The organism is Actinosynnema sp. NPDC050436, assembly GCF_040655415.1.
GTDB lineage: Bacteria > Actinomycetota > Actinomycetes > Mycobacteriales > Pseudonocardiaceae > Actinosynnema.
The window spans coordinates 172,216-227,675 of record NZ_JBFAJV010000012.1 but is presented as its reverse complement, the minus strand read 5'-3'; the positions used below and the strand labels follow the sequence as shown (position 1 = coordinate 227,675).

Sequence of the window (55,460 nt, the reverse complement as noted above, 5' to 3'; positions counted from 1 at the left end):
CAGGACCACGGCCAGCACGACGGCGATCAAGGTCGGGATGGTGGCAGGCGACCGGCGGTGGTGGGCCTGTACGGTGGTGGTGCGGAACCAGCTGTGCGGAACCCGACGACGATGACGACTGACCCAGGGCATGACCGCTCCCGTTGTCTCCCAGAAAGTCGCCGCACCGGCACCCCGGCACGACACCGTGCTCGCAAGGCACGATCACGCTTGTCATACCCCGCTGCGTCGCGCCCGACACCTGTGGCGCGATGGGGCTGGTCGGTCGCCCCGGCGGAAGATCGATGTCGTACCCCTCTGGCACGCTGTCCCGCATGAGTACCTTCGTCCTGGTCCACGGCGGTGGCGGCAGCCACCGGGACTTCGAGCTCCTCGAACCGGAACTGCGCCTGGCGGGGCACGACGTGGTCGCGCCCGACCTGCCGATCGACGACCCGGCGGCCGGATTCGCCGAGTTCACCCGGACCGTGGTCGACGCCGTCGGCGACCGCCGGGACCTGGTCGTCGTCGGCCACTCCTACGGCGGCTTCACCGCACCGTTGGTGTGCGCGCAGCTCCCGGCGCGGCTGCTCGTGTTTCTCGCCGGGATGATCCCGGCACCGGGGGAGAAGCCGGGCGACTGGTGGACGAACACCGGCTTCGAGGGGCCGGAGGGCCTCAGCGACGCCGAGACGTTCTACAACGGCGTCGCCGCCGACGTGGCGGCCCGCGCGCTCGCCCACGGCCGTCCGCAGGTCAGCGCCGAGTCCTCCGAACCGTGGCCGCTCGACGCGCTGCCGGACGTGCCGACCCGCGTGCTGCTGTGCCGCGACGACCGGTTCTTCCCGCCGGACTTCCAACGCCGCGTGGCACGCGAGCGGCTCGGCCTGGAACCGGACGAGATCGACGGTGCGCACTGCGTCCCGACCAGCCACCCGGCCGAACTGGCGGAGCGGCTGGTGAGCTACGTCCAAGTGAGCGCCAAGTGACGCGAGAGCGCCTTCATGGCCGGTGCGTGCAGTGGGAACTGTTCTCGACCCGCAACACAACTCAGCGCGCCACCCGCGTGTTGCCGTGCGACCCGCATTGTCGCAGACGGTCATGGACCCGAGTCGCTTGAACCTGTTATCGGGTGACCGTGCGAAGACGGTAGTAAAAGGTGCGGTATGGGGGCTGTGTGGTTGTACTTGGACTGCAGGGTTGAGCCGCGACGTCGACAGCGTCGGGTAGTCCTCTCTGCGGTACAGGGAAGGACGAACAGCCATGAGCCGTCACGGATCCCTCGTCAGGCGATTGTGCTCCCTCGTCATGGCCGCAATGGCGGCATCCGCTCTTCTGGTGCCTGTCGGCGTCGTCTCGGCCGCCACGAAGAACGAGCCCGGCACGTCCGAGCCTCGCACCTGGCGCACCGTGAGGGGGATCATCGAGAACAACACCAGCATCGACTTCGCCCTCTACCGGAAGTACGTCGCATACGGCTACTGGAACACCAATTCGGAACCCCCGAGCGTGCTCAAGGCCGGACAAACGGCCAACTTCGTGGCCGGCCACGACAGCAGCTACTACGGTGTCAGCTTCCAGGTCGGGTACACCAACGGCAACCACACCTTCGAGGTGTGGGCTGTCTGCGACGCCAACGACCCGAACGACAACAGCATCGAACGCAACGAGTCCAGCACCTGGAAGATCGTCCACATGGGCGACAACGGGAAGAGGACGAACTCCTACGTGGTGAACTGGTCCATCACCCGAAGGGTGCCTTGACCGTCGTGTCCGGTTGTCCGGGTGCTCGACGCCCACGGTGGCCCGCTCCGGTGCTGCGGGTCAGCGGGCGGATGACGTGCGGTCAGCGTGGGAATGCACCGGTGCCACCACGAGCGTCGGTCGGTAGTAGTCGTCGGGATGCGGCTCGTCGAGGGAGTGGTCGCCGACCTGGACCCAGGCGTGCGCTCCGAACGGTTGCGCACCGGGGGACGTCGCCACCACGTCGCCACCACGCCGGCGGCGCTACGGCCGTGACGGCTGCCTGCCTGCGTTGAGTTCGAAGTACCGCCCGGCCTCCTGGTCGAGCAGCACCATGCCGGTGTCGGTCGCGGTCGTGACGACCTTCGGGTGTAGTCGCGGAATCATGCCGGTGCTCCTGAGGTCGTGGTCGGGGTCGTCGGACGCCGGCAGGCGCAGGACAGCGAGTACTCCAGCGCCGCCCACTGCCGGGGCTGCGGCGACCGCACGCAGCGCGTCCGGGTCGACCAGACCGTGCCGGACCAGCAGCGAGGAGTCCACCATGTCCAGTACCGCGTTGCGGTTCCTGCGCAGCCCGTCGTAGCAGTCCAGTGCCGGGGTGTCCTTCGTCGTGCGGGTCAAAACGCCTCCGGCGCGGCGTCCCGCATCGCCCCTGCCGGCAACGGTTTGAACCGCCAGGGCGTGCCCCGCTCGGCAGGCCGCACCGACAGGCAGGCGTGCACCACCCGGTCGTCCAGGTTGGGCAGTTCCGTGTGCAGGGTGCCGGCTTCCTGACCCGTCAGCCGGTAGAAGTGCCCCGCCGACCGGATGCGGTGCAGCGCGGCGTGGTGGCCGCGAGTTGCCGCGAGGGGCTGCGCGTCGGTGGCGGTCTCGCGCAGCGCTTCGGCCACCACGTGCACGGCGTGCCGGCCGGCCCACGGCGGCAGTCGCACCGGCGGGCCCCAGCCGAACAACGGGCTTGCGTCCTCGGGCGCGGTGAGCAACGCAGCCTCGATGGTCAACCACCGCGTGTAGTCGCTGCGGTCGAGCAGCCCGCGCACGATGCTCGTCTTGCGCCAGCGGCGTCGGGCGCGGTGACCGCGCAGGTGTGCCGGCGCTGTGCGCGGGTCGTGGCGGACCAGGTCGTGCAGGTAGGCGTCCGGGCTGCGAAGACCTCGTCGCCGCCGTGCCCGGTCAGGTGGACCTCCACGCCACGGTCGGTGTACTGCTGCGTGCCGAGCCGGTGCACCGCACGACCGCGCGGCAGCGGGGAAGGCGCGTCGGTGGGCGGGTGCGCCTGGTCGATGCCGGAGAAGTAGCCGGGGCGGTTGTCAGGGCTCAGGTGGACCCGGTCCAGGCCGGGCATCGCCGCGGCGGCCAGGTCGGCCCACCGGGCGTCGGTTCCGGCGGTGTCGCTGTGGTGCGTGGTGAGGGTGACCAACTCGGTACCGTGCAGGTGGGCGAGCAGGCACAGCGAGGTCGAGTCCACCCCGCCGGACAGGTCGCACCCCCAGCCGCGTGCCCGGTGCGACGTGACGCGCGCGCACCGCGACCGCACGCGCCAACTCCTCGCGCAACGCCCGCGCGCCCTCGGCCACCGACCTGGCCGGCTCCGGCGGCGTCCACCACCGGCGCACCCGGCTGCGTCCATCGGCATCCCACAGCAGGGCGGAGTCCGCAGGCACTCCTCTGATGCCGTGCCACGGCGTGTGCCGGTCGGCCAACGGGTGCGGCAGGGCCCGGAGCGTCCCCAGCGCTAGCCGGTCCTCGTCGAGCACGGCACCGGTCAACGCCGCCAACACGTCGGCCCGGTCGGTGGCCGGCGTGCTGCGGCCGTGCCGGGTGCGGAACACCCGCCGCAACCCGGACACCGTGCCCTGCACCCGCGTCCGGCCGCCGATCGACAGGGCCAGGTGGCAGCTGCCCGGCACTTGCGCGGCGAGGACGTCGAGGTCCTCCACGTCGCGGAAGCGGGACAGGTGTCCCGCCAGGGCGGAGGTGGTGCTCGAGCACAACTCGAGCACCACCAGACGCCGCGCTCCGGCCTCCACGACCGTGCACAGCCGTGACGGCAGCGACCCCACCACCCGGGGACGGCCGGAGGCGGGCGACGCGATCGGCTCTGCGCCGGGCGGTATGCGCTCCAGCAGCTCCCGAGGGTGCTCGGAGTCCGACAGGACGACGAGCCACGACCTGGGCAACGCGCTGCCACCACTCATGATCGTTGATCAGTCCTCGGTCAGATCCACAGACCGACCGGGAAGTCGGGCCAGTCGCCTTGCGCGCCCCGTGTCTGCTCGGCGAAGCCCCCTTCGGGTGTTGCCGTTGCACCCGGTAGTCGCTACCGCGATCCCACCGAGCAGTGGGTTCTCCGGGTGTAGCGGGCTTCGGCGCGCACGACGGCCGTCATCCCCGTGCAGCGCACCAACGTCAGGCTCATGTGGTGTCCTTCGCTCAGGCTCCCCGACCGTTGAGGGCGACGCCCACCCCGACCCCGATCATGGTGAGCCCGCCGGCTCGGGCAACGGCCTGGATCCTCCTGGGCGACTTGGCGAACCACGTGCGGACACCGCCCGCCGCGATGCCCCACGCGACGCCCGCCCCGAACGTGATGACCGAGAAGACGGTGCCCAGCACCACCATCTGCAACGGGACGCCACCGCGCGACAGGTCGACGAACTGGGGGATCACCGCCGTCAGGAACAGCACCGTCTTCGGGTTCGCCACACCGACCAGGAACCCGTCCAGCACCGCTCGGCGGGTGCCCCGGACCCCGGTCGCCCGGTCGTGTCCGAGGTCGGAGGTCCGCCGCACGAGCGCCTTCACCCCGAGGTAGACCAGGTAGGCCACGCCGGCGTACTTCACCACGGTGTAGACCAGGACCGACCGCTCCAGGACCGTGCCGAGGCCGACCGCCACCCCGAGCGCCAGGACGAGCGTGCCGGCCTGGTCCCCGACGGCGGTGGCCAGCGCGACCCGCCGGCCGTGCGCGAGCGCGCGGCCCACCAGGAACAGCACGCTGGGACCCGGGACCACGGCAATGAGTGCCGACGTGAGGACGAATGCGATCAACTGCGAAAATGACACCACGGGTCGATGCTACGTCGCACGGCACACCTCGACCACTCGAAACAGTTCGGTAGCCGAACTTTCCGAACATGAACGACGAGACACCTGCGATACCGCTTCGGCGACTCCTTCACGCATATAGCCTATTGATGGACCATGGGGTCGCTGGTTGACTTGGCAGCGCATTCGGGAGAACCGGGCGAACAACACCCCCGTCGGTCGGACACCGCCACGGCCAGTGCTCTGATCAGGAACAATCGCTCTCACGAGGCCATTCGGACAGCCCGGCGCGACGCCCGCGAGTCTCTTCCAGTCGATTTCCACTCGAATGGAAAACCCGCTCCGGTACATCGGCAGAAGTGGTGCGGGTGGCCGGACCGTCGACGGGTCACGAACTTCTTCCCGTCATCCAGTCAAGGGGCAGGTTTGCACACCCACTCCACAACCCGCACCGAGCACGCCGGTCGTCTACACCTCAACGAGAATCCGCTGGGAGCCAGCCCGGACGCCGTCGCGGCGGCGGAATTGGAACTGCGCAACATCAACCGGTACCCGGACCCCGCGCACACCGACCTCGTCGGAGCCATCGCACGGCACCACCTGGTCGGCGAAGACCGGGTGGCGGTGGGCAACGGGACCGACGAGATCATCCTGATGCTCGCGCTGGCCCGCCGAGCCGACCCCCGACCGGCGGCGGTCACCGGCCTGACCTTCCGCAGCTACCCGAAGAGCCTGCGCGCCGTCGGCGTGCCCTACCTCGAACTCCCGCCGCGCGGCTACCGCGTCGACACCGACCTGCTGGTCGACGGGATCGCGCGCGGGCTGGGGCTCGTGTTCGTCTGCAACCCGCACAACCCCACGGGGTCCGTCCTGTCCGCGCGTGAGGTCCAGGCGCTGTGCGCGGCGGCCCGACGCCACGACGCGCTCGTCGTGTTCGACGAGGCGTATGCGGAGTACGTCCCGGCCGAGGAGTTCGCATCGGCGATGCGGCAGGCCGCCACCGGGCGTGCCGTGTGCGTGATGCGGACGTTCTCCAAGGCGTACGGACTGGGTGCGTTGCGGGTCGGCTACCTCGTCGGAGACCCGGACGTGGTCGCCCGCGTCAACGCCTTACAGGGCGCCTTCCCGTTCCACGTCAACAGATTCGCCCAGGCGGCGGCCGTGAGTGCGTTGGCCGACCGGGATTTCCTCGACATCACCCGCCGTCGCAACCAGGCCGCGAGAGCGCTGTTGTGCCACGGCCTGGACGACCTCGACGTCGACCACGTCCCGTCGAGCACCAACTTCGTGCTGGTGCGGCTGCCCGGTATCGCCTCACGGGTCGCCGAGGCGCTGCGGCGCTCGACCGGAACGCTCGTACGCGACACCGCCGACATGGGACTGATCGACCACCTGCGGGTGTCGGTCGGCACGCCCGAGCAGATGTCGGCGTTCCTGCACGACCTCGGCCGAGAACTCGACCGAGCCCAAGGCCACCAGGCGGGAGCCGGACGACCGTGAGCACCCAGGACACCACGTCGCACGCCAACACCGTCACCGGGCCGCTGACCGCGAGGGAGGCTTTCAACGGCACCGTCGCCTCGTCCGCCGTCGCCGCGGCCTTCGAACTCGGTCTGCTGCAGGAACTCGCCGGCCCGACCGCCGTCGTGCCCGAGACGTTCGCCGCAGAGCGGAAGCTGCTCGTGCGGCCGGTGCAGGCCATCGCTTCGGTCCTCGCCCACCTCGGCGTGGCGACCCGGCAGGACGACCACCTGACCCGGGGACCGGCCTTCGCCGACGTGTGGCGCAACAAGGGCTACTTCCTGTGGTTGGTGGGCGGCTACGGCCGGATGCTGTCCGACGCCGCCGGGCTGTCCCGGGCCGAACCCGAGGTGCCCGCCGGCAGCCTGCGCGACGGTGCCGTGATAGCCCGCGCGGGCCGCGACTACGGCGCCCGGTTCGTCGACCCGGCATTCGAGGCGCTGCTGGCCGGGCGCGCGTTCGGCGACGTCGCCGACCTCGGCTGCGGCAGCGCCGACCGGCTGATCAAGCTGGCCACGACCCGGCCGGGCGGGCGGTTCCTGGGGGTGGAGCTGAACCCGGACGCAGTGCGGGTCGCCCGGGCGGCGGTCGCGGCGGCGGGGGTGGCGGACCGGGTGGAGATCGTGGCCGGTGACATCGCCGAACTGGACCCCGGGCGGTTCCCCGGCTACGACCTGGTGTTCTCGTTCTTCCTCGGCCACGACCTGTGGCCGGAGCGGTCCTGCGTGCGGGCGCTGGACGGGATCCGGCGGGCGTTCCCGGACGCGGGCACCTTCCTGCTCGGCGACACCTACCGCTCGGACCACCTGACCGGGCCGGACACGCCGATCTTCACCCTCGGTTTCGAGTACACGCACGCGTTGATGGGCCAGCACATCCCGTCGATGGCGGAGTGGCGCGCGGTGATCGACCGGACCGCGTGGCGGCTGACCGGGATCCACCCGCTGGAGATCGCCCACAGCGCGATCTTCGAACTCGCCGCCCGCTGACCGCCGCCGGGGGAGCGGTGCTCAGGCGGGGCGGCCCCCGACGCCGCCGTCGTGGCGCGGCGTCTCGTGCATCATGATCTCCAGATCGGTGGGCGGGATGCCGCACGCGGCGGGGACCCGGTCGTAGAGCAGCCGGAGGAATTCCCGGCGACGCGCGACCGGCCGACCCTCGAAGGCGATCAGCTCGATGTAGGTGAACCGCTCGCCGTAGGAGTCGGAATAGCGGAAGTCCGTGTCGGCCAGTCCGATGAACCGGATGAAAATCTGGTCCGGTGCGATTTCCCAGGCGGTTGCCAGGCATTCCACCAGTTGTTCGTGGAGCACGTCCCGGACGGCGGCCACGTGCTTTTCCCGGCCGTAGACGGCGATGTGCGGCACGGCTCAGCCCCGGAACGCGAGCGTGGCCACCAGGAGCGGCGGGTCCTGCTCGTCAACGTCCACCAGGTCCCACCCGGTGCCGTGCGCCAGCTCCGCCAGCTCCTCGGCCGAGCACATCAAGTACCGCATGTACTCGCCCGCGACGTCCCGGTGCCGCACCCGTTGCCGCAGCAACCCGGGCAGCTCGCCGCGCTCCCGGTTGCGCTCCTGGTAGGCCAGGTGCAGCGGGTCGTCGGTGTGGTGCGGGTCGGTGCCCTGCGCCACGATCCGCGCTCCCGGCCGGGCCAGCGCGGCCAGTTCGGCCAGGAACCCGGGCGCGTGGTCGCGCGGCCCGAGCAAGCCGAGGTTGTTGCCGAACAGCACCAGCGTGTCGTACCGCTCGCCGGAGCCGGCGTGCTGCGCGGTGGTGGCCCGGACCTGGGTCCGGACCCCCAGCTCGCGCGCCACCTCGACAGCGCCGGGGGAGGGGTCCAGCGCGGTCACGTCCGCGCCCCGCTCCTGCAGCGCCAGGGTCACCCGGCCCGCGCCGGCGCCCACGTCCAGGACCCGGCCCTCCATCCGCTCCAGCGCCTTCTGCTCGCACGGCCACCACTCGTCCGGTCCGGCCAGGTACCACGCCGCCGGCCCGCCGCGGACGAACCCGTCGTCCCGCTCGACGATCTCCAGCACCGGTATCGGCGTCCGCGCGCCGATCGACGGTGCCGGCGCGGTGCCCCGGTGCTCGGCGAGCGCGGCGCGCAGCACCTCGCCGAACGCATCGCCGGTGCGCGGGCTGGCGGTCATTCCCGGACCCTCCTCGGGGTTTTCGGGCGGTGGACGCGGAAAGCCTCCCGGAATGCGTTTCCGGGGTGCCGACCGCACTCCACCTTGCAGGCACCCGGCAAGGTGGAGCACCGCCATCCGAGTGAGACCGGAATTCACCGCACCGATTCCTCGGAATCCGAGCGGTGGACCGCCGGGCTGGAATCCGCCGCTTTCGCCCAGCCGCACCGGCGGGCTCGCGCACAACGGGACCGGCACGCCACGCGCCGACCGGCATGGCCCGGACTCCGGCCACAACCCCGAAAGCTCACTGACCACTCGGGCTGTCCCCGGGGCGTGGTCGCAAGATCCACGGCCCGCCTACCGGGACGACCTGACGCCGGCGGGAGCCGCTCCGTCATGGGCCGCAGTGCGACTAGGCGACGGGAAGCAGTTTGTAGGCTTCGTTTCCGAGGCGGTCGAAGGTGTTGGACAGGTTGCTGACCGAGTTGGTGATCGTCACGACCGTGACCAGGGGGCCTCGGGCCAGCAGCAGGTGGCAGGTCGTGTCGAAGGCGGTCTTCCGTTTCGCCCGGTGGCAGAAGCCGAACTTCGCGTCCGCTTGGACGTACTTCAGGTTCATCTCCCCGGACACCTCGTGCTCCTGCCCGTCGACCTGGAACTTCCCGCAGTCCAACGCCCTGCGCGCGTCCTGCACGGTGGCCGCCGCGACTTCCGCGTCCGGGTAGCCCAGCGTGCGCTGGACGAGCTTGGTCACGTCGATGACCGGGGTGGACCACGTCCGGGTCAGCCTGGTCCTCGACCGCTCGTCGTCGGTCGACAGCTCGGTCGGGCACGGCAGGAGCGGTGACTGGTCGTCTGCGGGCGGTGACCCGTCGGGCGCGAACCCGGCCGCCTTCACGGCGTCGTCGCCCAGGAACGACTTCACGATCCGGTCCCTCAGGTCGGGTGTGTCGGCGTCCGCGCCCGAGCACCCGACCAGCAGTAACAATGCCCCCATCACCGCCACGATTCTCATGCGCCGCAACGTATCAGCACACCTGCCACGCCACGCCCGGAACGGGAAGCGCCCTTCGACGGCCCAGGCAGTGGCCGGTCAGTTCTTCAACTTCCCGGCGATCCGGACGACCCGCGCCGCCAGGTGGTCGAGCGCGGCCAGCTGCGCTTCGCCCAGCGGTTCGTCGTTGTTGCCGCCGGTGACGTGCGAGACGCCGTAAGGGTTGCCGTCCACGAACTTCAACTGGTCGGTGTAGCCGGGCGCGGCCACGATGCCGCCGAAGTGGTGGATCGTGTTGTACAGCGCGAGCAGGGTGGACTCCTGCCCGCCGTGCGCGGTCATCGAAGCGGTGAACCCGGCGTAGACCTTGTCGGCCAGCAGACCCTGGGCCCACTGGGGGCCGAGCGTGTCGATGAACTGCTTGAGCTGGCTGGAGACGTTGCCGTAGCGGGTGGGCGTGCCGAACAGCACGGCGTCGGCCCACACGATGTCCTCGGCGGTGGCCTTGGGCTCGTCCTTCGTGCGGTCGAAGTGCTGGCTCCAGGCGGCGTTGGAGGCGATCGCCTCCGCCGGGGCGAGTTCGGCCACCTGCCGCAGGCGCACCTCGGCCCCGGCGTTGCGCCCGGCCTCGGCCAGCCGCTGGGCCATCGCGTGGACGGTGCCGGTGGACGAGTAGTAGACGACCGCCAGTGTGGTGTCGGACATGCCGCGCTCCTCCGAAGCTGTCGTGGGGCGGTTGCATCCCGTGCTGCCCCCGGGCCGGCTCGCACTGTACGGAGGCGGTGCACCGGCTGCTCGGCGAACAACCCCATCGGAGGACCTGGACCGGATGTCCCCGATCCGGGTTTCACCGGGCCGGACGGCGGGTAACGAGCGGCAATGGGAAGCAGCGGGCGGTGGGTGGCGGGAATTGCCTGCCTGGCACTCCTGGCACCGGTGGTGGCGGGGTTGTTCCCGACCTCGGTGGACGGGTACCGCGATGCGGTGGTGACAGCGGCCCGGGACGCTGCGTCGGCGACGTCGACCGCCGCCGCCCTGGTCGCCTCGCCCACGCTGCCCACCTACACCGACGTGGTGCTGGCCGACGCGCGCGAGGCCGTCGGCACGGCGTTGGCGGAGGTGGCGGAGCTCGACGTCCCCGACGGGACGGCACGAGGTCTGCGGGACGAGGTGCTGCCGCTGCTCACCCAGGCGGTTGCCGCGGTGGGCGATGCGACCGCGGCCGCAGGCGGGGACGACCTCGCCACCCTGCGGGACCAGGCGCCACCTCTGGCCCAGGTGGGCGGCCGGTTGCGCGGGTTCGTCGAGGGCCACCGGTGAAGCGGCTGCTCGGCGTCACCCTCGGCATCCTCACCGCGATCGGCGGGTTCGTCGACATCGGCGACCTGGTCGCGAACTCGGAGACCGGCGCCCGGTTCGGGATGCGGCTCGCGTGGGTGGTGGTGCTGGGCGTGGTCGGCATCTGCGTCTACGCCGAGATGGCCGGGCGGGTGGCCGCGGTGAGCGGACGGCCGGTGTTCGACCTGGTCCGCGAACGCCTCGGGCCGAGGGTGGGCCTGGCGAACCTGCTGGGCTCCTACCTGGTCACGATGCTCACCCTGGCGGCCGAGGTCGGCGGCGTCGCGCTCGCGGTCGAACTGGTCACCGGCGTGCACTACCTGCTGTGGGTGCCGGTCGCCGCGTTCGTCATCTGGGTCGTGCTGTGGCGGGTGAGGTTCGAGACCATGGAACGGGTCTTCGGGCTCGCCGGTCTCGCCCTGGTGGTGTTCGTGGTCGCGCTGGTCGGCCTCGGCCCGTCCTGGGGCGACTTCGCAACCCAGGCGACGACGCTGGGCCCGCCCGGCGAGGAGGACTGGGGCACCTACGGGTTCTTCGCCGTGGCGCTGTTCGCCGCCGCGATGACCCCCTACGAGGTGTTCTTCTTCTCCTCCGGCGGCGTCGAGGAGAGGTGGACCCGCAAGGACCTCATCACCGAGCGGGTCAACGTGTTCGTCGGCTTCCCGCTGGGCGGCCTGCTCTCCCTGGCGATCATGGCCTGCGCCGCGACGGTCTACCTGCCCGAGGGCGTCCGGGTGGACACCCTGGGCCAGGTGGCGCTGCCGGTGGCGCTGTCGCTGGGCAAGCTCGGCTTGGCGGTGGTCATCCTCGGCTTCTTCGCCGCCACGTTCGGCGCGGCCCTGGAAACCGGGCTGTCGGCCGGCTACACGATCGCCCAGTACTTCGGCTGGCAGTGGGGCAAGCGCGTCCGGCCACGCCAGGCGGCCCGCTTCCACACCGTGGTGCTGGTGGGGTTCCTGGTGGCGGTCGCGCTGCTGCTCACGACGGTCGACCCGATCGCGGTCACCGAGTACTCGCTGGTGTTCAGCGCCCTCGCGCTGCCCCTGACCTACCTGCCGATCCTCGTCGTCGCCAACGACCGCGACTACCTCGGCGACCGGGTCAACGGCCGGGCGGCGAACGTCCTGGGCGTGTTCTACCTGGTCGTGATCCTGCTCGCCGCGCTCGCCGCCATCCCGCTGATGCTCCTGACAGGAATGGGCTCATGAGGACCCACCCCGATCCGCTGCGCGTGGACTTCCACCTGCTGGACCGCCAGATCGTCGACCTGCACGGCGCGCTGGTCGGCAAGGTCGACGACGTCGAACTCGACCTCACGCCCGACGGCGTCCCCCACGTGACCGCACTGCTGGTGGGGCAGCGGGCGCTGGGCCACCGCCTCGGCGGCGCACTGGGCCGGTGGCTGACCTCGGTCGCCGAACGCCTGCACGGCCCCGAACGACGACCTCCGCTGCGCATCGCGTTCTCCCACGTCGCCAGGATCGGCAGCGCCGTGCACCTGTCGGTCCCCGCCGAACTGCTGGACACACCGCCGCTGGAGAACTGGCTGCGCACCCACCTGATCGGCCGCATCCCGGGAGCCCGCCATGAGGGCCGGTGACCTGATCGGACGCACCGCCCGCGACCTCGACGGCACCCCTCTCGGGCGGGTGGCCGACCTGATCACCCGCCAGGACCGCTCGGGCCGGGCCGTCGTCACCGCAGTCCTGGTCACCCCGCGCCACCGGGGCAGGCTGCTGGGCTTCGAACGTCCCGGCGCCCGACCGCCCGCCGTGCTCGAACGGCTCTCCCGCCTGCTGCACCGGGGAACCCGGGAGATCCCCTGGGACCAGGTCCGCATCGACGACGGCCCCACGGCAGCGAACCCGCCCACGACATCATCCGGGTGACCGCTTCGGGCGGACCGCACCGGCCCTCCGGCACGCGCGTCCGAGGTGGACCCGGTCGACCGCACCTGCACCGCGACCGTCACCCGGGCCGCACGTCGGCAACCGACGCGACCCGGAGGGCGGCAGATCCGGCAGTGCGCTCGTCGCCGATATGGTTCTCGGATGCGGTCGGTGAATCTCCGCCACTCGGTGCGCGCGATCGTCCTGGACGACGACGATCGCGTGCTGCTGTGCCGCCTCGCCATCCCGGGTTCGGACGGCGTGGTGGTGGTGTGGGTTGCTCCCGGGGGTGGCGTCGAACCCGGTGAGACACGGCTCGCGGCTCTGCGCCGTGAACTGCACGAGGAGATCGGGCCCGTCGCCTTCGACGGCGAACCGGCGCGGGTGTGGTGCCAGGAGGTTGTCGGTCCGGGGTATGCGCCGGGCTACGACGGCGTGGTCAACGACTACTTCCTCGTCCGCACCCGGTCGTTCGCACCACGCGGGGCGATGACCGACCAGGAGTTGGCGGCCGAGCACATCAGCGCCTGGCGCTGGTGGTCGTTGCCGGAGATCGTCGGCTACCACGGCCCCGACCTGTTCTCGCCACGCGATCTCGCCACCCCGCTTGCAGCGCTGATCACGCACGGCGTGCCCACGGTCCCGGTGGCGCTCGGACCATGACGCCGGAACTTCCTGACCGTGGAGGATGCCGGGGTGCGCGTCCACCAGTCGACTGCCGATGACCACGCGATGCTCGATGCCGCAGTGCGGAGGTGGTGGTCGGTTGGGTGTGGGGATGCCGGCAACGCCACGTCGGCGGCTACTCGCAGGTGCAGCTGCACGAGATCGGTGTTGCCGAAGCGCAGCGGGGACGGGGGATCGGACGCGCGCTGCTGACGGCGTTCCGCGAGCACGCGATCAGTGAAGGCCACCGCAGGATGTGGCTGTTCACCGACGAGGACAACCACGCGGCGAAGGCGTTGTACGAGTCTGCCGGAGGAAGCCCGTCACCCCATGACGACGCCGGGTACTGGTGGCAACTGGACATCGACCTCACCAGGTGACGGGCAGCCGGTCCAGGCCGCGCGCCATCCGGCCGCGTCGCCACGGCAGCTCGTCCGCGCCCTCGGCGAGCCGCAGGGCCGGGAAGCGGCGCAGCAGGGCACCCAGGGCGACGCGCATCTCCGCTTTGGCCAGTTGTGCGGCGACGCAGTAGTGCAGGCCGAACCCGAAGGCCAGGTGGGGGTTCGGCCGGCGGGTGAGGTCCAGGTCGTCCGGGCGCGGGAAGACGCGGTCGTCGCGGTTGGCGGCGTCGAGCTGCACCATCACCGCCTCGCCCGCGCGGACGAGGACGCCGCCCAGCTCGACGTCCTCCAGCGCGATGCGGGTGAACCCGGCGGAGGTCACGAGGGGGTTGAAGCGCAGCAGCTCGTCCACCGCCCGGTCGACCAGGCCGGGGTCGGCGCGCAGGAGGGCGAGCTGGTCGGGGTGGGTGAGCAGGGTGTAGACGGCGTTGCCCAGCTCGCTGGTCGTGGTCTCCAACCCGGCGTAGAGCAGCGTGACGCCGAGCCCGACCAGCTCGTCCTCGCTGAGCCTGCCGTCGGTGTCCCGGGCCTGGACCAGAGCCGAGAGCAGGTCGTCGCCGGCTTCGCGGCGGCGGGCGGCGACCAGGCCGGTCAGGTAGTCCCGCAGCGCGGCGAACGCGGCGTGGATCTCCTCGCTGGTGAACGCGGTGGTGGCCAGCGCCACGTCGATCCAGGAGGCGAACTGCTCGCGGTCGGCGACCGGCACGCCGAGCATCTGGCAGATGACCGCGACCGGCAACGGGATCGCCAGGCCGCCGATCAGGTCGGCGGGCGGGCCGTGCTCCTCCACGCGGTCGAGCAGGGTGTCCGTGACGTGCCGGGCGTGCTCGGTCAGGCGACCGACCTGCCGGGGGCTGAACGCGGCGGCGACCAGGCGGCGCAGCCGGGTGTGCTCGGGCGGGTCCACCGTGTGCAGGGTGGGGTCGGTGTGCCTGCGGGGAGACGCGCGGGGCACGTCCCGGTCCAGGATCGCGGCACGGCTGAAGCGCGGGTCGGACAGCACGGTGCGCACGTCCTCGTGCCGCACGGCCAGCCACGCGTCGCCGCCGTAGGGCAGCGAGATGCGGCTGAGCGGTTCGTGGTCCCGCAGGTGCGCGTACTCGGGTTCCAGCGCCAGCCCGGCGGGCTCGCGGAACGGGTACGTGCGGGCTGCCTGCGCGGGTCGCATTCGGTGTCCCCCATCCCGAAGGGCCGGTCTCACCACCAGGAGTCGTCCTGCGGGGGCGCGGAGTTCCCCGGACACCCGGGGGAACCGGCGCAAGCCCGCCGACGACCTGTGAGGGGCAAGCGGCGCGTACGAGGACGACGGCTGGAGCGGCATGGGCTGGTACGAGGACGAGGACCTGTGGGTGGGGTTCGCCGAGGTGATGTTCCCCGCGCGCCGGACGGCGGAGGCGGAACGGCTGCTGGCCGAGTCGCCGCTGCTGAAGGTCGCCGCCGGGGACCGGGTGCTGGACCTGGCGTGCGGGCCGGGGACGCACGTCGTGCCGCTGGCCCGTCGCGGGGCCGTGGTCACCGGAGTGGACCTGAGCGAGGCGATGCTGGCCCGGGCACGCCGGGCCTGTGAGCGCGAGGGCGTGCGAGCGCGCCTGGTGCGGGCCGACATGCGTGACTACGTCGACCCGGGCGCGTACGACCTGGTGATCAACATGTACACGTCGTTCGGCTACTTCACCGACCCGGGCGACAACCTCGCGGTGCTGCGCAACGTGCACGACAGCCTCGTCCCGGGCGGGCGCCTGCTGATCGACGTGATGGGCAAGGAGGTGTTCGCCGGCTGGGTCGGCCGCCCGCAGGCGGTGGACGTCGACGGCGGCACGGTGTACATGCGCGACACCGTCCTGGACGACTGGACGCGGTTGCGCAGCGACTGGACCTGGGTGCGGGGCGAGGAAGTGCGGCGCACGTCGCTCTACTCCACCCTCTACAGCGCCGCAGAGCTGCGGGCGCTGGTCGAGCAGGCCGGGTTCACCGAGGTCGAGTGCTTCGGCGACTTCGACCTGTCCGCCTACGACAACCACGCCCGGCGGCTGATCGTGCAGGCCAAGCGCGCCTGACGGCCGCGTGCCGGTCCGATGCGGACCGGCACGCGGCGGGTCAGGACGCGCGGGCGAAGCAGGTGCCCTCGGCCCCGGGGAACAGCTCGGGCGCGAGGCCGATGGCGAAGTCGCGGATGAGCACGTCCACGTCCAGGTAGGTCTTCGCGCGGCACTCCTCGAAGTTGGCGTCGACCCCGGCGATGAAGTTGTTGTCCTTGAAGGGTTTGAACCGGCTCGTGCGCGGGTCGGCAGCCAGGGCGGCCCGGGTCAAGTTCAAGGGGTCGTAGACGATGAAGAAGTCGGCGTCGGCCGCAGTGCCCACGGCTTTCTCGAAGTCGTAGGGTTGGCCGTTCGGGGCGGGGTTGTCGGCGGCGAACACGTTGTCCACGCCCAACCGGGCCAGCAGCCGGCCGACGAGCGTCTCCGTCCCGTGGCCGTGGACGAACTCGCAGCCGCGTTCGGCCGCCACGCAGAGGTAGCCCGCCTTCCGGCCGCCGACCTTGCCGGACACGGTGGAGACCACCTCGTCGTACCGGGACTTGATGGCGTCGAACTCGGTGTTCGCGGCGGCTTCGGCGTTGTAGAAGGCCGCCACCATCTTGAGCCACTCGGCCGACGCCAGTGCGTCGCGCTCCAGGCGGTTGGACACGCTCACGGCGGGCAACCCGGCGGCGCGGGCGTTGCCGATGTCGTCGAAGCCCTTGCCGAACCCCGACATGAACACGACCTGGTTCTGCAAGCCGAGGACGGCTTCCTTGTCCAGGTCGGTGTACTCGCCGATCGACATCGGCTTGCCGGCGGCGTCGATGACGCCGGCGTACCACTCGTCCTTGGTGCCGTTGTTCAGCAGTTGGCCGCTCAGACCCTTGATCGTGCCGTTCCGGCCCAGCCGGTCGACCATGGCCAGCGCGTTGAACGACGTCACCGACACCGTGGTGACCGGCACCTGGACGAACAGCGCGCCGGCCAGGTCGCCGTCGGCCGGGGGCGGGGGAGTGCCGCACCGGTAGAGCACGTACTTGAGATCGGGGCCGTCGGCGTTCTCGGTGTCGTCGAGCGTGATGGTCTTGTAGGAGCCGTGGTAGTCGATGCTCCACAGGTCCGACTCGGTGACCGTGCTCTTGTCCGGGAAGTAGTCGCGGCCGTCGGCGTAGTCGGTGACGCAGTCCGAGGTCCCGGCCCGGTCGCCGGACGTGCCCGGACCGGACGCACCGCAGCCGGTGAGCACCAGGAGCAGCGCGACAGTCGAGCTGATCAGTCTTTTCACGGTGGTGCTCTCCTGCACGTCCGGGGCGTTGCCGAGGTGGTGGGTGGTGGTCAGCCGGTTCGCACGTCTTCGCGCAGCGGCACGGCCTGGTCGCGCAGGTGGGCGACGAGGGTGTCGAAGCCGACGCCGCGCGCGTGCGGCACGTGTGCTCCGTCGAGCTGCCAGCGGCACGGAGTACCCGGCTCGACCTCCAGGACGCGACCGCAGTCGTCCGCGATCGGCGTCCAGCCCGCGCGGCGCACGGCGTGCTCGGCCCACTGCCGTGCCCTCCCTGCTCCGAGCACCTGGAGGGTCGCGCCCGGCACGGTGTCGTCGGCGACGACGACCGTGGCCGCCGCGTCGTCGAAGACCATGTTGTCCCCGGCGAAGGCACGGGCGATCGCGTCGGAGTGGGCGAGGTCCTCCGGAGCGCCGGCCGTCACGGTGCCGTCCCCGCCGATCAGCCACACCTGGTCGGAGCGGCGCAGCGCGAAGGCCAGGTCGTGGGTGGACAGCACGATCGCCGCGCCGGTGGTCGCCGTCAACCGGGTCAGCATGGCGGCCAGTTCTATGCGGCGGGCGACGTCGAGGAACGCGGTGGGCTCGTCCAGCACGAGCACCGCCGGTTCCTGCGCCAGCGCACGGGCCACCATCACGCGCTGCCGCTCGCCGTCGGACAGGTCGTTGAGCGGCCGGTCGCGCAGCTCGCCGACCCCGGCGTCGACCAGCGCGCGGTCCACCGCAGCCCGATCGCTGCCGGTGCCCCGACCGGTCCAGGAGCGGTGGGGCATCCGGCCCAGCGCCACCACCGCCGCCACGCTCATCTGCCCCACGTCGACCGGTTCGGTCAGCACGACCGCCAGCCGCCGGGCGCGTTCCCGCGCCGAGAGGGCCGTCACGTCCTTGCCGTCGAGCAGGACGTGACCGGCCAGCGGCGGCTGCGCGCCGACGAGGGTGCGCAGCAGGGTCGACTTGCCCGCACCGTTGGGGCCGATCAGCGTGACCAGCTCACCGGGCCGGGCCTCCAGGTGCACGTCGTCGAGCACGGTGACGGCCGGCCGGCGGCGTCGCCGGTAGCCCGCGCTCACCGCCACCGCGCGCAGGGCCGCCGGTCGGGACACCTCGGTCATCACGCACTCCTCCGCGCCCGGCCGGACAGCAGCACCCACAGGATCACCGGGGCGCCGACGAACGCCGTCACCGAGTTCAGCGGCAGCGAGGTCCTGGTCAGCCCGTTGCCGCCGGCGACGTACTCGGCGAGCAGCACGACCGACGCCCCGATCAGCGCGCTGGCCGGCAGCACCACCCGGTGGTCGGAGGTGCGCAGCAGGCCCCGGGCCAGGTGCGGTGCGGCCAGGCCGACGAAACCGATGGCACCGCAGTAGGCGGTGGTGACGCCCGACAGCACCGCCACGCCGGCCAGGGACAGGAAGCGGACCCTGCGGACGTTCACGCCCAGGCTGCCCGCGTACCGGTCGCCGAGCAGCAGCGCGTTGAGCGGGTGGGCCAGCACCACCGACAGGACCAGCACCACGGCGCAGGACACGGCGATGACCTGCAACTCGTTCCAGGTCACGTTGCGCACCGAGCCGCGCGTGAACGTGGCCAGCGCCTGCAACCGGTCGGGGTCGGTGTAGTAGACGAGCATGTCCACCACCGCCCCGGCGAGGTAGCCGAGCATCACGCCCACCACCAGCACCACCACCGGGTCGCCGACGCGGCGGGCGATGCCCAACGCGATCAGCAGCACCCCGGCGGCTCCGGCGACGGCCGCCCCGGTGACCCCCAGTTGGCTCACCACGCCCAGACCGGACAGCCAGCCCACCCCGCTGGTGCCGAGGATGACCACGGCGGCACCCAGGATCGCGCCGGAGCTGACGCCGAGCACGAACGGGTCGGCCAGCGGGTTGCGGAACAGCGTCTGCATCTGCGCGCCGCCGACGGCGAGCGCCGCCCCGGCCAGCAGACCGGCCACGACCTTCGGCAATCGCGCGTCCAGCACGATCGTGCGGTGCACCTCGGACGCCGTGCCCCGACCGGTCAGGATGCCCAGGACGTCCCCGATCGGGACGGCGATCGAGCCCTGCGCGATCAGCACCACGACCAGGCCGGCGAGCAGCAGGACCAGCACCGCGAACAGCGCCGCCACGGAGCCGGCCCGCCGGCGCGACTTCGGCGAGCGGCGCGGGTCGTCCGGTGCAGGGACCTCCCGTGTGACCTCGTCCTCGACACCCGTGCCCCTACCCGACACCCTGCACCCTGTTCCTCCCGAGGGCGGAGCTGGACCCGCCACCACCCCTAGGAGTCGGTCCGGAGCGGCCCCCGGTTCCCGCGATCGCGAGGAATCAGTCCGACAGCGGTCACCCGGACGGAACTTTCCCGCTCCGCCGGCCGACCTGTGTAGCGGTCGCGCCCCGCACCGGGCGGGACGAGCCGCCGCACCGCACGTCGACCGCTGGACCGAACTTCCGGGGGGAAAGCTCGATGAAGGACCTGGGACCGGAGACCTACGGTGAGCTCAACGCCGACGTCTACGACGAGTGGCACGCCGAGCACGACCCCGCCGAGGCGGTGCGGGGCCTGGCCGAGCTGATCGCCGAAGGCCCGGCCGGGCCGGTGTTCGAGCTGGCCGTGGGCACCGGCCGGGTGACGATCCCGCTCGCCGCGACCGGCGTCGACCTGCGCGGGGTGGACGCCTCGGAGGCCATGGTGGCGCGGATGCGCGCCAAGCCCGGCGGCGACCGCATCCCGGTGGTCATCGGCGACATGGTCGACGTCGACCCCGGCACCGACGACCTGTTCGCCATGGTGTTCGTCGTGTTCTCGACCTTCTTCTTCCTGCCCGACCAGGACCGGCAGGTGCGCTGCTTCGCCAACGTCGCCGAGCGCCTGCTGCCCGGCGGCCGGTTCGTCCTGGAATGCCCCGTGCCCGACGTCGCGCGCTACGAGCGCAACCAGACCGTGGAGACCCACCGGGTCGGGCTCGACCGCGTGCGGATCGCCGCCGTGCGCCACGACCCGGTGGAGCAGCGCTTCGAAGGCCACCACGTGCTGATCACCGGCGAGGGCACGAAGCTGGCACCCGCGTTCATGCGCTACGCCTGGCCCACCGAACTCGACCTCATGGCCCGCCTGGCGGGGCTGGAACTCCGACACCGGTGGGGCGGCTGGCGTCGGGAGCCGTTCCGAGGCGAGGGCACCTACGTGACCGTGTACGAGAAGCCCGCAGGCTGATCAGCGGCGTGCGGCCAGCAGCACCAGCGGCGGGAGCAGGACGCACTGCGCGGCCACCGCCAGCCAGAAGCCCGGCAACGACCCCGTCCGCTCGAACAGCCCGTACACGGCACCGCCTACCACGCCGCTGAGCAGCGCCCCCACGCCGGCCGCCAGCCGCTGCTGCCCGAACGTCACCGTCGCCGACCGCTGCGACCCCGCCAACGCCTCCAGGTCGTTCTTGAGGAACAGCACGGCGGTGCCCACGCTCATCACCGCAGCACCGGCCGCGAACCAGACGACCCGGCCCCCGGCGAACGCCACCATCCCCAGCGCCATGCACGAGAACCCGACGGCCATCACCACCGGGTAGCGCAGCCGGGCGACCCGCCGGGCCACCAGCGGCTGCAACGCCACCAGGCCGAGCGAGTAGCCCATCATGACCACCCCGTAGCCGGCCGCCGGCACCCGACCCTCCGCGAAGCTGGACAGGTACTGGTAGAACTGCAAGTACAGGTACTGGGTGAGCACGGACACCGCGAACGGCAGCGCGGCCACGCCCCGCAGCACCCGCCGGAACGGCTCGACCTCCGACCGGCCCCCACCGCCCTCCTCCCGGCGCAGCGACAGGTGGACGACCGCCAGCACGGCGTAGAGCACGGTGTTCACCGTGAACAGCAGGTCCGGCTCGGACAGGAACAGCGCCCCGACCACCGGCCCGGACGCGATGCCGAGGTTGCCCGCCGCGCTGCCCGCCGACACCAGTCGCGGACGCTGCTCCTCGGTCGCCGAGTGCACCAGGTAGCCACGGTAGGCGGGGGAGTACAGCGCCCCCGCGCCACAACTCAGCAACAGCGCCGACACCGTCAACACCGGATCGTCCGCCCCGACCAGGTAGACGACCGCACCCGCGCCGTAGAGCACCGTCGCCAGTGACAGGCAGCGCTGGAGACCGACCCGTTCGGCGAACGCGGCGGTGAACGGCGCGCTCGCGAACTGCACCAGCGTCGCCACCCCGAGCACCACGCCGACCTGCGCCATGCCCACGCCCAGCCGGTCACGCAGCAGGACGGCCAAGTACGGGTACACCGCGAACGTGCCGACGTTGACCAGGCACCCGCTCACCATCAGAGCCAGGCGGGAACCGGTGAACACGCCGCCCGCCGCCGCGCGCCTGCCCGCCCGAGGCGACGCCGCGATCCCCATCACCCACCCCAGCCCACGCCCGGACCTCCCCGCCGCAGCACTGGTCGTTCCACCCACCGGGAAAGTTCCCGCACCCCCCACCCGATTCCACCGGCCCGGGAACCGGGGAAGTCCGGCCGACGACCAGTAGGACCGGAGACGCCAGGAAGGACCGGCGCGGCGGCCCGACCACGCCCGTGTGGTCCGGACCCGCGCCGATCCCGCTCGATGACACGACGACCCCCGGAAGGGCTCGACGATGACCTCGACCTGCACGACGGCACCGCCGAGGGCGTGCGCGCCGACCCGCTGCCCGTGGCCGGCCCGGTGGTGAGGACCGTGCGCGACGACGACGCCGCGCCGCCGACGGTCCACGACCACATCACCGACGCCATCCGAACACCGTCGCTCGTGCGGCTGTCACCCAACACCGTGCTGATCAGGTTCGAAACCCTGAAGGTGTACGCCGCGCTCGGCGCCGTCCGCCACCTGCTCGACACCGGGGTGCTGCGCCCCGGCCAGGCCGTGGTCGACAGCTCCAGCGGCATCTACGCCCTGGCGTTGGCGATGGCCTGCCACCGCCACGGCCTGCGCTGCCACATCGTGGCCTCCACCACGGTCGACGACGCCCTGCGCGCGCAGCTGGAGATCCTGGGCGTGACGGTGGACCGGATGCCGCCCTCCGACGACCTGCGCCTGGACCAGAACAGGCGGGTGGCGCGGGTGCGCGAACTGCTCGCCCGCGACCCCGACCTGCACTGGATGCGCCAGTACCACGACCCGGTGCACCACCTCGGCTACACCGAACTGGCCGACCTGCTGCGCTCGGCGCTGCCCGGCGAGCCGCTCACCGTCGTCGGCAGCGTCGGCACCGGGGCCTCCACCGGCGGGCTGACGCGCTCGCTGCGGCGGCACGACCCACGGGTCCGGCTGGTGGGCGTCCAGCCGTTCGGCAGCGTCACCTTCGGCAGCGAGCACTTCACCGACCCCGACGCCATCATCGCCGGCATCGGCAGCGCCATCCCGTTCGACAACGTCCACCACGAGCTCTACGACCGCATCCACTGGATGGACTTCCAGCACGCCATGGCCGCCGCCGTCGACCTGATGCGCACCCACGCCGTGTTCGCCGGCCTGTCCACCGGCACCGCGCACCTGGCCGCCACGTGGGAGGCCGAGCGCGACCCGCTGCGCACCCACGTGGTCATCGGCGCGGACACCGGCCACCGCTACACCGAACGCGTGTTCACCCGCCACCGCGAAGCCCTCGACCCCGCGCTGCTCGCCCCCGTGCAGATCACCTCGCTGGAGGAGCTGGCCCCGCCGTGGGCCGCGATCGACTGGGCACGCCGGCCCCACGAGCCGGTGGTGCCCGTCCGACACCGTCCCCAGGACTGCCGGAAGGACCTCGTCCCGTGACCGTCGTACTGCTGGAAGCCCTCACGTTCGGGCTCGGCCGCCTGGTCGCCGCCGCTCGTGCCGCCGGGCACGACCTCGTGCTGCTCACCGGCAACCGCTCCATCTACACCCACGAACTGGCCCGCTGCGGCGACGGCCTGCGGGTCGTGGAGATCGACACCACCGACGTCGCCGCGTGCGAGCAGGCCGTGCGCGCCCTGCCCGACGTGGCCGGGTTGATCAGCTCCACCGACACCTGGGCCGTGCCCGGAGCCGAACTGGCACACCGCCTCGGACTGCCCGGACCGTCCCCGGACGCGGTCCGCGCGCTGCGCGACAAGGCTGCCGTCCGGACCCGGCTGCACGAGCACGGGCTGAGCAGCAGCGGCCCCCTCGACCCGGCCGACGCACAAGCGTTCCCGTTGGTGCTCAAGGACTCTGCGGGCACGTCCTCACGCGCGGTGTGGCTCGTCCGCACGCCCGCAGAACGCGACGCCGCGCTGCTGGACGCCGCCGCCACCGCCCTCAAAGGCAGGCTCGTCGCCGAGCCCTACTTCGAAGGCCCGCTCTACAGCGCCGAAACCGTCACCTGGCGGGGCGAGACCAGGCTGCTCGGTGTGCTCAGCCGGACGCTGTCCCCCGAACCCTCGCGCCGGGAGGAGACTTCCGCGTTCCCCGTGGCCTTCCCCGACGACGACCTGGCCCACCTCGACGCCTGGATCCAACGGGTGCTGCACGCCGCCGGCCACCAGCAGGGCTTCGCGCACACCGAGTTCGTCCTCACCACGACCGGCCCGGAGGTCGTGGAGGTCAACGCCCGCATCGGCGGGGCGCTCGTGGGCGAGGCCCTGTGCAGGGCCCTGGACACCAACGTCTACGACTCGATGGTGCAGATCGCCCTCGGCACCCGTCCCGACCTGCTCGACGGCACGACCGGCCACGGCCCCGCGACCGGGTTCGTGGCGCTCTACCCGCGCGAAGCCGGGGTGCTGGAAGGGTGGACCGGGCTCGAACGCCTCGCCCACCTGCCCGGCAAGCCCGAGTGGTACCCGACCGCGAGCCCCGGCGACGTGCTCGAACACCTGGCGGACCAGCGTTGCTGCACCGGGTTCGTGCTCGCCGAGGGCCGCACCGCCGAACTCGCCCTGCACCGCGCCCAAGCCGCTGCGGGCGGCATCGCGCCGGTGGTCCGTGCGTGGTGCCCCAGCGGTGTGCCGGCGTGACGGCGAACCCGGCAGGCGCGTCACTGCGGCGGCCACGGCACCACACCACCCTCCCCGCCCCGGTCACCGCGCACGAGCCGACCGGCGCAGGGTGGGCGCTGGTGGTCGAACGGCGCGCGATCCGCCACGCCGATCCCGCAGCGGTCACCGCCGCCCTGGCCTCGGCGGCGAAGATCACCCCGTCCTGCGCCGTCACCGTCGACTCCGACAGCGCACCGCTGCGTTCGCTCTACAACAACCCGGAGACCCTTGCCGACGCCATCCGGCGGGTCGGCGAGCACTACGAGACGACCGAGGCGCGCGTGGCCGCCTCGACCCTGCAATTCGTGATCGCGGTCCGGTTGTGGTCGGTCGCCCTCGGCACGCTGGCCGCCGGCGGCGTCGTGCCCGACCTGCACCAGGTGCGGTACCGGCTCGGTCGGGACGCCTCCGTGCAGCTCTCGTTGCCCGAACCCGGCGGCTGGACCACCACGGGCGATCCCGTGCCACTGCTGCTGCGCTCCGTGGTCGAGGACCACCTGACACCGCTGCACTCCGGGCTGCACGCCGTGGTCAAGGTCGCCGACGGGTTGCTGTGGGGCAACGCCGCCGCAGCCGTGCGCAGTGCGACGCGACTGCAACCCGCCGCCTTCGGCGACCTCGGCGACCGCCTGCTGACCACACCCGCACTGCGGGACAGGCTGACCCCCGACGGCACCCGCCGCAGTTGCTGCCTGTTCTACCGCACCCCCACCGGCCACACCTGCCGGACCTGCCCGCTCGCCGATGCCACCGTGACCAAACCGAAGGACGGCCACTGACCCGACCGCCGCGCACCCCCCGTGCGGTGAGGTGTCACAGCCTCCACCACAACTGTTCGACGCCACTTACCGGGAATCGTCCTCCACCTCGGGGCGCTGTTGGTCGTGCAGTTGCCGGTGGAACTGCGACAGCGGCTGCCCGGACAGCCGGGCCGTGACGCCGGCGTCGAAGTTGGGGCACCGGGTGATGTCCTCGTGAGGACAACGCAGTCCGTGGCTGAGGGCCTCGCGGGCGGCCTGTGCTCTGGCGATCTGCTCGTCCAGCTCCGCGACCTTGCGCCGCATGAGCCGTGTGCGGTCTTCGAAAGTGCCGTCATGGGTGGCCAGAAGGGTTTTCTGCTCCGCGAGGGTGAACCCCGCCTCGCTGTAGAGCCGGACGGTGGCGACGAGCCTGGCCGCCGACTCCGGGTATCGGCGCTGCCCGGAGGCCCTGGCCGGCGCGGGGAGCAGGCCGAGTTCCTCGTAGTAGCGCAGGGCCGAGGTGCTGACGCCGGCGCGGCGGGCCAGCTCGCCGATGGTGAGCGGGTTGACTTCAGGGGCGCTTGAAGTCCTTGACTGCCGACCATGGGAAAACGACATGGGGGAAGCCTGCCGGCTCGGGTGGTGACGGCGGCCGTGGAGTACGTGGTCGGACGGGGCGGGATTGCCGTCGTGCGCGTCCTGGACCGTGATGTCATCGGTCAGGGGCACCACCCCCGAGGTGCGGCCGGGAGGGTGACCGGCTGGGTGTTCGCCCACCGGCCGTCCAACCGGCGGCGCAACCGCTGGGTGGTCTCGTTGCTCGACGTGCGGCCCACCGATCGGGTGTTGGAGGTCGGCTTCGGTCCCGGCATCGCAGTCGCGGCACTGGTCCGCGCGGGCGCGGGACGCGTGTACGGCGTCGACCACTCCGCCGTGATGCTCCGGCAGGCGTCCAAGCGCAACGCCGCCGCCATCCGGGAGGGTCGGGTCGTCCTCGCCGACGCCCCGGTCGACCGGCTTCCCCCTGCCCTCGACGGACCCTTCGACGTGGTGCTCGCCGTCAACTCCCTCGCTTTCTGGCCCGCGCCGGCCGAACGGCTCGCCGAACTGCGCCGGCGGCTCGTGCCCGGCGGGCGCATCGCCATCGCCCGCCAACCCCGACGTCCCGGTGCCACAGCGGCGACGTCGCAGGACGCGGCACACGAGATCGAGAAGCTCCTGCGCAGCGCCGGTTTCACGCGGCTCGACACCCGGGTCCTTCCGCTCCGCCCGCCCGTGATCTGCGTCCTCGCCGCCGCTCCGGGCCCGGCGGGTGGTCACATGCGGTGAGTGCGAGGTCCGGTCGGGCATCACCTCGTGCAGCGCGACCGGACCTGATCGTCCGCCGCCGGGCAAGGGGGATCGTCCCGGTGGTCCCCCGGTCCGGACGCGGCAACCTTGCGATCCGCTGACAGCTCGTGTCACGCGCGGACGAACGCCGGCCAACCCGGTAGGCATCATCCCGTGATCAGACTCTTGTTCCTGGTGGTCGGTGTCGGCCTCGGTTTCGGTGCGGCACGGCTCTCGCGGCGGTACGAAGTCGCCGAAGACACCCGCCGGGACCGCCGGGCCGGTGGTTCCCGGGGCGGACGGGCACGCCGGCGGTGAGCGGGGGTCGCCGGTCCTGCGGACGTGCCGGTCTCACGCCAACAGGAAGTAGCGCAGCCAGAGGTAGGGGGCGGCGAGCAGGACGGACAGCCCCGCCACGACGATGCCGTAGCGGGTGAACTTCCAGAAGCTGATCGGGGTGCCGTTGCGCGCGGCCAGGCCGAGCACCACGACGTTCGCGCTCGCGCCGACGGCGGTGGCGTTGCCACCCAGGTCCGCGCCGAGCGCGAGCGACCACCACAGCGACTCCGCCTGCGGCGTGCCGCCCTGGGCGGCGACGAGGTCCGAGACGATCGGGGACATCGTGGCCACGTAGGGGATGTTGTCCACGATCGCCGACAGCAGTGCGGAGATCGCCAGCAGCGCGAGCACGCCGACCAGCGGCCGGCCCCCGATGGCGTCGGCCAGCGCCCGCGACACCTCGCCGATCACGCCGGTCCCGACCAGGGCGCCGACCATGACGAACAGGCCCATGAAGAAGACGAGCGTCTCCCACTCGACGTCGGCGATGGCCTCCTCGGTGGTCACCTTGGAGACCAGGACCAGCAGTCCCGCGCCCAGCAGCGCCACGACGGACGGCTCGACGTGCAGGACGCCGTGCAGGACGAACCCCGCGAGCACCAGCGCCAGCACGACCAGGCTCTGCACCAGCAGGGTCCTGTTGCGGATGGCCTCGCGCTCGGACAGCGCCATCACCTCGGCGACCCGCTGCTCGTCGTAGGTGAACGCGTCGCGGAACAGCCAGCGGCACACCACCACGAACACGATCATCATCACGACCACGAACGGCGCGAGGTGGATCAGGAAGTCGTTGAAGGAGAAGCCGGCGCGACTGGCGATGATGATGTTCGGGGGATCGCCGATCAGCGTCGCCGTGCCGCCGATGTTGGACGCCATGACCTCGGCGATGAGGAACGGGATCGGGTTGAGCCCGAGCCGGTCGCACACCAGGAACGTCACCGGGGCGATGAGCAGCACCGTGGTCACGTTGTCCAGGGCGGCGGAGGCGACGCCGGTGATGGTCACCAGCATCACGAGCATCACGTACGGCTTGCCCCTGGCGCGCTTGGCGGCTGCGATCGCCAGGTACTCGAACAGACCCGTCTGCTTGATGACCCCGACGATGATCATCATGCCCAGCAGCAGGAACACGACGTTCCAGTCGACGCCCGCGTCGAGCGAGTGGAACGCGGTCTCCCCGTCGGTCAGGCCGAGCGCCAGCATCAGCGCCGCCCCGCCCAGGGCGGCGGCGACCCGGTGCACCCGCTCGGTGGCGATCAGCACGTAGGCACCGACGAACACGACCACCGCCAGGACCTGGCTGAAGGTCATGCCTGCGACCCCGAGGCGTCGAGGATGACCTGCAACAGGTGCGACGCGGTGACGACGCCCCGGATGGCCCCGTCGTCCTCGGTCACCACGACCAGCGGGGTGCGCAGCCGCGCCATCGTCGCCGCGCACTCCATCACGGTCGCGTTGCCGGGTGCGACGGGCAGCTCGTACCGCCTCTCCGCCGGCGGCAACACCTCCTCGACCGAACGCCTGGAGAGGTTGCGGATGCAGACGTCGGCCCCGCCCTTCTCGTCGTAGACCCGGGAGAGCGACGGGTCCTCCTGCACGTAGCCGGGCACGCTGAAGCTCAGCACCTGCGACGCGGGCAGCACCGTCACCGGGCGGCCCTCCTCGTCCACCACGACGACGGCGGGTCGCCGCTGGTCGGCGATGAGCCGTGCCGCGTCGAGCGCGTCGTCGGAAAGCCGGACCAGGGGGTAGTCCTCGACCAGGTCACGGGCACGCACGGTTGCTCCCGGGGTGTGAGGTAGGAGGGGAGGGCACCGAGGACGGGGTTTGGCGGGTCGGACGTGGAACCACGCCCGCGAAGTGGTCGGTCGAAGGGCCGTCGTGCCTCGCGGTCGACGTGGGCGAACCCGTACCGATCACTGACCGCGCTTCCGGTGCATCGTGCGTCACAGTACCGCCAGTGCCCGTCGAAGCGCACCACGAGCCGTCTCGTGGGCCTGCCCCCTCCTTGCTGACGGCGAGCCCGACGATGACCGCTACACCCGTGGGGGAGTGCTCCGAGGTCCGGGGCGCTGCTCGCCGAGGGTGACGGCGAGGTCGCCCAGCACGATGGCCAGGGCGATGGCGACGACCACCGCCCCCGTCACCGCGTCGTTCACCGCCGCAGGACGGTCGGCGCCGGTCAGGTGCAGCGGGACGGGTGCCACCAGGAGCCAGCAACCGACCACTGCCATGCCGGACGGTGGAACCCACGTCCTCCTGAGGTAGGTGGCCTGGCCGGCCGCCAACAGGGTCAGCAGGCCCCCTGCGGCGAGGTCGGTCTACCGCACGACGTCCATGCCGGCCGCGTGGCCGAGAACGAGCGGGGCGACCATCAGCCACAGGCCGGCCACCGCTGCGGCAGCCGTCGCCGCAGCCACCCACCGTGCGCTGTTGTGCCCAGCGAGCGCCCGTTCACCCATTCCGAGGCACTCCCGTGTTCTCCGCGTTTCGGCCACAGCGCGCTTCCCGCGCCCCCGAACAATACCGATCTTCGGATTCGGGAACCTGACGTTCCCCTTGCGAAATGCCCGGCCGAGTCAGGTGCGGCGAAATCCGGGTGCACGGCGGAGCCGCTCGCGGCGGTGATCGGGCGCAACGCCTGATCAGCGGTCGAGGGCTCAGCAACGCTCGGAGGAGCGAACTCCTGACGATCTCCTTGCGGTCCGGTCGGCGTCCTCTTCTCGCGCATTCCGGCTCATAGCCTGGAAAACGGACCTGGCAACCGGTGAACTGGATGGAAGGAGTCGAGCTGTGCTGGCTGTCGATGATGGAGCTTCTGCGGCCATTCGTTCGCTCACCCGCGCTGCGGACGTGGTGGGAGAGGGTGGTCTGCGCATCGCCTTCACCCCGTCGGCGCGGGGCAGCGGATTCGAGTTGGCGATCGTCCGTCACCCCCTGGCGGGGGAACAGGTGGTCGACGCGGGGAGCGGCGCGCGGGTCTTCCTGGAACACCGCGCCGCAGAGGTGCTGGCGGACAAGGTCCTCGAAGCACGGACCGACGACGACGGCAACTACCGGTTCGGGGTGTACCCGCAGCCGTGAACCGCACGATCGCCCGCCGCGTCGTCGGCTGCGATGACGTGGCGGGGTTCGGCGAGCGCCACGGCGCACAGGTTGTTCAGCGCCCGTTCGGCCCACTGCTCCAGTCGGAGTCGCAGGACCCCGGCCGGACCGGTGATGTCGAGGGTGACCGCGCTGTGCCCGGCGGACAGGCGCAGCACGCTCAACCGGCCGGTGTAGGCGGGAGTTGCCTCGCTGCCCCACCTGACCCGGAGGTTCTCCCAGTCGACCGCGACCACCCGCTCGAACGGCTCGTCCGCGCGGGTCGTCCACAGCCGGACGAGGTGGGGACCGTACCGCTCGACCTCCGCGCCGGGCGGCAGCCAGGACGACAGGTGGTCCAGGTCGGTGACGACGTCGAAGACGGCCTCGGCATCCGCCGGGACCAGTCGCGTGCTGGTCGTCGTCGCGGGCGGGCAGGTCACGCCGTCCCCGTCGACAGGCACGTGCCGTGGCAGCGGTGATGCGTCGGGGCGGCGCACCGCAGGTCTTCGGTCAGATCTCCAGGTTGCACGTTCTCCCTGTCCTCAGGATTCCTCCCATCATCGGGGGATTCACCATCGGGAGACCTGACGAGTGGCTGACGATCGTCGGCGGTCGTCAGGCCCGGTGCCGACGTCGAACCGACGGGACGGGCCTGTGCGGACGGTCGAGGACCGGAGATGCCGGGGCACCGCTGTGCCACGCCCCGCTCAGGGACGGCGCCGCTCGATTGCGCGCAACACCAGGGTGATGACCAAGAAGGCGGCGATGGCCAGTAAGACGATCTGCAGACCGGACATGTCCGAACACCTCGATGAGAGACGTCGCCGAGTCGACGATGTTACCTCTCGGCGGTGGTCGGAGGGTCGGCTCGCGCAGTCGACGCCCTCGCGCCCGGGCGTGCGCGGTGCTCACCGGAGGTGTTGCTCCAGCGAGGCAACCGCGACCGCTGTCCCGTTCTCGGCGCGGACGAGGTCGCCGAGTTCGTCGGCACGTGCCCTGATGGCGGGGTCGTTCGTCGCCGCGCTGATCGATGCGGCGAGCCGGTCGACGGTCATGCGTTGCTGTCGAACGGGTTCGGGTGCGACGCCGGCGAGGTGGGCCCGTTGCGCCCAGTACGGCTGGTCGGCCACGAACGGGTAGACGACCTGCGGGCGTCCGGATGCCAGGGCGGCGGCCGTGGTGCCCGCTCCGCCGTGGTGCACCACGGCGGCGGTGCGGGGGAACAGCCACTGGTGCGGTGCGTGGTCGATGACGTGGACGTCGGAGGACGCGACCGACGCGATCCCGCCCCAGCCGGTGGCGACCACGGCGCGGACACCGGCTTCGCGCACCGCGTCGACGACGATCCGCCCGGTGCGCTCGGCGTCGCGGCCCGCCATGCTGCCGAAGCCGACGTACACGGGCGGCGGGCCGGCCTGGAGGAAGTGCGCGAGGCCGGCCGGCGGAGTCCAGTCGGCGGCGGGGAGGAACCAGTACCCGGTGGTGCGCACCGAGTCCGGCCAGTCGGGCGCCACCGGGCTCACCAGGGGGCTGAACGCCTGCAAAACCAGGCGGTCGTGGCCGTCGGCGTCGCGGAGCAGGTCGTGCCCTCGACGCCGTCGTGCCAAGCCCAGGTCGTCGGTCCGCCAGTCGTCGGCGATCCCGGCGTAGGCCCTCAGCGTCGCCGACACGAGAGCGTAGCCGGCACGGTTGAGGAAGCGGGGAAGAGGCGGCAGCGGGACCATCGGGCACGGGAACGCCGAGGTCGGCACCCAACCCGGTTGCAGCGCGGCCACCACCGCCGGCACACCCAGCATCTCGGCCACGTGCTGGGCCGGGACGCTCGGCGTGTGCACCACCAGGTCCGCACGGGACGCTCGGGCGACCGTACCGAGGTCCCTGAGCACCGGGACCATCAACGGCTTGATCCGGCGCATGGTGCGCAACGCCGCGATCTTGCCGCCCACGCCCCGGTAGCCGCTCTCGACCGCCCCTCTCACGACAGGATCGTCCATCAACCGGTTGGGGCCTTCGTCCAGCAGGGCGACCTCGACACCACGTCCGCGCGCAAGGTGTCGGGAGGACTCGGGCACGGCGAGGACGACGTCGTGCCCGCAGCGGTGCAGCGCCACCGCGAGCGCGACCATCGGCTGCACGTCGCCGCGGGTGCCGTGGGTGACCAACAGCGCCTTCACCGGTTCTCTCCCAAGGCCCCGGAGTACGCGCTCAGCCAGCGGTCGTCGGTGAACAGGCCGCGCGTCAACATCTCCAGCCCGGCGCGCGCGGCCCGTACCGCGACGACGCTGTCCGCCGGGTCCCCACCGAGGAGTCGGCCCACCTGGTCGCCGAGCACCAGGGGCGCGAGCATCCAGGCCACGTAGGTGGTCGCTCGTGCCCTCGGGTCGGACGAGGGGCGGATCCGCCCGTCCCGCTCGCCGTCCGCCAGCCACGCTTCCGTGCGCGCGACGATCTCGTCGAACAGGGTGGTGGCCGCCGTCGTGCCGTCGAGCAGGGCGCGGGCCAGGTAGCGCCGAACCGGGGCGGCGGCGTCCAGCGCGTCGGCCAGGTCGCCGTCGGCCAGTCTCGCGCCTTCCCTCATGGCGTCGAGCACGTACTCGTCGCACGCCTGCCGCAGCCCTTCCTTCGACCCGAAGTGGTGCAGCACCAAGCCGGCCGACACGCCGGCGCTCGCCGAGACCGCCCTCACCGACGTCGCGGCGACGCCGTCCGCGCCGAACAGGGCCAGCGCCGCATCCCTGATCCGGGCGCGAGCGGTGAGATCCGAGACTGAACGCATGTACAGAGGATTGAACGGATGGTCAGCCGAGTCCAGTGCCTTTGCGAAACCTTGACGGTCGCCGTGCTGTCGCACCCCCGACCGGGACGCGGAACCTCGCAAGCCCGGCGGGCCCATGAGAACCCCCGTGATTCCGGGTTGCGCGTCCGCCGGGAGGGTCGGTGGCACCTGCCGCAGCGGCAGATCGGCTGCCGCGCCCTTCATCGACCGGCGCGGTGACGTCCGCTCTCGCACGAGCCTTCGTCTTCACGCATACCGGTCACTGCGGAAGTGGGCGAAAATCCGGTGCCTGCGCGTGGCCCGGATGGCGGCGCAGCGCGTTGTCGACCAGCGTATCGGGTTTCCATCGGAAAGTTTCTTTCCGCACCTGGCGGGAAGACACTTCGCCTCAACGGGCGATGCGTTGTTCCAGGTTTCCGCTGTAGCTTTCGGTCAGCCCCGTCGGACGACTCCTGTCATCGTGTCGTCGCGTCGGGCGGAAGCTCGGAAAGGTCGGTGTGAATACGTGGACATGCGGTACCCGCAATTCTGCCTGACGGATTCGATGTTCTACGAGCGCCCGCCGGCGGGGGAACGGGAGGAGTTCGGCTTCTCCGCGCCGGACGGATGGACAGCCGACCGCGGCGAAGTGTGGACGATGGTGGCCCGACGCGGCGCGCGCCTGCCCGCACAGGGCTGGAAGGTCCACGTGTCGACGGTGGCGGACTCCGCACGCGAAGTGCTGGCGGCGGTGCGTGAGCACGCCCTGGCCCACGGGGTGGCGTTCAAGTTCCTCAACGACCTGACGACGCTGGTCGTGCGCAACGGCAAGTACGCCGACCGGAGCGGCAGCGGCAAATTCGTCACCCTCTACCCGGTCGACGTCGACCAGCTCCGCCGCACCCTGGAGGACTTGGGCGACGCACTCGCCGGTTTCCCCGGCCCGTACATCCTCAACGACGCCCGGTGGCGGGACGGCCCGCTGTACGTGCGCTACGGAGGATTCGCCCGTCGTTACCTCAGCTCACCCGACGGGGGCCGGATCCTGGCCATCTCCGACGACACCGGCGCGCTGGTCCCGGACATCCGCGCGCCGGAATTCGTCCTGCCGGACTGGGTGCCGGTCCCGGATTTCCTGACCGAGTGCGTCAAAGCGCGGAACGACCCCGGTCCGGGACACGAATTCCCGTTTCGGGACGTGCAGGCGCTGCACTTCTCCAACGGCGGCGGCGTGTACCGGGCGATCGACGAGCGGACCGGGCGCCGCGTGATCCTGAAGGAAGCCCGCCCGCACGCGGGCGTCGACCGCGCCGGCCGCGACGCGGTGCGGCGGCTCCAGCACGAGTGGGAGGTGCTGCGCGCGCTCGCCCACACCGGGGTCGTGCCCGAGCCGATCGACCAGCTGGTGATCTGGGAGCACCACTTCATCGTGGAGGAGCACATCGAGGGTGCGCCGCTGGGCCGCGTCCTGGTGGCGCGCAACCCGCTGGTCGACGTCGACCCGGACGAGTCGGCGGTGGCGGAGTTCGCCACGTGGGCGCTGGACGTGCTCGACCGGGTCGAGGAGGCCCTGCGCACGGTGCACGAAGCAGGGATCGTCTTCGGCGACGTGCACCCGCACAACATCTTCCTGCGGCCCGACGGCCGGATCGCGTTCATCGACCTGGAGGGCGCGTCCCGGGTCGCCGACGACGCGCCGAACCGGATGGCCGCGCCCGGCTACCTGGCGCCCGACGGGCGTCGAGGGGTCGACACCGACCTGTACGCGATGGCCTGCCTGCGGCTCAACGCCTTCACCCCGCTGTCCTACGTGCTCCCGCTGCACCCCGCGAAGGCCGGGGCGCTGGCCGACAACGCCGCCCGGCGGTTCGCCCTGCCCGAGCAGCACACCGCGCGGATCGTACAGGTCCTGCGCGACCGGCGACCCCCGGACGACTCCGACCGGCTCGCACCGGCACCGCGCGTCACCGAGCTGGCCCGACGGGTGCAGGCAGGCGACATCGACTGGCCGGCACTCCGCGACTCGATCACCGCCGGCATCCTCGCCGCCGCCGATCCCGGAAGTCCCGACCGCCTGTTCCCCGGCGACATCGAGCAGTTCACCTCGAACGGGATCGGCCTCGCGCACGGCGCCGCCGGCGTGCTGCACGCCTTGGCGCTCGCCGGCGCGGGCCGCTTCCCGGAGCACGAGCGGTGGCTGCTCGACGCCGTGCGCCGAGGACGGCACAACGGGCACGTCGGTTTCTACGACGGGCTGCACGGCGTGGCCCACGCCCTGGCCGGGCTCGGCCTGCGCGACGAGGCCCTGGACGTGCTCGACCGCGCGATGCCCCTGCGACCCGACGAGCTGGGGCACAACCTGTTCGACGGCCTGGCGGGCATCGGGCTCAACCTGCTGCACTTCGCCGGGCTCACCGGCGACGCGGGACTCACGGCCACGGCGGTGGAGCTGGGCGGGCGGATCGCCGAGGGCGTGCTGGAGCCCGGCGAGCGCGATCCGCGCGCCGCGCGCCCCAGGGCGGGGCTCATGCACGGGGCCAGTGGGCGGGCGCTCCTGCTGACAGCCCTGCACCGCGCGACCGGGGACGGAGGTTTCCTCGATGCCGCCGAGACGGCGCTGAGCCGCGACCTCGACCGGTGCGCGGTGCGGCCGGACGGCTCGACGCACGTGGACGAGGGGTGGCGGCTGATGCCCTACGTCGCCACCGGCAGCCTGGGCATCGGCCTGGTGCTGAGGGAGTTCCTCCGCCACCGCGACCAACCCGCCTTCGCCGAGGCACTCACCCGCATGGGCCGGACCGCCAGGAGCGAGTTCATCATCGGGGCGGGCGTGTTCAACGGCCGGGCCGGCTTCCTGGCCTTCCTCACCGGCGACGACGACCCGACCGGAGCCGCCTCCGCGACCGCCGCCGGGCACGTGCGCAGGCTGGCCTGGCACATGACGCCCTACCGGGGGCAGGTCGCGTTCCCCGGCGACCAGCTGCTCAGGCTCTCCACGGACCTGGCCACCGGCTCGGCCGGCGTCCTGGCGGCGATGGCCACCGCCTTGGACGGCCGGGGCGACGTGCTGCCCTTCCTCGGGCGGACGCCCCACCAGACCCCGCCGGCGACGATCCCGGCGGAGCCCAGGACCACACAGGAGGCACTGCGATGACCCACGTCCTCAACCTTCAGGCGATCGTGTCCGAGGCCGACGACCTCGACACCGACAGCGGGGCCCCGGGCTTCGAGAGCTGTCCCTGGAGCACCGCCATCAGCATGGTGAGCTTCGTCAACGCCTGCAGCCACAGCATGGTCAGCCTCATCTCCTGCGGGTGACCCCGCACCGCCGCACCCACCACCACGACCCGTGAAACCACAACAGGAGGCATGGTGTCCCACATCCTCGACCTGCAGAGCTCCGTCCCCGACCCGGGGATCGGAGGTCCGGCCCCCGCTGCCGCCGGCGGCTTCGACGGTTCCCCGTGCAGCACGCCCAGCCTGATCGAGTGCTGCAACATCAGCGTGCTCAGCCTCATCCAGTGCGGGTGACCACGCACCACCACAACCCTCGGGCCGACGTGCGGCGAAACCCAGGTCGGAACCGGTGGAGACCTCCGACGCCCGGGTGACGCGGGATGTCGCACCCGAACGCCGACGGCTGCCCCGCCGCCCGCGCCGTGCGGGCGGCGGGGACAGCCACCGGCGGCGTCAGCAGTAGACGGTCACCGCATCGGCCCGATCCTGTTGGGAGCGCTGGAGGCTCCAGGTCTTCCCCGGTGGGACGTCGATCAGAACGTCCCAGCTGTTGGTTCGGTGGTTCCAGTCCTACAGGCGCAGCGGGTTGCCGTGCGTCTGCATCGACGAGGTCCTGTTCTGCCATTCGCCCGGAAGCACTGCGCGCCGGTTCCTACCAGGGTCACGGCGCACGCCAGTGCCGCCGCGATTGAAACGAACTTGTTCATCGCCGTCCACTTCCTCTCGGTTTCGTTCGACGAGAAGAACTCCGCGCGCGTGACCTGGCTGTGACCTTGCGGTAGCCTTGCCGGGCGTCCGCTCGTCGGGGAGGGGTCGGGCATGCGATTCCGCCTGCTCGGAGAAGTACGGGCACTCCACGCGAACTCGGTGCTGCCGATCAGCCAGACCAGAGTGCCGGACGTCTTGGCGGTGTTGCTGATCGACGTGAACCGGGTGGTGCCGTCGAAGCGCTCATCGACCGGTTGTGGGGCGAGAACTTGGCGCGACGGCCCCGCGACGCGCTCTACAGCTACGTATCGCGCCTGCGCACGACCCTGGCCGGGTACGAGGACGTGGAGTTGTCCCAGCGCTCGGGCGGCTACGTGCTCGCCACCGACCCCACGGCGGTGGGCCTGCACGAGTTCCGCGCCCTGCGAGCCGACGAGGACGGGCTGGGTGACGCGCTGGCGCTGTGGACCGGGACGCCGTTCGAGGGACTGACCGCGCCGTGGCTGGTCGCCTTGCGCGAGACCCTGGAGGAGGAACGGCTCCAAGCCCTGCTGGACCACTGCGACGCCCGACTACGCGCGGGCTCCGACCGGAAGCTGGTGGCGGAACTGGCGGGACTTGCCGCCGCGCACCCGTTGGACGAACGGCTCGCCGCCCGGCTCGTGCTCGCCCTGCACCAGGACGGACGCCAGGCCGAGGCGTTGGCGCACTACCGCACGATGAGCCGTGGGTTGCGGAGCAGATCGGCGTCGATCCCGGCCCGGAGCTGCGGGAGGCGCACCGGGTCGTGTTGGCCGGCGCGTCGGAGCCCGCCGCCCCGCCCAAGCCGAGGCCCCACCAACTGCCGCCCGACGTCCAGGATCTCGCGGGCAGGGCCGAGCACCTCCGCCAGCTCGACGACCTCGCGCCCCGAGCGGGGACCGTGGTGGTCACGGCGGTCTCCGGCACGGCCGGGGTCGGCAAGACCACGCTCGCGGTGCACTGGGCACACCGGGCGGCCGACCGCTTCCCGGACGGCCTGCTCTACGCCGACCTGCGCGGGTTCGACCCCGGTGGGGCCGCCGCCGACCAGCGGGAGGCGGTGCGCGCGTTCCTGGAAGCGCTCGGGGTCGGCCCGAGGGACGTCCCGACCACGTCGGAAGCGCGACTGGGCCTGTACCGGACGCTGTTGGCCGACAAGCGGGTGCTGGTGCTGCTGGACAACGCCCGCGACGCGGCCCACGCACGCCCGCTGATCGCCGGCGGCACCGGCTCGCTGGTGATCGTCACCAGCCGCAACCGGCTGACGAGCCTGATGACCACCAACAACGCGGTGCCGGTGGTCCTCGACCTGCTGACCGACGACGAGGCGCGATCCCTGCTGGCGGCACGGCTCGGCCAGGCGAGGGTGGCGGCCGAGCCGGAAGCCGTGACCGAGGTCGTGCGGCAGTGCGCGCACCTGCCGCTGGCGCTGGTGCTGGCCGCCGCGCGCGCGGCGGCCAGCACGCTGACACTGACCGCGCCGGCGGGAGAACTCCGCGAGTCCGGCGGCTTGGACGGCCTGCACGTGCACGACGACGACGCCGACGTGCGCTCGGTGTTCTCCTGGTCCTACCGGCTGTTGAGCGCCCCGGCGGCACGGGCGCTCCGCCTGCACCCGGCACGCGAGTTCGACCTGGCGTCGGCGGCCAGTGCGCTCGCAGAGGACCCCGTGGCGACCCAGCGTGCCCTGCGGGAATTGACCGGCTGCCACCTCCTCACCGAGGACACCGCAGGCCGCTGCAGCGTCCACGACCTGCTCCGCGCCTACGCGGCGGACCTGTGCGCGCAGGTCGACAGCCCGGCCGACGGGGAGGCTGCCACCCGGAGACCGCTCGACCACTACCGGAACACGGCACCGGCAGCCGATCGGATCATCACGCCCACCAGCGACCACATGGCGACCCCGAGCCCCGTGCCCGGTGTCCACCTGACGCCGCTGGACGGTGGGGCCGAGGCGCTCGCCTGGTTCGCCGCAGCGCGGTCGGTCCTGCCCGCGATCGCCGACCTGTCGCCGGCGGCAGGCCTGGCGGACCACGTGTGGCAGACGACGTGCTCCTCTACGCGTTCTTCGACCGCCAAGGCGACCGCGTGGACTTCCACGACGCCCAGACGCGCGCACTGGCGGCGGCGAAGCGCAGCGGGAACGTCGAGGGCCGGGCGAGGGCGCGCCAATGCCTGGCCGGGCGAGCACCCGGCTCGGACGCCACGCCGAGGCCGAGGAACACCTGCGGACGGCGCTGACCCTGCACCGCGAGCGCGGCGACGTGGCCCAGCAGGCCCGGATCTGCATGAACCTCGGACGCCTGGCCACCCTCCGGCAGGACCACACGGCCGCGCTGCACCGGGCGCACCGAGCGCTACACGGACATCGGCCATCAGTCGGGGCGCTCCGAAGCGCTGAACGGCATCAGCTGGTGCCACGCCGAACTCGGTGACCACCACCAGGCGCTGACCTACGGCCTGCAAGCCCTGGAGTGGACCGGGCCGGGCGTGTCGCGTGCCGGACTGATGGACACCCTGGGCTTCATCCGCTTCCGGCTGGGCGACCACGCCGAAGCGATCCGCTGCTACGAACAGGCCGCCGCCGAGTTCCGGAACTACGACGACCACAACGGCGAAGCCATCGCCAACGACCACCTCGGCGACGTGCACCGGGTGGTCGGCGACTCAGGTGAGGTCCCACGCGACGCCGTTCGCCCCCGCAGTGTCGTGCGTGAGCTGGCATCGCACGTCGTGCGAGCGTGCCGAGAGAAACGTGCAGCAACTCGGGCTACGCCAGACCCGTGCCTCTCAGGTTTCGTCCAAGCAGGGCTGCGCGCGCGAGTTGTGCCTTGTTGCCGAGGCACAACTTTGTCCGGATGCGCTTCACGTAGGTGTCCACGGTGTGCCGGCTGATACCGAGCCGATTCGCAACCTGGAAGTGGGTGAAACCTCGGGCGATGTGGTCGAGGACCTGTCGTTCCCGTTGTGACAGGGCCTCGGTTTCGGTATTCGAACCCAAATCATGACCGAGTGACCCGGAATCGCTCGGGAAAAATCCGCCGCTCGCGGTGGCCCGTACAGCGGAGACAATGGTGTCGGCGTTCTCCCGGCGGTCCACGAAACCTGCCACCCCGGAACCGGTCAGATTGGGCACGAGATCGTCGATCGGGCACTGCGTCAACAGCAGCAGAGGCGGCCTGGTCGCGGCGGCGGCCAGTTCGGGCAGGTCGCAGGCCATCAGTTCGGCTTCAACAACCAGCAGGTCGACGGAATCGGCGCTCTCTGCCGAGCATTTCGGCAGGACGACCAGGAAGCCGTGATCGCGCAGTATCGCCGAGAGCCCGCTGAGGTAAACCGGTGAGCGGTCGATGATCTGGACAGTCGTCACGTACAGCCCGCCCCTCGGAGGTGGAGGTTATTCCCTATCGCGTCGCCGCGTCGACCGGATTGTGCGGGTGCACGAGTGTCGCGCACCCGGTCGCCGGGTCGCCCTAATTCGATGCCCAACCGGCGGTTCGGCGGTCCGGACATGGGATGACTGCTGTTCAGCATAGCGAGACCCATTTGATCCGGTCAAGGTCGACCACGTCGTCCATACGGGGCGCTGCGCTTCGAGTACGAAGTCCGCCGAGTTGCGCCGTGATGGGCCGCGTGGGAAGCTTCGCGGCTTCCGTCGCGTCCGCCCAATAACCGGCTGTGGGATTTGTGGTGGTCTGGAATAAACTCCTCCGATCTGTCCCGTAAACAGGCGACGTGTGGCTGCACGTTCATCAGGGGCAGGGTGGCGGACGTTCCCAGATCACTGCGCAAAGCAGTCCACCGCCCCACCACCGAGGACGGTAGATGATCGAGACACGATCACTCGGCCGCGTGTACCGGAACCGGAACTCCGCTGGGCAGGTCGTCGCCCTGGACGATTTCACCCTGAACATCACCGAGGGCGAGGTCCACGGGCTGCTCGGGCCCAACGGCGCGGGGAAGACCACGCTGGTGAAGATCCTCGCCACCGCGGTGCTGCCGACGTCGGGCAACGCCCGGGTGTGCGGCCACGACGTGATGGCCGAGCCCGGCGCGGTGCGCGCGCTGGTCGGCATCGTGTTCGGTGGCGAACGCGGTCTGTACACGCGGTTGTCCGCGCGGGAGAACCTCTACTTCTGGGGGGCGGTCGCGCGGCTGTCCCGGGGCGCAGCGCGCCGCCGCACCACCGAACTGCTCGGCAGGCTCGGGCTCGCCGACCGGGCGGACGACCCGGTGGAGCGCTACTCGCGGGGGATGAAGCAGCGGTTGCACCTGGCACGCGGGCTCATCGGCGACCCGCCGGTGCTGGTCCTGGACGAGCCGACGGTCGGCATGGACCCGGTGGCCACCAGGGACTTCCGGGCGCTGGTCGCCGACCTGCGGGGTGCGGGGAAGACCATTCTGCTGACCACGCACGACATGGCGGAGGCCGAGCAGTTGTGCGACCGCGTCTCCCTCATAGACAAGGGCACGCTGCGCTTCACCGAAGATCCGCGGCGCATCGGTGTGTTCCTCGACCGTCACGACGCGGTGGAGTTCGAAACCGATGACGAACAGCTCGTCACCGCGCTGTCCGGCCACGACTTCGTGGTCGCTGTCGAGCAGACGGCCCCCGGCCGGTGGCGGGCCACCGGCCGGGGCGCGGTCGACCCGTTGCTCCGCTGGTTGGTTGACCGGGGTGTCACCCGGCTGCGCACCGAGCGACCCACGCTCGAACAGGTGTACCTGCACTTCGTCGGCGACCGGGGGTTGCGGCTGTGAACCTGGAGGTCCTGTCCGCCGCGACGCGGATGCAGTTCTCGATGGTGGTCCGCCGTCCGTCCGAGGCGGTCGCCCTGGTCACGACCCCGCTGCTGTCCACCGTCGTCCTGTCGATCGTGGACCGGTCGCGGCACGAGGAGCTGGTCGTGCCGGCGGTGGTCGGCACCAGCCTGATGGGCCTGTGGACGTTGGTGGTGACCCAGGTCGGCGGCCTGGTCGACGCGGACCGCTGGATGGGCCGGCTGGAGCTGCTGGTGATCGCGCCCGCGCCGCTGCCGCTGGTCGTTATCGGTCGCTTGGTGGCGATCGTGTCGGTGGGCGCGGTGGCGTTCGCGGAGGCCGTGGTGGTCGCCGTGGTCGGCTTCGGGGTGGAGTTCACCCCGCGCCACCCGGTGCTGTTCGCCTCCGCCACGTTGGCGACGCTGGTCGCGGTCACCGGCGCGGGGGCGGTGCTCTCCGCGTTGTTCGTGCTCAGCCGCGCCGCGAGCCAGTTCCAGGCGGCGCTGACGTTCCCGCTCTACGTGCTCGGCGCGGTGGTGTTCCCGGTGGACGTGCTGCCGGAGTGGGCACGCCCGCTGGCCGACCTGGTGTTCCTGCACTGGAGCGCGGTGCTGCTGCGGGACGCGGTTGCCGCTCCCGAGGTCGGCGGCAACGCCGCGCTGCTGCTCGCGCTGTTCGCGTTCGGGGCTGCGGGGCTCGCGGCCGGTGCGTTGATCACCCGTTCGGTGGAACACCGCATCCGCGCCGAGGGCACGGCGGTGATGGCGTGAGGGCGACGTGGCGGGTTGTGGGGCAGACGTTCGCGCACGGCGTGGCGGAGGTGCGCGCGACGTTCACGGCACGGGTGTGGTTCTCCGCGTGGGCACTGCGGATGGTGGCGCAGGTGGTGTTCTTCGCGCTGATCGGCCGCATGGTCGGGCAGGCGCAGGACGTTCGCTACCTGCTGGTCGGCAACGTCGTCGTGCTGGCCGCGGTGGAGGCCGTCGGCGTCATCAACTCCACGGTCGCCGAACGCCACCAGGGCACCCTGATCCTGCTCGCCGTGTCACCGACCAGCGTCGCCACCGTGTACCTCGCGCGCGGACTCCAGTGGGTGTGCACGGGTGTCGTGGCCTCCACCGCCGCGCTTCTCGCCCTCCCGTCCCTCCTCGGCGTCGACCTGCCGTGGTCGCGGCTGCCGCTCGTCGTTCCGATGATCGTCCTCACAGGACTGTCGTCATACGCGTACGGGTGCCTGCTCTCGACCTTGATCCTGCACAACGTCCACCTGCAGTGGCTCGTCCTCAACGTCGCCTACCTCATCCTGATGGCCTTCGCCGGGGTGAACGTCCCGGCCTCCTACTGGCCGGAGCCGCTGGCCGGCGCGACACACCTGCTGCCGGTAACCAACGGTCTCCTGGCGGTCCGCGCCTGGCTGGACGGTGCGACCGGAGACGTGCTCGTGCACCTGGTGGCCGAGTGCGCCGTGGGATCGGGGTGGTTCCTGGCGGCGCTGCTCGCCCACCGCGCATTCCTTCGGCGGTCCCGTGCGGACGGATCGCTGGACTTCGTCTGACCGCTCCGAGTCCCGGAGCAGAGAGGCGGTTCCCATGACACGGGCCGGGTCACGCCAGCCCGCCGACGTCGGTGCACGGACACCCGTGGTGATCATCGGGTGCGGCCGGATCGTCGAGCTCGCCCACGGCCCCGCTCTGCGCCGGGCCGCCGGGTTCGGCGTCACGGCGCTGGTCGACCCGTCCGCCGAACGCCGGGCTGCTGTCGCGGCGCTGCTGGGCGCACAGGACGTGGTGCACGCCGAGGAGCCGTCGCCGGACTTGGTCCGCGACGCGGTCGTGGTCCTCGCCTCGCCGAGCCCGTTGCGCTCCGAGCTGATGGGCCGCGTGGTGTCCCACGCCCGTGCCGTCGTGGTCGAGAAGCCCTTGGTCTCCAGGACCGAGGATGCACCGGAGGTGCTGGAGGGTGCGTACTCGGCCGACACCCACCTGGTGCCCGTGCACAACTGGCTCTACGACCCGGCGGTGGCGGAACTGGGCGCGCGGGTGGCGTCCGGGTGGCTCGGCGAACTGCGATCGATGAGCTACTACCACCACACCACCGGGCCGTTCGCCGGCGCCTGGGCACATCGCCCGCTGTGGCGGGCGGACGACCCGGGAGGTTGCCTCGCCGACCTCGGCTACCACGCGTGCTACCTGGTCGGCGCCGTCGTGGGCCGGCCGACCGGGATCGAGGTGTCGGCGTCGACGCGGACGGCGGGCGTGCTGACCTCGGCACGGGTGGTGCTGCGCACCGCGACCGGTGTCGACTGCCGCGTGGCCGTGTCGTGGTCCGCCGCACGGCCGGAGTTCCGCATCCGCGTCGTGGGCAGCCGCGCCACGGCGGAGGTCGGCGACGACGGCGTGCTGACCTTGCACCGCGACGGCCGCACCGACGAGCTGCGCCACCCGGCCGGGTTTCCCGTGGCGTACCGGCGGTTCTACCACGACGTGGCCGACCGCGTGCGGCACGCCCCGGACTACTGCGACGCCACTGCGGCCGTCCTGATCACCCGCCTGATGGAGGAAGCGATCGCCGGTGCGCCGCGTCGGGAAGAGAGGAGTGCCCGGTGACCGCATGGGGTGTGCTCGGCACTGCGTCCATCGCGCTCGAACACGTCGTGCCCGCCATCCGCGAGGCGGGTGGGAGGCTGCGCGCGCTCGGCAGCCGTGACCCGGCGCGCGCCCGACACCACGGACGGGCACTGGGGTTCGAACGCGCGTACGGCGACTACCGGCACGTGCTCGACGACGACGAGGTCGACGCCGTGTACGTCCCCCTGCCCAACAGTCTGCACCACGGCTGGGCGAAAGAAGCACTCGACCACGGCAAGCACGTGCTTGTGGAGAAGCCGTCCGTGCTGTCCTCCGACCACGCCGTGGACTTGGTTGCGACGGCGCGGGACCGCGGCCTGCTGCTCGTGGAAGGCACCATGTTCCGCTTCCACGAGCAGTGGCGGTTCCTGCGCGACTGGGCCGAGGACGCGCTCCACGCCGGGGCACCGGCGGTGCTGCGCGTCCACATCGGATTTCGGCTCGAGGAGCAGTCGGACCCGGACGACATCCGGTTGCGGCCCGAACTCGGCGGCGGTGCCTTCCGCGATCTGGGCACCTATGCCGTCGCGGCGGCCTCGGCGCTCTTCGGTGAAGCCGTGGACGCGGTGTTCACGCGTTCGGCGGACGCGAGGGGCGTGGACCGCTTCGCCGCCGGTTGCCTGGTCTTCGACCACGACCGGGCAGCCGTCTTCGACTGCGACTTCCGCACGGACTGGGTCAACACACCCGTGGAGCTGCGGACCGCACGGGCGACCGCCGTGCTGGAGCACGCGTTCAACCCGGGCGGGTCCCCCACGGAGGCTCTGGTGCTGCGCCAAGGTGCCCCCCCGGAATCGCACGCCTTCGCCGGTCAGAACGCCTACACCCGGATGATCACCGAGATCCACCGCCACGTGGCGGCGGGCGCTCGCTCGCGGTTCGCACACGGCGAGGCCGAAGCACTGCTGTTGTCCGCGCGCAACGCGGACCTGCTGGTGGCGAGGGTGCCCGCCGGCGCGGGTGCCCAGAGGAGGAGTTGACGATGCGCACCGCGATCCAGTTGGGCATCAACGGGTTCGGCGTGCTCGGCAGGTTGCCCGAGGACGACCTGTCGGCGGCGCTGGACCTGGTGGAGGCGGGCGGGTTCGACGCCGTCGAGGTAATGGGCAACGTCGCCGGGCACCCGGAGGGCGTGGCCACCCTGCGCCGGCGTACCGAGGTGGCAGCGCTGCACCTGTTCGTCGCGGACGTGGTCGAGCCGGCCGAACTCGACCGGTGGGTCGGTGTGCTGGACGGCCTCGGCTGCTCTCGGCTGATCCTCTCGGCGTTCGGCATGGAGCAGTCGGTGGCCGGCTACCGGGCGTTGTCCGGGCAGCTGGCGGCGGTGCTGCAGCGGCTCGAGGATGCCGGCACCCGGTTGTACTTCCATTGCCACGACGTCGAACTGACCCCGCTGCCCCGCGACGGGGCGGCCCGCCGTGGTGTCGACGTCCTGCGGGAGGCGGTGCCGGACCTGCGGGTCGTGGTCGATACCTACTGGGCACTGGCCGCAGGTGCCGATCCTGCCGCGACGGTCACCGAGTTCCGCGAGTTCAGCGGCTACTACCACTTCAAGGACGGCACCCCCGAAGGCGGTCGGGAATTCGGCCGCGGCGCGGTCGACTTCCCGGTGTGCCTCCAGGCCGCCGAGCGGTCGGCAGTGGACTGGGTGGTGCTCGAACAGGACAACGGAACCGACGACCCCTTGGGGCTGTTCACCAGGTTCCACGCGGTCGTCAAGCGATGAGGGGAGAACATCGGTGAAGCACCCGGTCATGTCGGCCGCGCGGACGGACAACCAGCGGTTGAACATCGAGGAGTTCGACAAGCGGGAGACCGCGCTGCGCAGCAGGCCGCTCGCGCTGTTCGTCGAACTCACCCAGAACTGCAACCTCGAGTGTCCGAGCTGCCGCAGCGCCACCAAGTTCCGGCCGGACTGGAACATGCCGCCCGAGGTCTTCGACCGGGTGGCCGACGAGTTGTTCGACACCGCGCTGCTGGTCGACCTGCGCGGTTGGGGCGAGAGCACGATCCTCAAAGGGTTTCCCCACGCCGTCGACCGGGTCCTGGCCTCGGGCGCGCGCCTGCGGCTGGTGACCAACGGCCAGGTGAACAACCGCTCGGTGTGGGACCGGATGATGGCGGCGAACTCCCAGGTCGTGCTGTCCTGTGACGCCGCCTCCCAGGACCTGTTCAGCAAGCTGCGCTCCGGCGGCACGCTGGAGCGACTGCGGCGCACTGCCGGCGACCTCGTCCGGTTCCGCGACGAGCACGGGGCCGATCCGCACGGCCTGTCCCTCTACGTCGTGGTCAGCCGGCCGAACCTGGACGAACTGCCCGACATCGTCGCGCTCGCCGACGACCTCGGCATCCGGCAGGTCACCTTCGCCCCGATCCAGATCGGGCTCGACCACCCGTGGCACCTGAGCCACGACCTCGACGGGGTGCGGCGGGCGCTGGACCTGTCCACCGCGAGGGCTCGGGAGCTCGGCGTCCGGCTGCAACTGGCATCCTCGCTGGACGTCGAACTCAACCTCGACGACGACGTCAAGCAGATGTGCATGCACCCCTGGGCCTACGCCTACATCAGCTACCAGGGCCGGGTGGGTTTCTGCGACCACCTGATCGGCATGACCAAGTACACCTTCGGCTCCTTGACCGAGAGCTCCTTCGAGGACATCTGGAACTCCGAGGGGTTCCGGCACCTGCGGCACTCGCACGCGCAGGACGCACTCGGCGACGAGTTCAGCGCCTGCCGGTGGTGCTACCTGCAGCGGTACGTCGACTTCGAGGACGAGATCCACCCGGAGTACCGGCGGCACGTGGTGTCGACCGACACCCGGACCGTCCTGTGGGCCAACGGCGGCGGCTCGTGCGCCCGCCAGACGTTCCTCGGCGACGACCAGGCCGAGACGCCCGAGAGCCGGGTCCTGCTCCCGCTGACCGTCAAGTCGAGCGGGGTGGGACGAGCATGAACGACATCCGACCGCAGGGGTTGTCCGTCGTGATCCCGGTCAAGGGGCGGGTCGGGCTGCTGCGGGACCTCCTCGTGTCGCTGCGGACTGCACGGGCCGGGTGCGGCGAGCCGACCGAGGTCCTGGTCGTCGACGACTCGACGGCGGGCGACGCGGACGCGCACCGCCGCAGTTGCGCGGAACTGGACGCGTGCTACCTGCGCGGGCCGCGCAGGGTCGGCAGCAAGCGCAACCTCGGGGCCCGTGCGGCCCGGTACGACCAGTTGGTGTTCGTCGACTCGGACTGCCGGGTGACCGACGCCTACCTCGCGCGGATCGGCAAGGTGCTGCGCGACTCGCCGCCGGAGGTCGGCGGCGTCGCCGGGCCGGTGCGGATGGTCGGCGAGGAGACCGCCGTCCTGCGTCTGTTCCGCCGCACGCAGGAACTCAACCAGCCGTTCTCGTGGCCGGATCGGTATGCGCAGATCACCTGGTCGGCGTGCGCCAACCTGGCGGTGCGGGCCGAGGCGTTCCACGCGATCGAAGGGTTCGCCGAGGACACCCTGACGGTGGTCGGCGGCGAGGACGTCGACCTCGGCATCCGGCTCACCAAGTCGGGCCGGCCGATCCTGTGCGATCCCGACTCCGTGGTCCTGCACTCCCGCGCGACCGGCGACAGCGTCGGCTCGATCGGACGCCGGCTGTTCACCTACGGGCGGTCCGCGACCTGGCTGGACCGCGAGCACCCCGAGCGGCGGAACTTCCGGCTCAACCCGATCAGCGTCGTCGCGTCCGCCGCGGCCGTCGCGCTGGCGACGGCCGGCCCGACCCGGGGCCGCAGCCTGGCGGCGGTGCCGGTGGTCCTCGCGGCGGTGGTGGCCGCGCACGCGCGGCACCGGCTCCGCCCGGGCGACGGCCCCGCCGCACTGCCCGAGGTGCTGGCGAGCACGCTGCTCGACTGGTCCTTCGACCTGGGTGAGTTCGTCGGCGCGTGGCAGTTGCGGCGCCCGCGGTACCTGTTCTCGCGGTTCGGCTTCATGGACGGGGACACGTTCCGGGCGCAACCGGACGGCGAGGGGGCGCGGCGGTGACCACCCGCTGGAACGCCGGGCCCGGCGCTGTCCTGGGCTTGAACTACAATGGCATGCACGACAGCTCGCTGTGCCTGGTGGACCGGGCGGGGGTGCCGGTCTACGCGGTGGGGGAGGAGCGCTTCTCCCGGGTCAAGCAGGACGGCCGGTTCCCGCACCGCGCCCTGGGTTCGGTGGATCTGACCGGCGTCCAGGCGGTCGGCGTGCCCTACCTGGAGGACGCCGCGAAACCCGTCGCCTCCCACCCGGTGTTCGCGTCCGTGCTGCACCCGGCCGAGCACCTGGTCACGCCCTATCCCCGGGTGTGGCACGAGCGCCTGGCCTCCCTCGGCCTGCCGGTGCTGCACTTCGACCACCACGCGATGCACGCCTACACCGGCTTCGTGCTGTCCGGGCACGAGGAGGCGTTCGTGCTCACCGGTGACTACGGCGCCTACACGTGCCCAGTGACCATGGGCCTGTTCCACGTCACTCGCGGCCGGGTCGAGCGCCTCGCCGAGGCTTCGTTCAGCGACCGGGAGCCGCTGGCCGCGTTCTACACCGACGTGACCGTGCTGCTGGGGTTCGCGCCCTGCAAGCACGAGGGCAAGGTCACGGGGCTCGCCGCGCACGGTCGTCCCGACCCTGCCTGCGACCGCGCGCTGTGGGAGCTGCACCGGCGGATCAGGTCCGCGGAGCACCGCCTGTACGACTGGGTCGGCTTCCTGGACGCCGAGGTGCCGCCGTTCTACGAGGTGAACCGCTATCTCGCCGAGCGCTACCGCGCGGAACTGCCGTTCTCCGACGCCGACATCGCCCGCGCGGCGCAGGACGCCCTGGAGGACCGGCTCCGCCAGATCGGCACCTGGATCTCGGCCGCGCACGGGACGGATCTGCCGCTGGTGCTGTCCGGCGGGCTGTTCGCCAACGTGCGGGCCAACCAGGAAATGGCGCGGCTCGGATTTCCCTCGGTGTTCGTCGCGCCGCCGATGGGCGACGACGGGCTCAGCGTCGGCGCGGCCGTCGCCGCGCGCGACGCGGTCGACGAGGCGGAGGGCAGGCGGCCCCGGCGAGCCGGAGCGGGTGCACCCGCCGCGATGGCGCTGGGACCGGGGACGGGTGAGGTGTCCGCAGTGCTGGACGGCGCGGGACTGGTGTACGCACGACCGGCGGACCCGGTGCGGGAGCTGGTCGGCCGACTGGCCGCCGGGCAGATCGTCGCAGTCGTCCGGGACCGACAGGAGTTCGGCCCGCGTGCGCTCGGCCGGCGTTCGATCCTGTGCGCGGCAGACGACGCCGGGGTCAACGACCGGCTCAACGGAATGCTCCGCCGCACCGAGTTCATGCCCTTCGCACCGGTGCTGCGCGCGGAGCGGGCGGACGACGTGCTGGACCTGGGGGGCCTCTCGGACGTGCGGGGCTGCCTGGACGCGATGACCGTGTGCGTGGCGGTGCGCGACTGGGTCCGGGACGCGGCGCCGGCCGTGGTCCACGTCGACGGCACGGCCCGACCGCAGGTGGTGACCGCCGACAGCGACCCGTTCCTGCACCGGCTGCTGAGCGAGTACGAGGAGCGGACCGGCATCCCGGTGCTGGTCAACACCAGCTTCAACATCCACGACGAGCCGCTGGTGTCGGACGCCGAGGACGCGGTGGCCGCATTCCTGTCCGCCGGGCTGGACGTCCTGTTCCTCGGCGGCGCGCTGGTGGCCCTCGCGGACAACCCGACCGCACTCGCGCTCGCCCGCCTCGTGCGGCGTTCCGGCGACCCGGTGGGCCGGCTGCGGCACGCCGCGCTGCGCCACAGCTTCGGCAGGCAGATCGCGACCGGGCCGGGGAGGTTCAGCGAGCTGTCCGACACCTCGGACCTGCTGCGCGGGTCAATCGGGTCGACTGCCGGATCATGAGTGGTCGGTGCGCCGCCGGGTAACACGGACCCGGCGGCGTCGGAACCCGACCGAAGGGATTGGACGTTGACGGCAGAAGGTGTGCAGCAGGCCCCGGTGGTGCTGGTGAGCGGCCCCGCCGGGGCGGGCAAGACGACGGTGGTGGACCACCTTGCCCGCACGACGGGACGGCCTACGGTCCACGCGTCGCTGGACGATGTGCGGGACGTGGTGAAGTCCGGGTACGCCGACCCGGGGGACGGCTGGTCCGACTTGGCGTCGCGGCAGTACGCGCTGGCGCGCACGACGTGCGCCGATCTGGTTCTGCGCTACACGGCGGAGGGCTACCTGTGCTTCGTGGACGACGCGGTGTTCCCCGATTGGGACGAGGTGGGCCTGGACCGCTGGCGGGCCGAGTTGCCGGGCCGGCGGGTCGGGTTCGCGGTCTTGCTGCCCCGGTTCGACGTGCTGGTGGAGCGCAACGCCCACCGCTGCGGGACCCGCAGGCTGTCGGGGGGGATGTTGCGGATCATCCACGACCGGATGCAGCGCTGGCGGGACCTCGGCGTCCCGGTGATCGACAACTCGGAACTGGCCGTCCCGGACGCCGCCGCGCGGCTGTGGCGACTGGTGGACTCCGGCGAGGTCTTCGACATCCCGTCCTGACCCGGCACCCGGGCCGAGCCGGCCGCCGCGGTGGACGAGAGAGGGTGAGTTGGGCAATGGACTCGCTAACCAGCGCGAGCGGACGGGAGTTCCGCCGCGCCGTGGTGACCGGCGGTGCCGGTTTCTTGGGCGCACACCTGTGCGCAGCGCTGCTGCGCGACGGCGCGGAGGTCGTCTGCGTCGACGACTTCTCCACCGGGTCACCGGAGGCGGTCGCGCCATTCCGCGACGAACCCGGCTTCGAACTGGCCGTCGCGGACGTCAGCGACGGACTCGTCGTGGATGGCGCGGTAGACCTGGTGCTGCACTTCGCGTCGGCGGCCTCACCGCCGCAGTACGCGGCGCGGCCGGTGGCGACGTTGCGGGTCGGCAGTGCCGGCACGTACAACGCGCTGCGGTTGGCCGAGCGGTGCGGTGCCCGTTTCGTGATGGCGTCCACTTCGGAGGTGTACGGCGATCCGCTGCTGCACCCGCAACGGGAGGACTACTGGGGGAACGTGAACCCTGTCGGGCCGAGGTCGGTCTATGACGAGGCCAAGCGCTTCTCCGAGGCTCTGACGACCGCGTTCGGCCAGACAGGCGCTGTGGACACCGGCATCGTGCGCATCTTCAACACCTACGGGCCCGGGATGCGGCACGACGACGGCCGGGCGGTGCCCAACTTCGTCCGACAGGCGTTGGCGGGCGAGCCGCTGACCGTCGCGGGGAACGGTCGCCAAACCAGGTCCCTGTGCTTCGTCGACGACCTGGTCCGGGGCGTGCTGGCGCTGGCGCGGTCGGGGCTGCGCACGCCGGTCAACATCGGCAACCCGCACGAGGTGACCGTGCTGGAACTGGCCGAGCGCATCCGCAGCCTGGCCGGCAGCGGGTCGCCGGTGCGGTTCGTCGATGCGGCGCCGGACGACCCGCGCCGGCGGTGCCCGGACATCACCGCTGCCCAGCGGGAGCTGGGCTGGTCACCGGAAACCGGGCTGGACGAGGGCCTGCGCCGCACGATCGGGTGGTTCGCCTCCGACGAGGCCGCGCAGCGTACATCCGGTGAGATCCGGGTCTAGGGTGGGGGCGAGCGTGTTGCGGATCTCGGTCATCGGAAGCGGTTACCTCGGCGTTACCCACGCCGCCTGCATGGCGGAGCTGGGCTACCGGGTGACCGGGCTGGACATCGACGCGGACAAGGTGGCCCGGCTCAACGCGGGCGACGTGCCGTTCTACGAACCGGGGCTGGCCGGGCTGGTCGAGGAGCACACCGCGTCGGGCAGGTTGCGGTTCACCACGTCCTACGAGGTCGCGGCGCAAGCGGACGTGCACTTCCTGTGCGTCGGCACCCCGCAGCGCCGGGGCCAGGACGCGGCGGACCTGAGCCACCTCGACGCGGCCGTCCGGCGGCTGGCGCCGCTGCTGGGGCACGACTGCCTGCTGGTCGGCAAGTCGACCGTGCCCGTCGGCACGGCCGCGCGGATACTGGAGGCGGTGAGTGGGCTCGCACCGCCGTCGACGACTGTCGACGTGGCGTGGAACCCCGAGTTCCTCCGCGAGGGGCATGCCGTCGCCGACACGCTCGCGCCGGACCGCATCGTCTTGGGCGTGGTCTCCGAGCGGTCAGAGAAGGTGCTCAAGGAGTTGTACGCGCCGTTCGTGGACCGGGGCACGCCGTTGGTGGTCGCCGACCTCGCCACGGCCGAGCTGACCAAATCGGCGGCGAACGCCTTCCTGGCGACCAAGGTCTCGTTCATCAACGCCATGGCGGAGGTGTGCGAGGCGGTGGGCGCGGACGTGACACGACTGTCCGAAGGGCTGTCCCACGACCCCCGGATCGGGGACCAGTTCATCCGGCCGGGGCTGGGCTTCGGCGGGGGGTGCCTGCCGAAGGACCTGCGGGCATTCCAGGCGCGGGCGCGTGAGCTCGGTGTGGGCGGCGCGTTGTCGTTCCTGGGCGAGGTGGACGCGATCAACACCCGTCGGCGCAGCGCGACGGTCCGGCTGGTCCGGGAGCAGTGCGACGGTGAGCTGGCACGTCGTCGCGTGGCCGTCCTGGGCGGCGCGTTCAAGCCGGGATCGGACGACATCCGGGACTCCCCGGCGCTGTACGTGGCGGAGGAGCTGTCGCGCTCCGGCGCGCGGGTGGTGGTGCACGACCCGAAGGCGAACCAGAACATCCGGCGGCACCACCCCTCGCTGACCTGCGCCGACACCGTGCTCGACGCCTGTGCGCAGGCAGACGTGGTGGTACTGGCCACCGAGTGGGCCGAGTTCGCCGACATCGACCCCGCCGTGCTGGGCGCGGTGGTGAGTCACCGCCGCGTGGTCGACGCGCGCAACGCCCTCGACGCCGAGCAGTGGAAGCAGGCCGCCTGGACCTACCGGGCGCTCGGTCGACCATGACGGTCCGCAGCGGAAGGGGCGCCGTGGACGGGACCAGGGATCTCGCATCGGTCAAGCGGGTCGTCGCGCTCGCCAGCGGCGTGCGCTCGACCGCCGTGAACGACGAGTTCGTGCGCTCGGTCCTGGTGCACGACTACGGGCCCGCCGGGTCAACGGAACCGGGTGCGCAGTTCCGGTCGCCACGCGGCACGGCGTTGAGCCGCAACCGCTTCGCCCTGCGGCGGGCGCTGGTCCGGGCGGGCGTCCCGGTCCCGCGATTCCGCCTGTTCGACGGGGACGAGGACCCGAGGCGGGTGCTGGAGGACCTCGGTGGGTCGGTCGCGGTCCGGCCGGTCACCGGCGGGACGACCGGGGAGGCGCGCCGCGCCCGCCACCCGGCCGGGCTGTGTGCCGCCCACCGGTCGTTGACCGCCTCCGCCCGCGCGGCGGTGGTGGGCGCGGTGTGGCCGCTTGTCAACCCCGGCGGCCGGCTCCTGGACGCCACCCGCCACGTCCTGGTGGACGCCGACCTCGACGGCCCGGTCTTCGAGGTGACGGTTGGCGCGAGTGCCGGGAAGGCGGCCGTCGAAGGCGTTGCGCGGGTGGTGCGCGATCCCGACACGGGCACCGCGATCGGCTTCGCCGGGCCCGTGACGACCTGCTCCGGCGATCTCGCCCGCGCCGCGCTGGACGCGGTCGCGGTGTTGGAACCCCGCACCTGCCGCGCCAGGGTGTGGGTGGTCCTCGCGGGGCGGTGCACGCCGGTCGTCGACCTGGGCCTGACCGGCGCGGCCGGTCCCCGGTCGACTGCGGAGTTGCTGCTGCCGGTCGGGACCTCGGGCCTGCCGCCGCTGCCCGCCGCACAACCGGCCGTCGTGTCGGCGCGGGTCGCGATCGACCCGGGAGATCTCGTGCTGGGCCATCCTCCCGGGGCGTCCTTGCGGGTGGCAGTGGCCGGTGAGCACGACGAGAGGTCGCTGCTCGCGCTGCACCGGGAACTCCGGTCGACGCTGTGCCGCCCGACCGCGTCCCCCGAATCCGGGACAACCGCAGGGCGGTGTGCTCCGTTAACGTCCGACGTGGGCGTGGCCGATGGCGTGACCCCGACGTCGGCGGACGACCGTCCGCAACCCCGTTCGCTCGTCGACCCGTTACCGAGGGAGGACTGTGAACATCCCCCAACCGCTCCGCTCCCTGTTGCGCAGGTTTCGCAGGCGGATGGCGCTGCGCAACCTGCGGCGACGCGACCCGTTCCTGTACAAGTGAGCCGGCCATGCGCATCCTGGGATTGACCGCACTGTCCCACGACGCAACCGCGTGCGTGGTCGAGGACGACGAGATCCGGTTCGCCGCGCACGCCGAGAGGTACTCCCGGCGAAAGAACGACGCACACCTGGCGGAGGGCCTGCTGGACGAGGCGCTCTCGTGGGGCCGGCCCGACCTCGTGGCATGGTACGAACGGCCGCTGCGCAAGAAGTTGCGCCACCTGCGCGCCGGGCAGTGGCGGGACGCTCTGACACCGAAGGACCTGCCGCGCGCCTACCTCGACGGGCTGCACCGCTCGGAACTCGCGGGCGTCCCGATCCGGTTCGTCGGCCACCACGCGTCGCACGCGTCCGCCGCCTACTACACCAGCGGGGTCGGCGTGGCGGCCGTGCTGACCGCCGACGCCATCGGTGAGTTCGAGACGTTCACCGCAGGTGAGTTCCGGCACGGCCGCTACCGGGTGCTTCACCGGCGGCGCTACCCGCACAGCCTCGGTCTGCTCTACAGCGCCTTCACCAAGCGGTGCGGGTTCAAGCCCAACGAGGAGGAGTTCATCCTCATGGGGCTGTCGGCGTTGGGTGAACCTCGGTACGCCCAACGCATCCGGGACGAACTGGTCGACCTGGCACCGGACGGGTTCCGGCTGCGGCACAACGTGCACCGGGGCATCGGGAACTGGGCACCCGGGGCCGATCCGGCGGACCTCGCCGCCAGCATCCAGGAGGTCACAAAGGACATCCTGCTCGCCGCGGCGAAGCGCATCCGGGACGCGGTCGGCGCCGACACGCTCGTGCTGATGGGCGGTCTCGCGCTGAACTGCGTCGCCAACAGCGAGATCGCCCGTCACAGCGGGTTCGACCGGATCGTGATCATGCCGAACCCCGGCGACGCAGGGTCGAGCATGGGTGCGGCGGCGGCGGTGCTCGGCAGGCAGTTGCGGTGGCGCGGTCCCTATCTCGGCACCGACATCGGCGGCCCGTACCCGGTGCGGGAGCTGGCCGACGCACTGTCGGCCGGGGTTGTCGTCGGCGTGGCCAGCGGTCGGGCCGAGTTCGGTCCGCGCGCTCTGGGCAACCGGTCGCTGTTGGCGGACCCGCGCGGGGCCGATACCAAAGACAGGGTGAACGGGATCAAGGGGCGCGAGCCGTTCCGCCCCTTCGCGCCGGTGGTGCGCGAGGAGGTGGCGCACCGGTACTTCGACCTGCCCACACCGTCCTCGCCGTACATGCAGTTCACCGCACGGTGCCGGAACCCCGAGCGCTTCCCCGGCATCGTCCACGTGGACGGCACGAGCCGAGTGCAGACCGTGAACCGTCAGCAGCACCCCGGACTGCACGACCTCCTGAGCGAGCACGAGCGTCGGACCGGCTGCCCTCTGCTGCTCAACACCAGTTTGAACGTGAAGGGCGAACCGCTGGTCAACTCCCGCGCCGACGCCGAGCGCTTCGAGCGGGTGACGGGAGCGGTGGTGTTGTGACGATCAGGTTGCTGATCGCCAACGGGTGCAGCTTCACCTGGGGCGATGAACTGGACGACCGCGCTCGGGCGTGGCCGCACGTGGTCGGACGGGCGCTGGGCGCGGAGGTCGTGAACCTCGGTGTGTGTGGCGGGAGCAACCGCAGGTTGGTGCGCACCACG

Annotated in this window: 58 protein-coding genes and 2 pseudogenes (2 of these 60 only partly in view); 37 read left to right on the top strand and 23 right to left on the bottom strand. The window is 71.8% G+C overall.

Going from position 1 to position 55,460, the window contains the following annotated elements; genetic code table 11:
- Nucleotides 1–132, bottom strand: partial view of a hypothetical protein gene (locus AB0I60_RS27355; protein WP_360734409.1) — the 5' portion only. 21 nt of this gene lie to the left of the window's left edge; 132 of the gene's 153 nt are visible here — the first part of the coding sequence; its start codon is at nucleotides 130–132; its stop codon lies beyond the left edge, outside the window.
- A 182-nt stretch (nucleotides 133–314) separates the two neighbouring features.
- Here AB0I60_RS27355 and AB0I60_RS27350 point away from each other — a divergent pair, with 182 nt between their 5' ends.
- Both AB0I60_RS27350 and AB0I60_RS27345 read left to right on the top strand, forming a co-directional pair.
- The gene (locus AB0I60_RS27350) at nucleotides 315–968 is read left to right on the top strand and encodes an alpha/beta hydrolase (protein ID WP_360734406.1); all 654 of its coding nucleotides are present in this window, start codon (nucleotides 315–317) and stop codon (nucleotides 966–968) included.
- A gap of 349 nt (nucleotides 969–1,317) precedes the next feature.
- Nucleotides 1,318–1,743 carry a hypothetical protein gene (locus AB0I60_RS27345; protein WP_360734403.1) on the top strand — a complete coding sequence of 142 codons (426 nt, stop codon included), beginning with the start codon at nucleotides 1,318–1,320 and terminating at the stop codon, nucleotides 1,741–1,743.
- A gap of 243 nt (nucleotides 1,744–1,986) precedes the next feature.
- Here the strand turns inward: AB0I60_RS27345 and AB0I60_RS27340 are convergent, their stop codons facing one another.
- The 4 genes from AB0I60_RS27340 to AB0I60_RS27325 all read right to left on the bottom strand — a co-directional run bounded on the left by AB0I60_RS27340 (nucleotide 1,987) and on the right by AB0I60_RS27325 (nucleotide 4,791).
- Complete coding sequence (locus AB0I60_RS27340) at nucleotides 1,987–2,343, bottom strand: hypothetical protein (protein ID WP_360734400.1); 357 nt, start codon at nucleotides 2,341–2,343, stop codon at nucleotides 1,987–1,989.
- Nucleotides 2,340–2,723 carry a hypothetical protein gene (locus tag AB0I60_RS27335; protein ID WP_360734397.1) on the bottom strand — a complete coding sequence of 128 codons (384 nt, stop codon included), beginning with the start codon at nucleotides 2,721–2,723 and terminating at the stop codon, nucleotides 2,340–2,342. The genes AB0I60_RS27340 and AB0I60_RS27335 overlap by 4 nt, the downstream gene beginning before the upstream one ends.
- Nucleotides 2,720–3,259, bottom strand: a complete 540-nt coding sequence (locus tag AB0I60_RS27330) for an asparagine synthase-related protein (RefSeq protein WP_360734395.1) — start codon at nucleotides 3,257–3,259, stop codon at nucleotides 2,720–2,722. The genes AB0I60_RS27335 and AB0I60_RS27330 overlap by 4 nt, the downstream gene beginning before the upstream one ends.
- An 896-nt stretch (nucleotides 3,260–4,155) precedes the next feature.
- Nucleotides 4,156–4,791 carry a LysE family translocator gene (locus tag AB0I60_RS27325; protein WP_360734392.1) on the bottom strand — a complete coding sequence of 212 codons (636 nt, stop codon included), beginning with the start codon at nucleotides 4,789–4,791 and terminating at the stop codon, nucleotides 4,156–4,158.
- A 405-nt stretch (nucleotides 4,792–5,196) separates the two neighbouring features.
- Between AB0I60_RS27325 and AB0I60_RS27320 the strand changes: the two genes are divergently transcribed.
- Together AB0I60_RS27320 and AB0I60_RS27315 are read left to right on the top strand one after the other, a co-directional pair.
- The gene (locus AB0I60_RS27320) at nucleotides 5,197–6,270 is read left to right on the top strand and encodes a histidinol-phosphate transaminase (protein ID WP_360734389.1); all 1,074 of its coding nucleotides are present in this window, start codon (nucleotides 5,197–5,199) and stop codon (nucleotides 6,268–6,270) included.
- A complete protein-coding gene (locus AB0I60_RS27315) occupies nucleotides 6,267–7,280 on the top strand; it encodes a class I SAM-dependent methyltransferase (protein WP_360734387.1) in 1,014 nt (337 codons plus the stop codon). The genes AB0I60_RS27320 and AB0I60_RS27315 overlap by 4 nt, the downstream gene beginning before the upstream one ends.
- A 21-nt stretch (nucleotides 7,281–7,301) precedes the next feature.
- Here AB0I60_RS27315 and AB0I60_RS27310 read toward each other — a convergent pair whose 3' ends face one another.
- From AB0I60_RS27310 to wrbA, 4 genes are all read right to left on the bottom strand, one after another.
- Nucleotides 7,302–7,658: a tautomerase family protein gene (locus AB0I60_RS27310; RefSeq protein WP_360734384.1), complete on the bottom strand. Its 357-nt coding sequence runs from the start codon at nucleotides 7,656–7,658 to the stop codon at nucleotides 7,302–7,304.
- A 3-nt stretch (nucleotides 7,659–7,661) separates the two neighbouring features.
- Nucleotides 7,662–8,441 (bottom strand): class I SAM-dependent methyltransferase, encoded by a 780-nt coding sequence (locus tag AB0I60_RS27305; RefSeq protein ID WP_360734381.1) that lies wholly within the window; start codon nucleotides 8,439–8,441, stop codon nucleotides 7,662–7,664.
- Between the two features lie 394 nt (nucleotides 8,442–8,835).
- Nucleotides 8,836–9,438 carry a hypothetical protein gene (locus AB0I60_RS27300; protein ID WP_360734378.1) on the bottom strand — a complete coding sequence of 201 codons (603 nt, stop codon included), beginning with the start codon at nucleotides 9,436–9,438 and terminating at the stop codon, nucleotides 8,836–8,838.
- Between the two features lie 78 nt (nucleotides 9,439–9,516).
- Nucleotides 9,517–10,122 carry an NAD(P)H:quinone oxidoreductase gene (wrbA, locus tag AB0I60_RS27295; protein WP_360734375.1) on the bottom strand — a complete coding sequence of 202 codons (606 nt, stop codon included), beginning with the start codon at nucleotides 10,120–10,122 and terminating at the stop codon, nucleotides 9,517–9,519.
- 174 nt (nucleotides 10,123–10,296) lie between these two features.
- Between wrbA and AB0I60_RS27290 the strand changes: the two genes are divergently transcribed.
- The 6 genes from AB0I60_RS27290 to AB0I60_RS27265 all read left to right on the top strand — a co-directional run bounded on the left by AB0I60_RS27290 (nucleotide 10,297) and on the right by AB0I60_RS27265 (nucleotide 13,690).
- Nucleotides 10,297–10,737: a hypothetical protein gene (locus tag AB0I60_RS27290; RefSeq protein WP_360734372.1), complete on the top strand. Its 441-nt coding sequence runs from the start codon at nucleotides 10,297–10,299 to the stop codon at nucleotides 10,735–10,737.
- The gene (locus AB0I60_RS27285; RefSeq protein WP_360734369.1) at nucleotides 10,734–11,963 is read left to right on the top strand and encodes a divalent metal cation transporter; all 1,230 of its coding nucleotides are present in this window, start codon (nucleotides 10,734–10,736) and stop codon (nucleotides 11,961–11,963) included. Before AB0I60_RS27290 ends, AB0I60_RS27285 begins: the two co-directional genes overlap by 4 nt.
- Nucleotides 11,960–12,355 carry a hypothetical protein gene (locus AB0I60_RS27280; protein ID WP_360734366.1) on the top strand — a complete coding sequence of 132 codons (396 nt, stop codon included), beginning with the start codon at nucleotides 11,960–11,962 and terminating at the stop codon, nucleotides 12,353–12,355. The genes AB0I60_RS27285 and AB0I60_RS27280 overlap by 4 nt, the downstream gene beginning before the upstream one ends.
- Nucleotides 12,342–12,644 (top strand): PRC-barrel domain containing protein, encoded by a 303-nt coding sequence (locus AB0I60_RS27275; RefSeq protein ID WP_360734364.1) that lies wholly within the window; start codon nucleotides 12,342–12,344, stop codon nucleotides 12,642–12,644. Before AB0I60_RS27280 ends, AB0I60_RS27275 begins: the two co-directional genes overlap by 14 nt.
- Before the next feature lie 162 nt (nucleotides 12,645–12,806).
- Nucleotides 12,807–13,307 carry an NUDIX domain-containing protein gene (locus tag AB0I60_RS27270; protein ID WP_360734361.1) on the top strand — a complete coding sequence of 167 codons (501 nt, stop codon included), beginning with the start codon at nucleotides 12,807–12,809 and terminating at the stop codon, nucleotides 13,305–13,307.
- Between the two features lie 92 nt (nucleotides 13,308–13,399).
- Nucleotides 13,400–13,690, top strand: coding sequence for a GNAT family N-acetyltransferase (locus tag AB0I60_RS27265; RefSeq protein WP_360734359.1), 291 nt, complete (start codon nucleotides 13,400–13,402; stop codon nucleotides 13,688–13,690).
- Here the strand turns inward: AB0I60_RS27265 and AB0I60_RS27260 are convergent.
- Nucleotides 13,680–14,879, bottom strand: coding sequence for a cytochrome P450 (locus tag AB0I60_RS27260; protein ID WP_360734356.1), 1,200 nt, complete (start codon nucleotides 14,877–14,879; stop codon nucleotides 13,680–13,682). The genes AB0I60_RS27265 and AB0I60_RS27260 overlap by 11 nt on opposite strands.
- Before the next feature lie 151 nt (nucleotides 14,880–15,030).
- Between AB0I60_RS27260 and AB0I60_RS27255 the strand changes: the two genes are divergently transcribed.
- Nucleotides 15,031–15,768 carry a class I SAM-dependent methyltransferase gene (locus AB0I60_RS27255; RefSeq protein ID WP_360734354.1) on the top strand — a complete coding sequence of 246 codons (738 nt, stop codon included), beginning with the start codon at nucleotides 15,031–15,033 and terminating at the stop codon, nucleotides 15,766–15,768.
- A gap of 40 nt (nucleotides 15,769–15,808) precedes the next feature.
- On the opposite strand, the gene AB0I60_RS27250 is transcribed toward AB0I60_RS27255, so the two are convergent.
- Genes AB0I60_RS27250 through AB0I60_RS27240 form a run of 3 tightly spaced genes read right to left on the bottom strand, consistent with a single transcriptional unit; the run spans nucleotide 15,809 to nucleotide 19,247 of the window.
- Nucleotides 15,809–17,017, bottom strand: coding sequence for an ABC transporter substrate-binding protein (locus tag AB0I60_RS27250; RefSeq protein ID WP_360734351.1), 1,209 nt, complete (start codon nucleotides 17,015–17,017; stop codon nucleotides 15,809–15,811).
- A gap of 50 nt (nucleotides 17,018–17,067) precedes the next feature.
- Nucleotides 17,068–18,126: an ABC transporter ATP-binding protein gene (locus AB0I60_RS27245; protein ID WP_360734349.1), complete on the bottom strand. Its 1,059-nt coding sequence runs from the start codon at nucleotides 18,124–18,126 to the stop codon at nucleotides 17,068–17,070.
- Nucleotides 18,126–19,247, bottom strand: a complete 1,122-nt coding sequence (locus AB0I60_RS27240; RefSeq protein WP_360734346.1) for an iron ABC transporter permease — start codon at nucleotides 19,245–19,247, stop codon at nucleotides 18,126–18,128. Before AB0I60_RS27240 ends, AB0I60_RS27245 begins: the two co-directional genes overlap by 1 nt.
- A 233-nt stretch (nucleotides 19,248–19,480) precedes the next feature.
- On the opposite strand from AB0I60_RS27240, the gene AB0I60_RS27235 reads away from it, so the two are divergent.
- Nucleotides 19,481–20,230, top strand: coding sequence for a class I SAM-dependent methyltransferase (locus AB0I60_RS27235; protein WP_360734344.1), 750 nt, complete (start codon nucleotides 19,481–19,483; stop codon nucleotides 20,228–20,230).
- Here AB0I60_RS27235 and AB0I60_RS27230 read toward each other — a convergent pair whose 3' ends face one another.
- Entirely contained in the window at nucleotides 20,231–21,415 is a 1,185-nt protein-coding gene (locus AB0I60_RS27230) for an MFS transporter (RefSeq protein ID WP_360734342.1), read from the bottom strand. It abuts the gene before it with no gap.
- A 207-nt stretch (nucleotides 21,416–21,622) separates the two neighbouring features.
- Between AB0I60_RS27230 and AB0I60_RS27225 the strand changes: the two genes are divergently transcribed.
- From AB0I60_RS27225 to AB0I60_RS27215, 3 genes are read left to right on the top strand one after another with little or no spacing between them, the layout of a single operon-like run.
- Nucleotides 21,623–22,813, top strand: a complete 1,191-nt coding sequence (locus AB0I60_RS27225) for a pyridoxal-phosphate dependent enzyme (RefSeq protein WP_360734339.1) — start codon at nucleotides 21,623–21,625, stop codon at nucleotides 22,811–22,813.
- Nucleotides 22,810–24,015 carry an ATP-grasp domain-containing protein gene (locus AB0I60_RS27220; RefSeq protein WP_360734337.1) on the top strand — a complete coding sequence of 402 codons (1,206 nt, stop codon included), beginning with the start codon at nucleotides 22,810–22,812 and terminating at the stop codon, nucleotides 24,013–24,015. The genes AB0I60_RS27225 and AB0I60_RS27220 overlap by 4 nt, the downstream gene beginning before the upstream one ends.
- Entirely contained in the window at nucleotides 24,012–24,815 is an 804-nt protein-coding gene (locus AB0I60_RS27215; protein WP_360734334.1) for a ferric iron reductase, read from the top strand. Before AB0I60_RS27220 ends, AB0I60_RS27215 begins: the two co-directional genes overlap by 4 nt.
- A 66-nt stretch (nucleotides 24,816–24,881) precedes the next feature.
- Here AB0I60_RS27215 and AB0I60_RS27210 read toward each other — a convergent pair whose 3' ends face one another.
- On the bottom strand, nucleotides 24,882–25,394 hold the full coding sequence (locus AB0I60_RS27210; protein ID WP_360734331.1) for a MerR family DNA-binding transcriptional regulator: 513 nt from the start codon (nucleotides 25,392–25,394) through the stop codon (nucleotides 24,882–24,884).
- Nucleotides 25,395–25,529: 135 nt separating this feature from the next.
- On the opposite strand from AB0I60_RS27210, the gene AB0I60_RS27205 reads away from it, so the two are divergent.
- Nucleotides 25,530–26,105 (top strand): methyltransferase domain-containing protein, encoded by a 576-nt coding sequence (locus tag AB0I60_RS27205; RefSeq protein WP_360734328.1) that lies wholly within the window; start codon nucleotides 25,530–25,532, stop codon nucleotides 26,103–26,105.
- A 351-nt stretch (nucleotides 26,106–26,456) separates the two neighbouring features.
- On the opposite strand, the gene AB0I60_RS27200 is transcribed toward AB0I60_RS27205, so the two are convergent.
- The 3 genes from AB0I60_RS27200 to AB0I60_RS27190 form a co-directional block, all read right to left on the bottom strand.
- Complete coding sequence (locus AB0I60_RS27200) at nucleotides 26,457–27,755, bottom strand: ArsB/NhaD family transporter (protein WP_360734326.1); 1,299 nt, start codon at nucleotides 27,753–27,755, stop codon at nucleotides 26,457–26,459.
- On the bottom strand, nucleotides 27,752–28,222 hold the full coding sequence (locus AB0I60_RS27195; protein WP_360734324.1) for a CBS domain-containing protein: 471 nt from the start codon (nucleotides 28,220–28,222) through the stop codon (nucleotides 27,752–27,754). The genes AB0I60_RS27200 and AB0I60_RS27195 overlap by 4 nt, the downstream gene beginning before the upstream one ends.
- Before the next feature lie 258 nt (nucleotides 28,223–28,480).
- Entirely contained in the window at nucleotides 28,481–28,678 is a 198-nt protein-coding gene (locus AB0I60_RS27190; protein ID WP_360734322.1) for a hypothetical protein, read from the bottom strand.
- Between the two features lie 559 nt (nucleotides 28,679–29,237).
- On the opposite strand from AB0I60_RS27190, the gene AB0I60_RS27185 reads away from it, so the two are divergent.
- Entirely contained in the window at nucleotides 29,238–29,528 is a 291-nt protein-coding gene (locus AB0I60_RS27185) for an iron-sulfur cluster biosynthesis protein (protein ID WP_360734320.1), read from the top strand.
- Here AB0I60_RS27185 and AB0I60_RS27180 read toward each other — a convergent pair.
- From AB0I60_RS27180 to AB0I60_RS27170, 3 genes are all read right to left on the bottom strand, one after another.
- On the bottom strand, nucleotides 29,498–29,992 hold the full coding sequence (locus AB0I60_RS27180) for an SRPBCC family protein (RefSeq protein WP_360734318.1): 495 nt from the start codon (nucleotides 29,990–29,992) through the stop codon (nucleotides 29,498–29,500). The two genes, AB0I60_RS27185 and AB0I60_RS27180, sit on opposite strands and share 31 nt — an antisense overlap.
- A gap of 447 nt (nucleotides 29,993–30,439) precedes the next feature.
- Entirely contained in the window at nucleotides 30,440–31,705 is a 1,266-nt protein-coding gene (locus AB0I60_RS27175) for a glycosyltransferase (protein ID WP_360734316.1), read from the bottom strand.
- Complete coding sequence (locus AB0I60_RS27170) at nucleotides 31,702–32,307, bottom strand: TetR family transcriptional regulator (protein WP_360734314.1); 606 nt, start codon at nucleotides 32,305–32,307, stop codon at nucleotides 31,702–31,704. Before AB0I60_RS27170 ends, AB0I60_RS27175 begins: the two co-directional genes overlap by 4 nt.
- 115 nt (nucleotides 32,308–32,422) lie before the next feature.
- Between AB0I60_RS27170 and lanKC the strand changes: the two genes are divergently transcribed.
- Nucleotides 32,423–35,440 (top strand): class III lanthionine synthetase LanKC, encoded by a 3,018-nt coding sequence (lanKC, locus tag AB0I60_RS27165; protein ID WP_360734311.1) that lies wholly within the window; start codon nucleotides 32,423–32,425, stop codon nucleotides 35,438–35,440.
- A gap of 16 nt (nucleotides 35,441–35,456) precedes the next feature.
- Here the strand turns inward: lanKC and AB0I60_RS27160 are convergent, their stop codons facing one another.
- Complete coding sequence (locus tag AB0I60_RS27160) at nucleotides 35,457–35,645, bottom strand: hypothetical protein (RefSeq protein WP_360734308.1); 189 nt, start codon at nucleotides 35,643–35,645, stop codon at nucleotides 35,457–35,459.
- A gap of 10 nt (nucleotides 35,646–35,655) precedes the next feature.
- On the opposite strand from AB0I60_RS27160, the gene AB0I60_RS27155 reads away from it, so the two are divergent.
- The 4 genes and pseudogenes from AB0I60_RS27155 to AB0I60_RS27140 form a co-directional block, all read left to right on the top strand.
- Nucleotides 35,656–35,817 carry a hypothetical protein gene (locus tag AB0I60_RS27155; protein WP_360734305.1) on the top strand — a complete coding sequence of 54 codons (162 nt, stop codon included), beginning with the start codon at nucleotides 35,656–35,658 and terminating at the stop codon, nucleotides 35,815–35,817.
- 758 nt (nucleotides 35,818–36,575) lie between these two features.
- Nucleotides 36,576–36,911, top strand: a pseudogene (locus tag AB0I60_RS27150) (BTAD domain-containing putative transcriptional regulator); the annotation flags it as partial.
- 110 nt (nucleotides 36,912–37,021) lie between these two features.
- A complete protein-coding gene (locus tag AB0I60_RS27145) occupies nucleotides 37,022–38,653 on the top strand; it encodes an NB-ARC domain-containing protein (RefSeq protein ID WP_360734302.1) in 1,632 nt (543 codons plus the stop codon).
- Nucleotides 38,654–38,760: 107 nt separating this feature from the next.
- A pseudogene (locus AB0I60_RS27140) lies at nucleotides 38,761–38,904 on the top strand (tetratricopeptide repeat protein); the annotation flags it as partial.
- 118 nt (nucleotides 38,905–39,022) lie between these two features.
- Here the strand turns inward: AB0I60_RS27140 and AB0I60_RS27135 are convergent.
- A complete protein-coding gene (locus AB0I60_RS27135) occupies nucleotides 39,023–39,622 on the bottom strand; it encodes a response regulator transcription factor (protein WP_360734299.1) in 600 nt (199 codons plus the stop codon).
- A gap of 455 nt (nucleotides 39,623–40,077) precedes the next feature.
- Here AB0I60_RS27135 and AB0I60_RS27130 point away from each other — a divergent pair, with 455 nt between their 5' ends.
- The 15 genes from AB0I60_RS27130 to AB0I60_RS27060 all read left to right on the top strand — a co-directional run.
- Nucleotides 40,078–41,013 (top strand): ABC transporter ATP-binding protein, encoded by a 936-nt coding sequence (locus tag AB0I60_RS27130; RefSeq protein ID WP_360734297.1) that lies wholly within the window; start codon nucleotides 40,078–40,080, stop codon nucleotides 41,011–41,013.
- Nucleotides 41,010–41,783, top strand: coding sequence for an ABC transporter permease (locus AB0I60_RS27125; protein ID WP_360734294.1), 774 nt, complete (start codon nucleotides 41,010–41,012; stop codon nucleotides 41,781–41,783). Before AB0I60_RS27130 ends, AB0I60_RS27125 begins: the two co-directional genes overlap by 4 nt.
- The gene (locus AB0I60_RS27120) at nucleotides 41,780–42,568 is read left to right on the top strand and encodes an ABC transporter permease (RefSeq protein WP_360734290.1); all 789 of its coding nucleotides are present in this window, start codon (nucleotides 41,780–41,782) and stop codon (nucleotides 42,566–42,568) included. Before AB0I60_RS27125 ends, AB0I60_RS27120 begins: the two co-directional genes overlap by 4 nt.
- Nucleotides 42,569–42,653: 85 nt before the next feature.
- Nucleotides 42,654–43,619: a Gfo/Idh/MocA family oxidoreductase gene (locus AB0I60_RS27115; RefSeq protein WP_360734288.1), complete on the top strand. Its 966-nt coding sequence runs from the start codon at nucleotides 42,654–42,656 to the stop codon at nucleotides 43,617–43,619.
- Nucleotides 43,616–44,620 (top strand): Gfo/Idh/MocA family oxidoreductase, encoded by a 1,005-nt coding sequence (locus AB0I60_RS27110; RefSeq protein WP_360734286.1) that lies wholly within the window; start codon nucleotides 43,616–43,618, stop codon nucleotides 44,618–44,620. The genes AB0I60_RS27115 and AB0I60_RS27110 overlap by 4 nt, the downstream gene beginning before the upstream one ends.
- A 2-nt stretch (nucleotides 44,621–44,622) precedes the next feature.
- The gene (locus AB0I60_RS27105) at nucleotides 44,623–45,366 is read left to right on the top strand and encodes a hypothetical protein (protein ID WP_360734284.1); all 744 of its coding nucleotides are present in this window, start codon (nucleotides 44,623–44,625) and stop codon (nucleotides 45,364–45,366) included.
- A 13-nt stretch (nucleotides 45,367–45,379) separates the two neighbouring features.
- Nucleotides 45,380–46,594: a radical SAM protein gene (locus AB0I60_RS27100; protein WP_360734281.1), complete on the top strand. Its 1,215-nt coding sequence runs from the start codon at nucleotides 45,380–45,382 to the stop codon at nucleotides 46,592–46,594.
- Nucleotides 46,591–47,664: a glycosyltransferase gene (locus tag AB0I60_RS27095; protein WP_360734278.1), complete on the top strand. Its 1,074-nt coding sequence runs from the start codon at nucleotides 46,591–46,593 to the stop codon at nucleotides 47,662–47,664. Before AB0I60_RS27100 ends, AB0I60_RS27095 begins: the two co-directional genes overlap by 4 nt.
- A gap of 53 nt (nucleotides 47,665–47,717) precedes the next feature.
- Nucleotides 47,718–49,550 carry a carbamoyltransferase C-terminal domain-containing protein gene (locus AB0I60_RS27090; protein ID WP_360734275.1) on the top strand — a complete coding sequence of 611 codons (1,833 nt, stop codon included), beginning with the start codon at nucleotides 47,718–47,720 and terminating at the stop codon, nucleotides 49,548–49,550.
- Nucleotides 49,551–49,616: 66 nt separating this feature from the next.
- Nucleotides 49,617–50,195, top strand: coding sequence for an AAA family ATPase (locus AB0I60_RS27085; RefSeq protein WP_360734272.1), 579 nt, complete (start codon nucleotides 49,617–49,619; stop codon nucleotides 50,193–50,195).
- 56 nt (nucleotides 50,196–50,251) lie between these two features.
- Nucleotides 50,252–51,250 (top strand): NAD-dependent epimerase/dehydratase family protein, encoded by a 999-nt coding sequence (locus tag AB0I60_RS27080; RefSeq protein WP_360734269.1) that lies wholly within the window; start codon nucleotides 50,252–50,254, stop codon nucleotides 51,248–51,250.
- Nucleotides 51,234–52,577, top strand: a complete 1,344-nt coding sequence (locus AB0I60_RS27075) for a UDP-glucose/GDP-mannose dehydrogenase family protein (protein ID WP_360734266.1) — start codon at nucleotides 51,234–51,236, stop codon at nucleotides 52,575–52,577. Before AB0I60_RS27080 ends, AB0I60_RS27075 begins: the two co-directional genes overlap by 17 nt.
- 23 nt (nucleotides 52,578–52,600) lie before the next feature.
- Entirely contained in the window at nucleotides 52,601–53,848 is a 1,248-nt protein-coding gene (locus AB0I60_RS27070; RefSeq protein ID WP_360734263.1) for a hypothetical protein, read from the top strand.
- A complete protein-coding gene (locus AB0I60_RS27065) occupies nucleotides 53,830–55,299 on the top strand; it encodes a carbamoyltransferase C-terminal domain-containing protein (protein WP_360734260.1) in 1,470 nt (489 codons plus the stop codon). Before AB0I60_RS27070 ends, AB0I60_RS27065 begins: the two co-directional genes overlap by 19 nt.
- On the top strand, nucleotides 55,296–55,460 hold the beginning of the coding sequence (locus tag AB0I60_RS27060; protein WP_360734257.1) for a DUF6071 family protein. The gene runs 597 nt beyond the window's last position; 165 of the gene's 762 nt are visible here — the first part of the coding sequence; its start codon is at nucleotides 55,296–55,298; its stop codon lies beyond the right edge, outside the window. The genes AB0I60_RS27065 and AB0I60_RS27060 overlap by 4 nt, the downstream gene beginning before the upstream one ends.

Bases quoted from the DNA above. Each gene is read 5' to 3' on its own strand.
- AB0I60_RS27305 (WP_360734381.1), bottom strand. From the start codon at position 8,441: ATGACCGCCAGCCCGCGCACCGGCGATGCGTTCGGCGAGGTGCTGCGC.
- AB0I60_RS27170 (WP_360734314.1), bottom strand. From the start codon at position 32,307: ATGCGTTCAGTCTCGGATCTCACCGCTCGCGCCCGGATCAGGGATGCG.
- lanKC (WP_360734311.1), top strand. From the start codon at position 32,423: ATGAGAACCCCCGTGATTCCGGGTTGCGCGTCCGCCGGGAGGGTCGGT.
- AB0I60_RS27255 (WP_360734354.1), top strand. From the start codon at position 15,031: ATGGGCTGGTACGAGGACGAGGACCTGTGGGTGGGGTTCGCCGAGGTG.
- AB0I60_RS27300 (WP_360734378.1), bottom strand. From the start codon at position 9,438: ATGAGAATCGTGGCGGTGATGGGGGCATTGTTACTGCTGGTCGGGTGC.
- AB0I60_RS27350 (WP_360734406.1), top strand. From the start codon at position 315: ATGAGTACCTTCGTCCTGGTCCACGGCGGTGGCGGCAGCCACCGGGAC.
- AB0I60_RS27225 (WP_360734339.1), top strand. From the start codon at position 21,623: ATGACACGACGACCCCCGGAAGGGCTCGACGATGACCTCGACCTGCAC.
- AB0I60_RS27275 (WP_360734364.1), top strand. From the start codon at position 12,342: ATGAGGGCCGGTGACCTGATCGGACGCACCGCCCGCGACCTCGACGGC.
- AB0I60_RS27260 (WP_360734356.1), bottom strand. From the start codon at position 14,879: ATGCGACCCGCGCAGGCAGCCCGCACGTACCCGTTCCGCGAGCCCGCC.
- AB0I60_RS27235 (WP_360734344.1), top strand. From the start codon at position 19,481: ATGAAGGACCTGGGACCGGAGACCTACGGTGAGCTCAACGCCGACGTC.
- AB0I60_RS27270 (WP_360734361.1), top strand. From the start codon at position 12,807: ATGCGGTCGGTGAATCTCCGCCACTCGGTGCGCGCGATCGTCCTGGAC.
- AB0I60_RS27280 (WP_360734366.1), top strand. From the start codon at position 11,960: ATGAGGACCCACCCCGATCCGCTGCGCGTGGACTTCCACCTGCTGGAC.
- wrbA (WP_360734375.1), bottom strand. From the start codon at position 10,122: ATGTCCGACACCACACTGGCGGTCGTCTACTACTCGTCCACCGGCACC.
- AB0I60_RS27130 (WP_360734297.1), top strand. From the start codon at position 40,078: ATGATCGAGACACGATCACTCGGCCGCGTGTACCGGAACCGGAACTCC.
- AB0I60_RS27080 (WP_360734269.1), top strand. From the start codon at position 50,252: ATGGACTCGCTAACCAGCGCGAGCGGACGGGAGTTCCGCCGCGCCGTG.
- AB0I60_RS27090 (WP_360734275.1), top strand. From the start codon at position 47,718: ATGCACGACAGCTCGCTGTGCCTGGTGGACCGGGCGGGGGTGCCGGTC.
- AB0I60_RS27065 (WP_360734260.1), top strand. From the start codon at position 53,830: ATGCGCATCCTGGGATTGACCGCACTGTCCCACGACGCAACCGCGTGC.
- AB0I60_RS27095 (WP_360734278.1), top strand. From the start codon at position 46,591: ATGAACGACATCCGACCGCAGGGGTTGTCCGTCGTGATCCCGGTCAAG.
- AB0I60_RS27105 (WP_360734284.1), top strand. From the start codon at position 44,623: ATGCGCACCGCGATCCAGTTGGGCATCAACGGGTTCGGCGTGCTCGGC.
- AB0I60_RS27290 (WP_360734372.1), top strand. From the start codon at position 10,297: ATGGGAAGCAGCGGGCGGTGGGTGGCGGGAATTGCCTGCCTGGCACTC.
- AB0I60_RS27230 (WP_360734342.1), bottom strand. From the start codon at position 21,415: ATGGGGATCGCGGCGTCGCCTCGGGCGGGCAGGCGCGCGGCGGCGGGC.
- AB0I60_RS27210 (WP_360734331.1), bottom strand. From the start codon at position 25,394: ATGTCGTTTTCCCATGGTCGGCAGTCAAGGACTTCAAGCGCCCCTGAA.
- AB0I60_RS27245 (WP_360734349.1), bottom strand. From the start codon at position 18,126: ATGACCGAGGTGTCCCGACCGGCGGCCCTGCGCGCGGTGGCGGTGAGC.
- AB0I60_RS27155 (WP_360734305.1), top strand. From the start codon at position 35,656: ATGGTGTCCCACATCCTCGACCTGCAGAGCTCCGTCCCCGACCCGGGG.
- AB0I60_RS27200 (WP_360734326.1), bottom strand. From the start codon at position 27,755: ATGACCTTCAGCCAGGTCCTGGCGGTGGTCGTGTTCGTCGGTGCCTAC.
- AB0I60_RS27190 (WP_360734322.1), bottom strand. From the start codon at position 28,678: ATGGCAGTGGTCGGTTGCTGGCTCCTGGTGGCACCCGTCCCGCTGCAC.